The 49,616-nt window shown below is 54.6% G+C and carries 45 protein-coding genes (1 of these 45 only partly in view); 20 read left to right on the top strand and 25 right to left on the bottom strand.

Annotation, left to right across the window (positions count from 1 at the left end; genetic code table 11):
* From B2310_RS09745 to B2310_RS09735, 3 genes are all read left to right on the top strand, one after another.
* The coding region (locus tag B2310_RS09745; RefSeq protein ID WP_290730975.1) for an aspartate aminotransferase family protein at positions 1-1,056 on the top strand (1,056 nt) is incomplete at its 5' end.
* 12 nt (positions 1,057-1,068) lie between these two features.
* Positions 1,069-1,515 (top strand): transcriptional regulator NrdR, encoded by a 447-nt coding sequence (nrdR, locus tag B2310_RS09740; protein WP_173366712.1) that lies wholly within the window; start codon positions 1,069-1,071, stop codon positions 1,513-1,515.
* A gap of 14 nt (positions 1,516-1,529) precedes the next feature.
* Complete coding sequence (locus tag B2310_RS09735; RefSeq protein WP_290730972.1) at positions 1,530-2,489, top strand: class I SAM-dependent rRNA methyltransferase; 960 nt, start codon at positions 1,530-1,532, stop codon at positions 2,487-2,489.
* 28 nt (positions 2,490-2,517) lie between these two features.
* Here B2310_RS09735 and B2310_RS09730 read toward each other — a convergent pair whose 3' ends face one another.
* From B2310_RS09730 to B2310_RS09695, 8 genes are all read right to left on the bottom strand, one after another.
* A complete protein-coding gene (locus tag B2310_RS09730) occupies positions 2,518-3,516 on the bottom strand; it encodes a phosphatase (RefSeq protein WP_290730969.1) in 999 nt (332 codons plus the stop codon).
* On the bottom strand, positions 3,509-3,877 hold the full coding sequence (locus B2310_RS09725) for a hypothetical protein (protein WP_290730966.1): 369 nt from the start codon (positions 3,875-3,877) through the stop codon (positions 3,509-3,511). The genes B2310_RS09730 and B2310_RS09725 overlap by 8 nt, the downstream gene beginning before the upstream one ends.
* Positions 3,878-3,954: 77 nt before the next feature.
* Positions 3,955-4,248 (bottom strand): hypothetical protein, encoded by a 294-nt coding sequence (locus tag B2310_RS09720; RefSeq protein ID WP_173366708.1) that lies wholly within the window; start codon positions 4,246-4,248, stop codon positions 3,955-3,957.
* A gap of 435 nt (positions 4,249-4,683) precedes the next feature.
* Positions 4,684-5,430, bottom strand: a complete 747-nt coding sequence (gene panB, locus B2310_RS09715) for a 3-methyl-2-oxobutanoate hydroxymethyltransferase (RefSeq protein WP_173382872.1) — start codon at positions 5,428-5,430, stop codon at positions 4,684-4,686.
* A gap of 152 nt (positions 5,431-5,582) precedes the next feature.
* Positions 5,583-6,350: a DNA repair protein RecO gene (gene recO, locus B2310_RS09710; protein ID WP_290730963.1), complete on the bottom strand. Its 768-nt coding sequence runs from the start codon at positions 6,348-6,350 to the stop codon at positions 5,583-5,585.
* Between the two features lie 24 nt (positions 6,351-6,374).
* A complete protein-coding gene (locus B2310_RS09705; protein WP_290730960.1) occupies positions 6,375-6,731 on the bottom strand; it encodes a histidine triad nucleotide-binding protein in 357 nt (118 codons plus the stop codon).
* A 26-nt stretch (positions 6,732-6,757) separates the two neighbouring features.
* Positions 6,758-7,657, bottom strand: a complete 900-nt coding sequence (locus B2310_RS09700) for a hypothetical protein (RefSeq protein WP_290730957.1) — start codon at positions 7,655-7,657, stop codon at positions 6,758-6,760.
* A gap of 83 nt (positions 7,658-7,740) precedes the next feature.
* Positions 7,741-9,246 carry a B12-binding domain-containing radical SAM protein gene (locus B2310_RS09695; protein ID WP_290730954.1) on the bottom strand — a complete coding sequence of 502 codons (1,506 nt, stop codon included), beginning with the start codon at positions 9,244-9,246 and terminating at the stop codon, positions 7,741-7,743.
* A 51-nt stretch (positions 9,247-9,297) separates the two neighbouring features.
* Between B2310_RS09695 and B2310_RS09690 the strand changes: the two genes are divergently transcribed.
* Positions 9,298-9,936, top strand: coding sequence for a toxin-antitoxin system YwqK family antitoxin (locus tag B2310_RS09690; RefSeq protein ID WP_290730951.1), 639 nt, complete (start codon positions 9,298-9,300; stop codon positions 9,934-9,936).
* Between the two features lie 43 nt (positions 9,937-9,979).
* On the opposite strand, the gene B2310_RS09685 is transcribed toward B2310_RS09690, so the two are convergent.
* The 7 genes from B2310_RS09685 to B2310_RS09655 all read right to left on the bottom strand — a co-directional run bounded on the left by B2310_RS09685 (position 9,980) and on the right by B2310_RS09655 (position 18,412).
* Positions 9,980-10,594 carry a DedA family protein gene (locus tag B2310_RS09685; protein ID WP_349678219.1) on the bottom strand — a complete coding sequence of 205 codons (615 nt, stop codon included), beginning with the start codon at positions 10,592-10,594 and terminating at the stop codon, positions 9,980-9,982.
* Between the two features lie 126 nt (positions 10,595-10,720).
* Entirely contained in the window at positions 10,721-12,364 is a 1,644-nt protein-coding gene (locus tag B2310_RS09680) for a hypothetical protein (RefSeq protein WP_173382281.1), read from the bottom strand.
* 96 nt (positions 12,365-12,460) lie between these two features.
* Positions 12,461-14,065 (bottom strand): hypothetical protein, encoded by a 1,605-nt coding sequence (locus tag B2310_RS09675; RefSeq protein WP_290730948.1) that lies wholly within the window; start codon positions 14,063-14,065, stop codon positions 12,461-12,463.
* 7 nt (positions 14,066-14,072) lie between these two features.
* Positions 14,073-14,696 carry a hypothetical protein gene (locus tag B2310_RS09670; RefSeq protein ID WP_173382283.1) on the bottom strand — a complete coding sequence of 208 codons (624 nt, stop codon included), beginning with the start codon at positions 14,694-14,696 and terminating at the stop codon, positions 14,073-14,075.
* Positions 14,693-16,096, bottom strand: coding sequence for a hypothetical protein (locus B2310_RS09665; protein WP_173382284.1), 1,404 nt, complete (start codon positions 16,094-16,096; stop codon positions 14,693-14,695). The genes B2310_RS09670 and B2310_RS09665 overlap by 4 nt, the downstream gene beginning before the upstream one ends.
* Entirely contained in the window at positions 16,089-17,666 is a 1,578-nt protein-coding gene (locus tag B2310_RS09660; RefSeq protein WP_290730944.1) for a hypothetical protein, read from the bottom strand. Before B2310_RS09660 ends, B2310_RS09665 begins: the two co-directional genes overlap by 8 nt.
* Positions 17,663-18,412 (bottom strand): hypothetical protein, encoded by a 750-nt coding sequence (locus tag B2310_RS09655; RefSeq protein WP_290730941.1) that lies wholly within the window; start codon positions 18,410-18,412, stop codon positions 17,663-17,665. Before B2310_RS09655 ends, B2310_RS09660 begins: the two co-directional genes overlap by 4 nt.
* Before the next feature lie 69 nt (positions 18,413-18,481).
* Here B2310_RS09655 and xseB point away from each other — a divergent pair, with 69 nt between their 5' ends.
* A complete protein-coding gene (xseB, locus tag B2310_RS09650) occupies positions 18,482-18,694 on the top strand; it encodes an exodeoxyribonuclease VII small subunit (protein WP_173365988.1) in 213 nt (70 codons plus the stop codon).
* The gene (locus B2310_RS09645) at positions 18,687-19,517 is read left to right on the top strand and encodes an ATP-binding cassette domain-containing protein (protein ID WP_173382288.1); all 831 of its coding nucleotides are present in this window, start codon (positions 18,687-18,689) and stop codon (positions 19,515-19,517) included. The genes xseB and B2310_RS09645 overlap by 8 nt, the downstream gene beginning before the upstream one ends.
* A gap of 61 nt (positions 19,518-19,578) precedes the next feature.
* Here the strand turns inward: B2310_RS09645 and B2310_RS09640 are convergent, their stop codons facing one another.
* The 6 genes from B2310_RS09640 to B2310_RS09615 all read right to left on the bottom strand — a co-directional run bounded on the left by B2310_RS09640 (position 19,579) and on the right by B2310_RS09615 (position 26,343).
* Positions 19,579-19,995: a hypothetical protein gene (locus tag B2310_RS09640; RefSeq protein ID WP_290730936.1), complete on the bottom strand. Its 417-nt coding sequence runs from the start codon at positions 19,993-19,995 to the stop codon at positions 19,579-19,581.
* Between the two features lie 93 nt (positions 19,996-20,088).
* Positions 20,089-22,470, bottom strand: coding sequence for a CotH kinase family protein (locus B2310_RS09635; RefSeq protein ID WP_290730933.1), 2,382 nt, complete (start codon positions 22,468-22,470; stop codon positions 20,089-20,091).
* A gap of 471 nt (positions 22,471-22,941) precedes the next feature.
* Positions 22,942-23,544, bottom strand: a complete 603-nt coding sequence (locus B2310_RS09630) for an ABC-type transport auxiliary lipoprotein family protein (protein ID WP_290722626.1) — start codon at positions 23,542-23,544, stop codon at positions 22,942-22,944.
* 9 nt (positions 23,545-23,553) lie between these two features.
* Positions 23,554-24,480 (bottom strand): MlaD family protein, encoded by a 927-nt coding sequence (locus B2310_RS09625; RefSeq protein WP_290730930.1) that lies wholly within the window; start codon positions 24,478-24,480, stop codon positions 23,554-23,556.
* Positions 24,481-24,492: 12 nt separating this feature from the next.
* Complete coding sequence (locus tag B2310_RS09620; protein WP_073114629.1) at positions 24,493-25,275, bottom strand: ABC transporter ATP-binding protein; 783 nt, start codon at positions 25,273-25,275, stop codon at positions 24,493-24,495.
* A gap of 9 nt (positions 25,276-25,284) precedes the next feature.
* Positions 25,285-26,343, bottom strand: a complete 1,059-nt coding sequence (locus tag B2310_RS09615) for an MlaE family ABC transporter permease (RefSeq protein WP_290730925.1) — start codon at positions 26,341-26,343, stop codon at positions 25,285-25,287.
* A gap of 311 nt (positions 26,344-26,654) precedes the next feature.
* On the opposite strand from B2310_RS09615, the gene B2310_RS09610 reads away from it, so the two are divergent.
* The 7 genes from B2310_RS09610 to B2310_RS09580 all read left to right on the top strand — a co-directional run bounded on the left by B2310_RS09610 (position 26,655) and on the right by B2310_RS09580 (position 34,018).
* Positions 26,655-28,397, top strand: a complete 1,743-nt coding sequence (locus B2310_RS09610; protein WP_290730922.1) for a hypothetical protein — start codon at positions 26,655-26,657, stop codon at positions 28,395-28,397.
* A gap of 7 nt (positions 28,398-28,404) precedes the next feature.
* Complete coding sequence (locus B2310_RS09605) at positions 28,405-28,869, top strand: hypothetical protein (RefSeq protein ID WP_290730919.1); 465 nt, start codon at positions 28,405-28,407, stop codon at positions 28,867-28,869.
* Positions 28,870-28,950: 81 nt separating this feature from the next.
* A complete protein-coding gene (locus B2310_RS09600; RefSeq protein ID WP_290730916.1) occupies positions 28,951-30,267 on the top strand; it encodes a class I SAM-dependent RNA methyltransferase in 1,317 nt (438 codons plus the stop codon).
* A 66-nt stretch (positions 30,268-30,333) separates the two neighbouring features.
* Positions 30,334-30,777, top strand: coding sequence for a hypothetical protein (locus B2310_RS09595; RefSeq protein WP_173382295.1), 444 nt, complete (start codon positions 30,334-30,336; stop codon positions 30,775-30,777).
* A gap of 13 nt (positions 30,778-30,790) precedes the next feature.
* Positions 30,791-31,729: a hypothetical protein gene (locus B2310_RS09590; RefSeq protein ID WP_290730914.1), complete on the top strand. Its 939-nt coding sequence runs from the start codon at positions 30,791-30,793 to the stop codon at positions 31,727-31,729.
* Between the two features lie 3 nt (positions 31,730-31,732).
* A complete protein-coding gene (locus tag B2310_RS09585) occupies positions 31,733-32,179 on the top strand; it encodes a hypothetical protein (protein ID WP_173365978.1) in 447 nt (148 codons plus the stop codon).
* Between the two features lie 21 nt (positions 32,180-32,200).
* A complete protein-coding gene (locus B2310_RS09580) occupies positions 32,201-34,018 on the top strand; it encodes a homocysteine S-methyltransferase family protein (protein ID WP_290730911.1) in 1,818 nt (605 codons plus the stop codon).
* Between the two features lie 20 nt (positions 34,019-34,038).
* Here B2310_RS09580 and B2310_RS09575 read toward each other — a convergent pair whose 3' ends face one another.
* Together B2310_RS09575 and B2310_RS09570 are read right to left on the bottom strand one after the other, a co-directional pair.
* Complete coding sequence (locus B2310_RS09575) at positions 34,039-37,791, bottom strand: hypothetical protein (RefSeq protein ID WP_290730909.1); 3,753 nt, start codon at positions 37,789-37,791, stop codon at positions 34,039-34,041.
* A gap of 131 nt (positions 37,792-37,922) precedes the next feature.
* On the bottom strand, positions 37,923-39,959 hold the full coding sequence (locus B2310_RS09570) for a cellulase family glycosylhydrolase (protein WP_349679647.1): 2,037 nt from the start codon (positions 39,957-39,959) through the stop codon (positions 37,923-37,925).
* Positions 39,960-40,185: 226 nt separating this feature from the next.
* Between B2310_RS09570 and B2310_RS09565 the strand changes: the two genes are divergently transcribed.
* Complete coding sequence (locus B2310_RS09565; protein ID WP_290730907.1) at positions 40,186-41,610, top strand: nitroreductase family protein; 1,425 nt, start codon at positions 40,186-40,188, stop codon at positions 41,608-41,610.
* A gap of 25 nt (positions 41,611-41,635) precedes the next feature.
* Here the strand turns inward: B2310_RS09565 and B2310_RS09560 are convergent, their stop codons facing one another.
* Positions 41,636-42,328, bottom strand: coding sequence for an LrgB family protein (locus tag B2310_RS09560; RefSeq protein ID WP_290730906.1), 693 nt, complete (start codon positions 42,326-42,328; stop codon positions 41,636-41,638).
* Positions 42,325-42,750 (bottom strand): CidA/LrgA family protein, encoded by a 426-nt coding sequence (locus B2310_RS09555; protein WP_290730904.1) that lies wholly within the window; start codon positions 42,748-42,750, stop codon positions 42,325-42,327. Before B2310_RS09555 ends, B2310_RS09560 begins: the two co-directional genes overlap by 4 nt.
* 202 nt (positions 42,751-42,952) lie before the next feature.
* Between B2310_RS09555 and B2310_RS09550 the strand changes: the two genes are divergently transcribed.
* From B2310_RS09550 to B2310_RS09525, 6 genes are all read left to right on the top strand, one after another.
* Complete coding sequence (locus B2310_RS09550) at positions 42,953-43,789, top strand: TIGR02147 family protein (RefSeq protein WP_290730902.1); 837 nt, start codon at positions 42,953-42,955, stop codon at positions 43,787-43,789.
* A complete protein-coding gene (locus tag B2310_RS09545; RefSeq protein ID WP_290730900.1) occupies positions 43,782-45,617 on the top strand; it encodes an FISUMP domain-containing protein in 1,836 nt (611 codons plus the stop codon). Before B2310_RS09550 ends, B2310_RS09545 begins: the two co-directional genes overlap by 8 nt.
* Positions 45,618-45,704: 87 nt before the next feature.
* Entirely contained in the window at positions 45,705-46,631 is a 927-nt protein-coding gene (fmt, locus tag B2310_RS09540) for a methionyl-tRNA formyltransferase (protein ID WP_290730898.1), read from the top strand.
* Entirely contained in the window at positions 46,619-47,866 is a 1,248-nt protein-coding gene (locus B2310_RS09535) for a transcription antitermination factor NusB (RefSeq protein WP_290730896.1), read from the top strand. The genes fmt and B2310_RS09535 overlap by 13 nt, the downstream gene beginning before the upstream one ends.
* Positions 47,863-48,447, top strand: a complete 585-nt coding sequence (locus B2310_RS09530) for a hypothetical protein (RefSeq protein ID WP_290722671.1) — start codon at positions 47,863-47,865, stop codon at positions 48,445-48,447. Before B2310_RS09535 ends, B2310_RS09530 begins: the two co-directional genes overlap by 4 nt.
* A protein-coding gene (locus B2310_RS09525; protein ID WP_290730894.1) for a hypothetical protein crosses the window boundary here: on the top strand, positions 48,447-49,616 show its 5' portion. 543 nt of this gene lie beyond the right edge of the window; 1,170 of the gene's 1,713 nt are visible here — the first part of the coding sequence; the start codon lies at positions 48,447-48,449; the stop codon falls past the right edge of the window. Before B2310_RS09530 ends, B2310_RS09525 begins: the two co-directional genes overlap by 1 nt.

Raw genomic sequence — 49,616 nt, 5'->3', positions numbered from 1 at the left:
GCCGTGAACGCGCTCGGTCACCAGAACCAGGCGATTAAGGATGCGGTGGTGGATCAGATGAACCACTTCAACCACATCAGCAACCTCTACCCGAACTACCCGCAGATTAATCTCGGCAAGGCACTCCTTGAAATCACCAAGTTCGACAAGGCGTTCTTCTGCAACTCGGGTACCGAGGCGAACGAAGGTGCAATCAAGTTTGCACGTAAGTACTTCGACCGGAAGGGCGAAAAGAACAGGCAGAAGATTATCACGTTCGTGAACAGTTTCCACGGAAGGACATACGCTGCGCTTTCTGCGACGGGCCAGCCGGCTATTAGGGAAGGCTTCGGCTCCATGCCGGGTGACTTCGTGCACGTCACGTGGAACGACTGCGAAGCCCTCAAGAAAGAAGTCAACAAGGACACTTGCGCTATCATGCTCGAAAGCCTCGCCGCCGAAGGTGGCGTGATGACTCTCTCTGCCGAGATGGTGGAGACCATCAACAGCCTGCAGAAAGAATTCGGCTGCCTCGTCATCGTTGACGAAGTGCAGGCGGGTGTGGGCCGTCTCGGAACCTTCCTCGGTTTCGAAAAGTACGGCCTGAATCCGGACCTGGTTTCTTTGGCTAAGGGTATCGGCGGCGGTCTCCCGCTTGGTGCGGTGCTCCTGCGCCAGAAGATTGCCGACCAGCTCAAGGCCGGTGACCACGGTACCACTTTTGGCGGTAACCCGATTGCATGCGCTGCCGGTCTCGCTGTCGTGAAGCAGATTCCGGGGCTGCTCAAGAATGTCGCCGAACGTTCCGCCCAGCTGAAGGCCGGTTTGGCGAGCCTTGTGGAAAAGTACAGTTTCGCCAAGGAAATCCGCGGCGAAGGCCTGATTCTCGGTGTGGCTCTCGATGAATCCATGCCGGTCGGTAACATCATCGCTGCGGCCCGCAACGAAAAACTCATGGTGCTCAGCGCCAAGGGCAACGTGCTGCGTATGCTCCCGCCGCTGAACGTGAGTGCCGCGGAAGTGGACGAAGCGCTCGCTAAACTCGGCAAGGCGTTTGAAACGGCCGCCGCAAAATAATATATTCTAGCCATGATCTGCCCTTTTTGCAAGAACGACAACGACAAGGTGGTCGATAGCCGCGTGAGTGGAACCGCCATCCGCAGACGGCGTGAATGCCTGGCCTGCGGTCGTAGGTTCACGACGCGTGAGTATATTGAACTCCAGCCGTTGACTGTCGTGAAGAGGAGCGGCGAAAAGCAACCCTTCCAGCGTGAAAAGTTGATTCGCGGCATCATGAACTCTTGCAAGAAGCGCCCGATTACATCCGAGGATATCGAGGAACTGGCGACCCGTGTCGAAAACGCCCTGCCGGTGAACGACAATTCCGAAGTGGGTTACGATACCATCGGGAACCTCGTGATGCAGGAACTCAAGAAGCTCGACGCGGTCGCCTACGTGCGGTTTGCCTCCATCTACCGTGAGTTCAAGGAAGTGGGCGAGTTCGTGGACCAGATCAAGTCGATGGACAAGGCTTAGACGCGGAGTTTTCCATGCGTCGTCTCCTAGAAGTTGCTAATGAAAAGCGTTCGCCGCTGTTTCCGGTGACGGATGCCTATCGCATCGTGAACGGATTGGCCGACGGGTTTCCGGGGCTTACGCTCGACAGGTTCGGTGACCGGTTCCAGGTGCAGTTCTTTGGACCCGAAATGCTTGCCCGTCGTCGCGAATTCGTGGATGCTGTGGCAGCGGTGTTTGAACCGGCCTGCATCATTGTGAAGGAGAGGCTTTCGCGTTCGGGCAAGTCGCTAGAGAACGCGCCCATGGAGGTTGCTTTCGGGACTCGCGATGCTGCCGTAGGTACGGTGCGCGAAGGCAATGCGCGGTTCCATGTGGACTTGCTCGACACCGTCAATCCGGGGCTGTTCCTCGACATGCGGCACGTACGCCTCGAGGTGGAGGAACGTTTTCGTGCGATGACAAGTGAAGGCCCGCGCTTTCTCAATTTATTCAGCTACACGTGCAGTTTTTCGGTGCATGCGCGCCTCGGGGGTGCTGCGGTCGCCACCAACGCCGACATCAGCGGCAAGATTCTTGACAAGGGCCGCGCAAACTACGCTTTGAACGGGCTCGACTTGCGTCCGGGCGAATTTTTCCGCGGAAACGCGCTCGAGTATGTGCGCTGGGCCATCAAGAAGGGCCTCGGGTTCGACGGTATCGTGCTCGATCCGCCGAGCTTTGCGCGCTTCAAGGGGTTCAACTTCAACGTGCGGGAACATTTGATGCCGCTTGTTTCGGAATGCGCGCAGGTTCTGAATCCGCGCGGATTCATCATGGTAAGTTCCAACTACAGCGAGTTCGCGCTTGACTCCTTTGCGCGGGATGTGCTTGCTGCCGTCAGTTCGGTGCATAAGGAAGCCCGCACTGCTTGGAAGCGCGGGCAGGATATCGATTTCGCGGGGAGCGGTGCGACTAAGGATTCTTGCCTTGTCGCAACACTCGTAGAATTGTAAAAAGATCCCCACCTACGCGGGGATGACGTTATTCGGCGTCGGTCGCGCCTTCTTCGGCAGAATTCTCTTCCTTCTTCTTGAGCCAGGGCGGAATTTTTTTTGCTTTCGGTTTAGCTTCCGGCTCGGGTTCCGGCGGGTACAGGAGCCCGAAGCGGATGCCCGCGGTGCTGATGCGGAATGTCTCGACGCGTAGCTTTTCCAGGAGCGACTTGAGCCAGAAGAGCCCGCAGATGATGACATCGCTGCGGCCGTTCTCGAGCCCCGGGAGCATCGCGCGGAGCTCCTTCGAAAGGTTCGATATGCGCGTGGTGACTGCGTCGAGGTCGGCGATGCTCATTTCGAGCCCCTCGATGGCCTTGTAGTCGAACTGTTGCTTGTTCAGGAACACCATGGCGAGCGCGGTGCCTGTACCGCCGATGAGGTAGACCGGCTTTTTCGTCATGCCCTTGAAGCTGACTTCCTTGAAGGTCTCCTTCACGAATTTCTTGTATTCGGGGCCGGGGATGGGGCCCATCGCCTTGAACATCTTGAGCGCGCCTACGGGAATCGAGAACGTGGTCTCGCCGTTGCTGAGTTCGGTGGAGCCGCCGCCGATATCAATGGTGACGATGCCTTCGCCGTGCCATTCCTTCACGGAACGGTAGGTGAGCTTGCCCTCTTCTTCGCCGCTGATGATGCGCGGGCGGAACCAGAGCGCCTTTTCGACCGCATCGATGACTTCGTCCTGGTTTTCGGCCCTGCGCATGGCTTCGGTCATGGCCACGGCCTTGATGTCGGCCCCGAGGGCGTGAAGGTCCATGCGGAACGATGTCATGACGGCGACAAGTTCCTCGATTTTCTTTTCGGAAATGCGCCCGTGTTCGTAGATGTCTTCGCCGAGCTTGCAGATTTTGACTTTCTGGAGTTTCGGGACCAGGACTTGACGCGGATCCTGGCCTTCTTCGCCTTGGGTGCTCTCGAAGGCGGCAATGAGCATGATGCAGCTCATGCTCCCGATATCGATGGTGGCCTGGAGCTTGTTATCCATTCTCGGCCTCGTTTCCGGAGTTGTTTTGCTCGGTTTCTTCCGGAGCCTTGTTGAACTTGTCCATTCCCGCCTTGATTTTCTCGGCGATATTCGCCGGGTGCAACAGGAATTCCTTGGCCGACGCGATGGCTTCCTCGATGACGTATTCGGAATACTTTCCGTTCCAGCTGGCGACTAGTTCGCCCGATTCGCTTCCGAGGGGCTTCTTCTCGCGGATTTCCTGGCCCATCCTGAGGGCTAGCAGGAGCCCGAGTTCGAATCCGCGGGGGGATTCCTTTGCTTCGAGCAGTTTCTCAACGCGCTTGACGCGTTCGTCTAGGGGAATTTTCTGGAGTTCTTCGAGGTCTTTTTCCGAAATCATGCGGTAAAGATAGCAATAAGAAAAAAGAAAGGGCTCGCGAGATGCGAGTCCTTTCCAAAAAGAGAGCACTGTAAGAATTACTTCTTGGCAGCGGCCTTCTTAGCAGGAGCCTTCTTGGCAGCCGGCTTCTTGGCGGCAACCTTCTTGGCAACCGGCTTCTTGGCGGCCGGCTTCTTAGCGGCGACAGCCTTCTTGGCCGGGGCAGCCTTCTTAGCAGGAGCAGCCTTCTTGGCAGCCGGCTTCTTGGCAGCGGGCTTCTTAGCGGCGACAGCCTTCTTGGCCGGAGCAGCCTTCTTGGCGGCCGGCTTCTTGGCGGCGACAGCCTTCTTGGCGGCGGGTTTCTTAGCAGCGGGTTTCTTTGTTGTAGCCATTGTATTCTTCCTTTTTTGAGGGTTTAATGATTTGATGACTTTAAAATAACTTTATTTTCACAAAAAATCAACACCTTTTTAAAATTTTTTTCATTTTTTTTCAAAAGTCTATTGACAATCGAGAAAAAAAGTCTTATAGTAAAATGAAATTACTTTGTATGTAAAATGGCGCGAGCCCAATAAATACGGGCATTCCAGACGATTTGGCATTTTTTGCACCATACAATATTTTTTGAATGTAAGTTGATGATGCTCAAAGGATTACTTGTGATTTTCGTAACACTTGCAAAAAAATCCCGTCATCGACGAGATTTTTTTTCTTTTCACCAAAAATTTTTCAATCGCGAGAGAAAAATTTTCAGTCATTCGAGAATTTTTTCTATGCGGAGACAACTTTTTTGCTTTGCGTCGAGAAAAATTTCTCCTTGCTGTGCGTTACGCTTCGTTCTTCACGCTCTCCACGTATTTGCGGAAGCCTTCTACGCCCAGGGAATACATGTCGACGAACTTCGTCGCGAACGGAGGGAGCTTTTTCTGGTGCATTCCGAGCGCGTCGTGCATCACGAGCACGTGTCCGTCGGTGAACTTGCCGCCGCCGATGCCGATGGTGACGCTTTTCACCTCGCCGGTAATCTTCTTGCCGAGCTCTTCAGGGATGTGCTCGAGTACCGTCTCGAAGCATCCGAGGCTGTCCACGAACTTGGCGGCGTCTTCGATGGCGCGGGCCTCTTCTTCGGTCTTGCCCTTCTGCTTGAAGTTTTCTGCGGTCTGCGGCAAAAGTCCGAGGTGTGCGCAGACAGGAATATCCTTGCTGCGGAGGTATTCGATGACGCCAGCGGGGGTGCCCTCGAGCTTGACGCTTGCTGCACCTAAGTCCATGAAGCGCTTAGCGTTATCGTATGCGGTTTGCGGATCCTTGTCGCTTCTGTAGGGCATGTCGGCCACCACGTGCGTGTTGGGTGCGCCACGGCAGACAGCGGCAACGAAGATGAGCATCTCGGTCATGCCGATTTCGCGGGTGCTCTTGTAGCCGAGCATGGTGTTCGCGAGGCTGTCGCCCACGAGAATCTGGTCGACTCCGGCGGCTTCTGCCATCTGGGCGAATGCGAAGTCGTAGGCGGTAATCATCGAAACTTTCTTGCCCGTGCCCTTCAAGGCGCGGATATCTTCCGCAGTAAGCATAGCATCTCCTATTTATGAACCGCGCTTATAAACCGCGCTTTCTGTGAACAGCGCTTTTCACAGCGCGTAAAAGATAGAAATTATGTTGGAACTTGGCGCGAGGTCGTCGCAGGTGGGTGTGAGCGCAAACCGGAGTAATTTAATTCAGGAATCTAGCGCGAACGGTCGTATAACTTCCGTGTTTCGTTCAGGAACTTGAGCGAGTTTATTTCGCGCATGAACCCGATGTGGCTGCGCAGGTAGGCGAGGAGAGCGTTCTCGACGAATTCCGGGTGCGCGATGGCCCTGCCGGTGCGCAGCGCCTCGAAACCGGCGAGCGTCTCGGGCCGAGCGCGGGGAGTTTCGACCCCGAGGCAACTTTTGCAGACGAACGCGCCCGTTTCCGGATGGAAATCGGCCGGAGCGCCTTCGATTTGGTGGTCGCAGCGGCTGCAGGAGCTCATGTCCAGGTGGTAGCCCCAGAGTTCGCAGATGTCCAGGAGCCAGCGGGCGAAAACACCCGACTTGTTTGCTGGCTGTTTAACTTCGGAATTATCGCCCGCAGGTTCGTCGAGGGCCGCGAGCGCCTCTTCCAGCAGGGCGAATTCCCCTTCCAGCGGGACACCCGCGGGTGCGTACCGCAGTACGATTTCGGCCATCACCTGCGCCTTCGCGAGGGCGAGCAGGTCTTCGCGAAGGTGCGCGTGCCAGTTGATGACGCTCGCCTCCTTCAGGAACTGCAGTTCCGTATTCGGGTTCTCGCGATACACAATCTCGCACAGGGCGAGCGGGTCGAGCGCCCCCCTGAACGGGCTGTCCTTGCGCTTGCCTCCCTTCACGATGAAGGAGACCGTGCCGGTTTCTTCCGCAAGCGCCTTCACAATCCAGCTGGAATCGCTGTAGGGGAAGCGGTGCAGGACTATCGCGCGAGTTTTAATCATAGAATGGCGGCTGCGCCGCGATTATTAAGCCTTCGGGAACGGAGGCCAGCCCATCTGCTGCCCGCCAACGACGTGCAGGTGGATGTGGAACACCGTCTGGCCCGCATCGGCCTTGCAGTTGAACACGAAACGGGCGCCGCCCTCTTCGAGGCCGAGGTCCTTCGCGATAAGCTGTGCGCGGTAAAGCATGTTACCCACGAGTTCGCAATCTTCCGGCTTCATGTCCATGATGGTCGCGATATGGCGCTTCGGCACCACAAGGAAGTGCACGGGGGCCTGCGGGGCGATGTCGTAGAATGCGAAAACGTCGTCGTCTTCGTAGATTTTCTTGGAAGGGATTTCACCCTTGATGATTTTGCAGAAAAGGCAATTTTCACTCATAGTATTATAAATAGTAGTAAAAATGCTTACTGATTTTCCTGCGGGAGGGTGTTTTTGCTTGTTTCGTCGCGGGGTGCGTCGTTCGTTGTCTGTGAATTCAGCGCTCTGGTGTTCGCGGTGATGGCCTTGATAACTTTGATGTAGCAGACCAAGAGTATGATGCTGAGAATTATGCTGAGTACCCGTGCTGCGAAGAGGCCTTTTGCAACGAAGAGTCCCAGGAACCAGCCAATTTGTATAGTGAAGCCGAGAAAGGGGATTGCTTTGAGCATCCAGCCGGGAAGGTGAGCGTTTTCTAGGCTGTTTTGTCCGAGAGCCTCTTTTTGCCGGGCGAGTAGGTCCTTGAAAATCATATAGTGATATACCGGAAAAATAATGGGGATCAGGGCAAAGAATATTGCTCCACGGGGTGTAAAATCGGTTTCTGAATAACGTTGCTGTTCCTTGATGACGCAGTGGAGCCAAGCGCAAAACTTGTAAATGGCAATCCAAGAGGTGACAAAGAGATGTACAAATAGCAGGAAGAAGTTTATGATGATGCCGAAGCCCAGGAGGTCGCCGACTGCGTTTGCTCTTGTTCCTGAAAGGAACTGTAGAAATATGAATGGAACGAATATGCCCAAAATTCCCGAAAGCAAAAATCCTTTAAGCAATTCTCCAAAGTAATTGTCGAAGCCACCATGAGTTGCAATTGAAATTTCCGTCGGAATAGCGAGAATGGTTAAGCCGATAAAGAAAAAACTGAGCCAGAAAACTGCATTCTTACAGTAAATCTCGTATTCCGAGAGGGTTGCAGTTTCCTCCGGCTCGGTTCCGTCTGCCGGGTTTGTGGCCGAGGAATCGACTTTGCTGTCGTTCGGTGCGTCACACCACAGGCACTTCGGCATGTCGTCATCGTATTCCCTTCCGCACTTCTTGCAAATCATGTTGGCCTCTGCTGGTCAATGTAGAAAAAATCCCGGCGCAGGGGCCGGGATTTAAAAGGGGTGGAGGGTTAGTGACCTGCGGGCTACTGCTTTATGGTCGGGGCCTGGCGCGCCACAGGGGCGAGCTGCCCGTGCTTGCGGAACAGGTGCTTCACGAGCGTTCCGAATCCACGCATCACGCGGTAACGTTCGCGCGGGTTCTTGAGGGCCATGATTCCCTGACGCAGAATGTAGCTCGGACGCAGGTAGAACTCGCGGCGGGCCTTGTCGCAGAAGTCCACGAGTGCCTGGCTGCTGAGTTCGCCGCGCTGGATGGTGGTGCGGTGGAACCCGTCCTTGTCCAGCCACTGGTTATAATCCTTTGTCTGTAATGCGCCGCTTTCGAGGGCTTCCTTGTAGGCCTCGGTACCGGGGTACGCCATGATGGGGTAGAACTGCGCGGTGTTCGGGTTCAACTTCTTGGCGTAGTCGAGCGTCATGCGGAGAGTCTCCGGAGTGTCGCCCGGGTTACCCACCATGAAGCAGCCGTGCACCAACAGGCCTGCCTTGCGGGCGTTCTTCGTGAATTCGATTGCCTTGTCGGTGTTCTTCACGCCCTTGTGAATGTTCTCGAGAACCACAGGCGAAGCGCTTTCAAAACCCACGCACATCTCGCGGCCGCCCGCCTTCTTCATCAGCTTGAGCAAATCCAGCGGAACATCGGCGCGGGCGTTGCAGCTCCACGTAATCTTGAGGCCGCGTTCCAGAATCAGGTTGCAGATTTCGCGCACATGCTCGTGGCTTGCGGTGAACGTATCGTCTTCGAAGAAGACTTCGCCCAGATCCTCGAAATTGTCCTTGATGTACTGCAGTTCGTCCACCACGTCCTTCGGGCTGCGGCGGCGGAACTTGTGGCCGTTGAGCGTCTGCGGAATCACGCAGTAGCTGCAGCGGTTCGGGCAACCGCGCCCGCTCAAAATCACAATCAGCGGGTTCAAGTTCGCACCGTAGAAATACTTCTTGTAGCAGCTGTAGAGGTGCTTGCGGTAGACCTTCGAAACCCACGGGAGTTCGTCCAGGTTCTCTATCTTCGGGCCCTCGGGCTGGAAGTCTGTGGTGCCGTCCTCCTTGCGGAAGGCGAGGCCCGCAATCTGGTTTACGGGAACACCGTCGCCGCGCAGGCTCCTCGCGAGGTTCCGGCAGGTGTAGTCCGCCTCGCCGATAATCACGAAATCGAGCGCGGGTTCCATCTCCATGCTCTCGAGCGGTTCGGCTGTCGCATGTGTTCCCATGATGGCGACTTTCACGTTCGGGAGTGTATCCTTGATGGCGTGCACCACCTTGAGGTCGTTTAGAATGCTCGGCGTACTCGTGCTGCAGACGACCAGTGCCGGGTCAAATTTCTTGATGCCCTCCAGCGTCTTGGGCAGGTCAAGCTCCATGGCGGGGCTGTCAATCAGCTGAATCTCGTTGCCATCCGCTTCGGCAGTGCCGGCGGCGTAACTCAGGAACATGGGCCAGTAAAGTGTACTCGATTTAGTCACGCAGGGGCTGCGCGACTCGCGACTGAACATCGGATGGAACGGAGGATTCAAAAAAGTAATACGCATAAGCAACTGCAAAATACATAATTCTCGACGATAAAACTACATTTATCGTTGATGAGAAAAGAAATTTCCGTGATACTTCTAGGTTGTGCCTGCGTTTGCGCTTTTGCGGCCCCCAAAAAGGCGGCGGTCAAGAAGCCTGACGCACCCCAGAACGAGGCTACTCTTGACACGGTCCGCGAGACATTTGCGGATGGAGCCCTTTCGCGCATCTATACGCTCCAGAAGGGAACCGATATACGAGAGGGGTTGTCCGTGAGCTATCATCCGAATGGCAAGATCGCTATCGAGGCCCCGTACAAGAACGGCAAGCTCGACGGCGTGTTCAGGAGCTATTACGAGAACGGCCACTTGTGGCAGACTATAGGCTACAAGGACGGTGTGGAGGAAGGTGCGACGACGGATTATTACGAGGACGGCCGGAAGAAAAAACGAGAAATCTACAAGGCGGGCGTGCTGAACGGCATGAGCGAGGAGTGGAACGAGCGCGGCCTCCTGTGGCGCCAGATTCCGTATGTGAACGGCCGTATCCATGGCGTTGCAAAAATATTTGACGAACTGGGCGCAATCAAGGAAGAGATGATGTTCGAGAACGGACTGCGCAACGGGCCGTACCGTCGCTTCACCAAGGGCGTAAAGACTCTCGAGGCGATTTTCGAAAACAACCGCTGCAAAGAGAACTGCGACTTCTAACTAGTGTGGAGTGTGAGGTGTGAAATGACGGATTTCACGCCTTCTATTTTTTCGGCTTGAGCGCGCACCAGGTCATGTAGCCGATAAACAATACGCCGAGCCCAACGAGCCCGATAGAAAGCTCGTGGCTATAGGCCTGGATTAGGTCTTTCTGCCCGTGCGCGATGTAACCGAGAATGGCGAGGATTATATTCCAGAAGGTCGCGCCTATGGCGGTGTAGAGCGTGAATGCCCAGAGCTTCATCTTGGAAAGGCCCGCCGGAATCGAGATGAGCTGGCGGATGGCGGGAATGAGCCTACCGACGAGCGTGGAGATTGCTCCGTGTTCGAGGAAGAACCTCTCGGCGTTGGTCACCTTGCTTGAATCCAGCAGCAGGAAGTGGCCGAGACGGCTGTCTGCAAATTTGTACACAATCGGCCTGCCGAGGAGCTTTGCGAGGAAGTAGTTGATGAAAGCGCCCGCGAGAGCCCCGAGGGTCGCAAATATCACGATGAACACGATGTTCAGTCCCGATTCCGGTTGCATTGCCTTGTAGGCGGCAGGCGGAACCACGAGCTCGGACGGGAAGGGGATAAACGAGGACTCCACCGCCATGAGCAGTGCTATGGTCCCGTAGTTGAGGTTGTCATTGTACCAGCCGATGACCTGGTCGTAGATGCCGACTTTGGCGGTGTCTACGGTCTGGATTGTCGTTGTCGTATCGGCCTGGCTGGCGGTGGCGGTCCCGGCTGCAAAAGCGAGTGAGACCGCGAGGGCTGCGAGTATGGCGATTTTTTTCAAGGCCTATCTTCTCTTCTTGGACTTGGCTTTCTTCTTCTTTGCGGCCTTGGCGGCTTTCTTCGATTTCTTCTTGTTCTTGCTCTTGACCTTGGCGGGAGCTTCTTCCTCTTCTTCCTCGGCCTCTTCTTCGGGTTCCTCGACCGCCGGTTCCTCTGCAGGAGGTTCGACGTATTCCGGAGCCTGGTATTCTATCTGGGAAGGTGCGCTGCTGTTTGCACCCTTGAGGGCGGCCTTCGCCTCTTCGACATACTTGCCGTTGGGGAAGCGCTTGAGGTAAATCTCGTAGTCCTTCATGCGGTTGCTGTTGCGGACGAGTTCGAAGATTCCGGCTTCGGCTTCGTCGCGGAAGGCACCGTTCGGATTGTCATTCAGGTAGGAGAGGTAGGCCTTGAAGGTGTTCTGGGCCTGGATCTCGCGGAACTTGTGGTATTCGCTGAGGGTGCGGATCTTGGCCTCGACCTCGCCCCTACGTGGGGAGTCGGGGTAGTACTGCAGGAACATCTCGAGCATTTCGGGGTCGTTGGACGCCATGACCTGGTCGAAGCGGGAATCTTCCTGGCGAACCTGGTATTCCTTTAGTTCGACCTTGCCCGAATCGAGTGTCGCGTAGAGCTTTTCCTTGGTGGCGAGGTCTGCCGGGTGACAGAACGCGAGGAAACTTTCGAGCACGTCGGAGAACTGGGTCTTGGTATAGGCGTCGCTCATGTCGGGCAGGTCGCCGTTCTCGTCGAGGAAGAACCGGTAGTCGCGCTCGATGGCCATGCAGTCCCAGTCGCTGAGGGTATCCTTGACTTCGCTGTTGTCTCGCAGCACCTGGTCGCGGTCGCGCAGGTTGAAGCGCATGCGGCGGTCGCGGTGGCTCTCGCGGCCGAAGTCGAGCGAAAGCTCAAGTCCGATACGCACGGGCCACTTGTAAGAAATCTTGTCGAAGGTGATTCCCAAATAGCCGGAAGAGGGAGTCGGGTTTTCCTTGTTGTACTTGTAGGGATTGGTCGCCTTCAGGTCTTCGTAGGGGAGGAACTCCTTGCGTACGTTTACGCCGATTTTCAGGTCCACATCCTGGAAAACTTCGGTAATGCGGTATTCGAGCGCTCCGGAGACGAATGCCGTCGGGAGCATTTCCGTGTGGTCCTTCGTACTGGTGGAGTAGTTGTCGATGAACGTGAAGAAGTGCATGCCGTAACCGCCGAGCACGCGCAGGTCGAAATCTCCGGCGAGGTTTACGGAGAAACCACCGACTACGGACGGGGCGTAGGCACGGAACGAAAGCGTGCGTCCCTCTCCGGCTGGCGTGAGGTCCTCGCTGTGGTCTGGCTTGCCATTGTCATCTACACCCCAGTAGGCGGGGTCGCTTGCGATTTCACGGAACTGGATGGAGTTCACTTCGGCGCCAAGCCAAATGGTGAACGGAATGTCGGCCTTGAAGAGCGGAGTGTAGAGGGGGCTGAACAAGAAACCCACGCTCATCGGGACGGTGAGGCGTTCTTCGTCGATGGGTTCCTTCAGCAACTGGGGCTTGTCTGACTCAAAGTGAACAAAGGCAGGTTCTGCCTGCAAGTACATCTGGGCTCGCCAATTGGAGCGTTCAAAATCGGCCGCATAGGCCGCTGCAGTCAGAAGTAAAAAAGTGATAAGTAGTTTACGCATCGTTTTGAAATTTAGTTTTTATGTGGCGGTTTTGAATCTCGGAGGGTTGAAATTTAGGCTATTTCGGGCATTTTCAGTTTTTTTTACCCCAAATAGCTAGAATGTGAGGAAAAATCCCAGGCCAAACAGGACGGCTCCTGCTCCGACCAGGCTTCCGCCGATGATGTTCTTCTTGTCGCCGGAATCCACGAGGTCCTTGTTTTTCTTGATCTTCGCATTGAAATTCTCGCCTTTAGCGGCGCTCGGCATCTTGAGCGCGTCCTTGATATCTTCGGCCTCGTCGTAATCCTGCTGCGCGAGGTAGAGGAACAGTGCTCCGATAATTGCCGGCGCGACGGACGACCCCATCAGAATCTTCCCGATGCGGGCCTTGTTGCGTTCGCGTTGCCAGTCCTGCTGCTTGCGCACTTCGTCGAAGTCCGTGAGGTGTTCCAGGGCGATGTCAAGGTTGATTTCGGGAACGGGTGCCACAAAGAACTGGACGAGGGTGTCCCGATAGCCTTCCTTGCGTAGCCGCATGTAGGCCATGCCCGGCGTGGTGAGTGAAAATTTCTGTGGCGTCGTGCCGATGGATTCGCTGCTGCGCGTGATTTCTCCCTGTCCCGGGAAAATTTCGGCGCCGACGGGGTTCGAGACGATTTTGATTTCGGGAGTGATCCGCTTGAGCTTGAGCGATACCTTGGTCGTGTCTCCGGGAAGCGGACGAACGAAGGTCTGGGCTCCCCACAGGTGCTGGTCCACGGTCCAGTAGGCATCGATTTCGATTTTGCCTGTGTCGGTGACGGCGAAGGTGCAGGGCGACTTGCAGATGGCGTCTTTCTCGGGTCGCGAGATGGTGGCGCTTTCGGGATCTGTCTCGACGTGGATATAGCTGCGGGGGAGCTTCTTTTGCACGGGAAGTCCGAGCAGTTCCTTCGCGAGGTTCGTTGCGCTTCCGTCCTTGGTCATATCCTGGAGCATGTTGCTCCTGCTTACGGTAATGGCGGACCTGTAAATGGTTGGAAGCTCTTCTTCGTAAAATGCGCGCGTGATTTCGAGAACCACGGAGTCGGGGTGCTTGGCATGCGAAACCTTGCCGAAGAACATGTCCCTTTCTCCGCGGTCTTTCCAGAATTCCTGGAGGCAGGCGCGGTCGCTACAGCCCGGGGCACTTTCGATGTTTGCCTTTTTGAAGGTGGAATCGAGTTCCTGCAGCAAGGCGAACGTGAATGCGTCGAGCCTTTCGATTCCGTGTTGGGGGATGACGACTGTTTCAAACCCAAGAAATAGTTTGTGCGTAATCTCGGTACCGGAGTCTGCCTTGGGGGTGCCGTTCGCGTCTGCGACGGGGGCCTGCGCGGAAGAATCCGCGATGGCGGCTGAATCCGCAGTGGCGGTGGAGTCTGCTGTTTCGCTTGCGGCGGAATCTATAATTCTTGCGGTTGTATCTGCGGTGGTGGAATCCGGTTTTGCGGGGAACAGGTTCAAGAGGTCGGTGCCGTCTTCGCCGACGATGCTTTTGAACTGCGACTTGGGAAACTTGACGACGGTAAACTTGTTCTTGATGTAACCGCCGAGGCTCACTGTGTCATTCGCGATTCCAAGGAACTGGGCCTTCTGCTTGGTGCCCGATACGAGTTCTACCTGGGCGTACGGGGCCTGAACTTCGGCAAGTGCTGCCGAAACGAAGAAGAGCATGAGGAATAGGGCGGTCTTTTTCATGGTATACCTAGAAGGAAAGGACGACTCCGATGCCGAAAAGGGCGGCGCCTGCGATGAGCATGTCGATGGATAGCGTGCGGGCCGTTTCTGCACGGTCTCGATAGTCGCCGAAGCGTTCGAGGTTGTGGTTGTAGCTTTCGCTGTCGCGGAATAAACTCTGTTCCACGAATTTCTTCTTTTCGTTTGCCTTGTCGATGCTGTTGCTTGCGACGATGGCCGCAACGGCGCTCGTAACGAAAGGAACTGCAGATGCAATCATCAGGCGGAATCCGAAGTTGTGTCGTGCCCTCCGCGAAAGGGCTGCACGTTGCTCGTCGAGAAACTCGTCATCGTAGCTTGGGGTAAGGGAGACAATCAGGTAGGAGGTGTCCGATTCCGAAAGCTTGACATTCAGGACGGTGTCCTTGAAACCTTCCTTGAAAATGGCAACGGCGACAGAATTTTCCCCATCGGGAACTTTGATGAACCCGGGCAACTTGCTGTCGGGATTGCGTGAGTGGTTCGGGCGCAACGTCCCGACGTATGCGTCTGCATAGGAGGGGTTCGTGGATACGTGTAGGTACTTGGGAGCATCCTGCGCAAATGCGATGGAGCAGAGGAAGACGGCGATAAGCAGGACGAGGCGTCTCATGGCTCGCCTCCCATTTCGGAGAAGGGTCCCTCGGCAGAGTTAGCGTCCGGTTCCAGTTTCCAGTAAAGTCGCGGATTTGAATTCCGGGCGTTGTCTTCTACGGAGATTCTCAGCTTGCATGTGCTTGCGCAGGTGTTGCGGAACTTGATGAAGGGCTCTTCGTAGGTGTGCTCGAGCGTATCTGCGTTTGCCGTGACGAAAATCCTTTTGGGGTTGATTCCCGAACCGTTGTCGAGGGCGTAGAAGATGACGGTGTCCCGCTGGTTGTGCCTGGGTGCTAGTTGGGCGACTTGGGGCTGGATCTTGTCGGAGAACCTTACGGTGTCGAGCTGTATCTGGGTCCCGCTCTGGACATTCAGCGTGATGTCTCCGGTGCGGAATTCTGTCTTTTTTGTGTCCCGGAGGTTGATTCGGATCCCGGTTTGTGCGGTCACGTATGCGTGTAGGGTGACGGGAGCCTTGGTGCTTTCCAATATGGAGAGCGTATCGCCCTGTGCACTGGTAATCGTGACGACAGTGTGGACGTCGGACTTGCGGAGGTCCTCGTAGACAATGGGAATGTCGATCCTGGAATTTTTGGTGTAGATGTATCGTGTCGAAAAGCGGGAAACCTTGGAGGAATCGCGCTCGATGAATCCTTGGCTCGTTGTCAGGGATGCCTTGATTCCCCAATAGACGGTAATCGAGGTGTCGGGCTTGACTCCGGCGGCAATATTATCGAAGAGGTTCTTTGTGAGGAAAGAACCGATGAACTGGGCTTCATGGAAGCAGTCTACTTCGCCGATGTTTTCGCTCCAGACTTCTTCGACATTGAATGAGGCAAAGACGAAGCAACGGGCCGTTTCCCATGGGTCGACTCCGGCAAGTTCCCATTGCAAATCTAGTTCGCTTCCCGGTGTAGGGTCGAACAGGTTGTATCCGTCGACGGGGGCTATCGCGCGGATAGAAATGGGAGTGTTCACGAATATGTTGAGCGTGTCTTGCAGGGTGTCGCCAAGGAGGTCGACTGTTTTGAGGATGCCGCGGTGGAATCCCGGAGTTGCAAAGCTGTAGCGAAGCGGCGATATGTTGTAGGTCTCGTCGTCGATGGTCCAGCTGTGGCTTATATAGTGGGCTTCCGCATTGTCCGATGTCAGATACATGTTGTCTATCGAATAGGCCGCCCACAGTTTTACGGTCTCGTTTGTGTCGAGATAGACGGTCGTGACCGGTACTGCGCCATAATTGTAGGGCTGTCCTGTAATTCGGTCGGGGAGGACGAACATGTGCTGGACAAGCTGAGGGACATCTCCCTGCTCGATTGTCGCGCCTTCTCCGCATGCCGTCAGCGAAAGGGCTGCAGCAAGCGTTAAGGATACGAAGAGGCTTGCGAATGTCGCCTTTTGCAAAAGCTTAGTCATTGCCGCCTCCGGCGTTATAGAAAATGTTCCATTTTTCCCAGAGGCTGATTCCGTTTGTGTATTTCACGATGCTACGGATGGTGTTCTTTCCGCTGGCGATGTAGGTGGATGGAACTGTAGCCGTGCAGATTGACTCTGTCGCGGGACGTCCGTATTGCGTGTGCTTCCCGTTTATTTCGAACATGCAGGAGTCGACCTCAAAGCCGTACGGATTGCTGTCGATGATGAACATCTTGATGTCCTGTGCCGAATCGAGGGTCATGTCGCTGTTTGTCTTTATCCAATTTTCGGACGGATTGATGATGTAGCTCCTGACGGTTCGGTTCCGGCTTGCATCGAAGGCGATCACATTCAGTTGCCGGGTGTTCCAAGAGCGTGCCGATTCGGGCAGGACGACCGTGAAGGAGTCGGTTAGGGACTGCTTTTCGACAAGTAGCGAGGATTCCAGATAGATGGAAACTTGTTTGCTGGATGCGGTCGAACCCGAGTCCTTGATGAGGAAGGTGAGCGTGTCGGTGAAATCGATGGTGTCGGTCTGGATGGGAATCCCGTTGATGACAAGCTCTATCTTGGGCGCGGTGGTATCCTGCATCAGGAGCATGTCCAGGTCGAGGACTTCGTTCTGGAAGAGTTTTGCCGTGATGGGCTCGATAAAGAATTCAGGATACTTCAAGATTCTGGGCTGTATCGTGTAGGTGCCCGCCTTTATGGGTGAAATGGAAAAGGAAAGGGGTGTCTTGCCGTTGATGCTGTCGGTGCGGATGAGCGTCCCGGTTGTATCGTAGATGTCGAACGCGATGGTCTGGAGCGGAGTGCCTTGCCCGTTATCTTTGTAACTCGTGTTTATGGTCCCGCAAATGCCGCTCTCGTCATTTGCGCCCTTGGTGTAGAAATCTCCCAGGAGTCTTTTTTCGGAGGTCAATCCGAATTCGTTTATCGCTTCGACCCACCAGTGGTAATGGTGTAGGGGGGCAAGGTTGCCCCAGTAGGTAAAGTGGGGCTCCGGAACAATCGTATCGACAAACTTGTCAATAACGATTCGGTAGTAGAGCCTTGCGATCGAGTCGGGGTCGTAGGCGTCCCAAGCAAACGTGACACCGCCCGATGTCGGGATTCCTTGTGTGCCTGGTGCGGGGAAGAAATCGCTGTCGCGGATGATGGGTGGGTTTGAAACCCAGAGGCGCAGCGTGTCGCTCAGGGTGTCGCCGAAGGTGGTCTCGAGAATGAAGGCGAGCTCGTGGTAGCCCGGCTTGTCTATGGAGCTTCGGAAACTGAAGTCGAAGGAATAGGGCTTCCCGTCGAGAAACCAGAGGTAGCGCTTGAGCTTGATGGATTTTGAGGGAAGGATGTTCGCGATGAAAATGAGGGAGTCGCCGACGCGGACCGTGTCGGCCTTGATGCGCGTGCTGCTTGAATCGAAGGATGTCGCCATTTCTACGGAGATGTCGACAAAGATGGACTGCGATTCGTCGTAGAGCAGTTCATCGCTGTTGGTGCAGGCGAAAAACACGAGGGCTGCGAAGAGCGCAACAAGAGATGTCGGAATGTTGGCGAGCATGCGCTTTGTCATCGTTGCCCCCTCAGCGTATCCAGCATATAGAATGTCTTTTCGGAAAGGGAATCCGCATCGCCGTAGGAATCGTAGACGACGACGCGGAAGGTGTGCTTGCCCTCGGCAAATCCGGACTGCATGATTTCGGTCACGCTTCCGACGGACGCCCTGATGCTATCGATGACGAGCGTGTGCGAAAGTTGCTTGAAGTCGGATTCGTCGCTGTCGGAGGACTTCCACTTGAAGAGGACTGCGGTGTTTTCGCTTCCGTATAGTGTGTCGCCGTCCGCGGGTTCTGTTTTTTGTGATAGTGTGGGAGGTGTGTTGACGATGACGGATACAGGGATCTCTTGCGAGTTTCCGACCCTGTCTTCGAGAATCAGGAGGTTGGGAAGCGAAAGTTCGTTCGCAAATGCGGGCAATGTGTAGACGGCTTCGCTCCCGAGGACGGAGTCTCCGGCCGAAGTCCTCAGGACCCAGCGGAATGAAAGATCCTTCTTGTGTTGTCTGGGGTAGACCTGCGCCCCGAGAACGGCGGAGTCGCCTGGCCGGATCTTGAGGAGTGTCGAATCCTGGGACCCTTCCTGGAGGATGTAGAGGCTTACGGATTCAATTTCTTGGCTCGTTTGTGGATCGTCGGGAATGTCGAGGCAGCCCAGGAGCGCGAGTGCCGCAACGGCAAAAACCGCTCCGCAAGCCCTGCGGAAACCTCCGAAGATGCCCGCGGAATTGCCTCGCGGGTTGTGGTGCATTAGTTTGTCCACTGGGAGTAAATGTAATTATTGACGGGAATAAAAATCCATATCGACCCGTGTTTAACTATATTCAGACGCATGAGTAAGGAAAATTTCGAGTATAAGAACGCAATGGAGCGCCTGGAAGCGATTCTTACGCGCATCGATAATTCGGAGATGGAAATCGACGAACTTGCGGAAAATGTTCAGGAAGCGACAACGCTCCTGAAAAAGTGCCGTCAGATCCTCTTGGATACAGAAAAGAGCGTGCAGACTGCGCTAGAAAGTCTGGATGGGGAGGCCGATGCCTAACCAGGAGGCGTCTTTCCTTGAAGGAGTCCCTGCCATTGAGGCAGATGGGCTTGCCGTTCGCTTCCCGGTGCGCGGGGGTGTGCTCGGCAAGGTGAAGGACTACTTTACCGCGGTCGACGGAGTGTCGTTCACTCTGTCGCAGGGAAAAATCCTGAGCGTGGTGGGCGAGTCGGGCTGCGGCAAGTCGACCCTCGTGAAGTCGCTGGTGGGGCTTGTGCCGCTTGCTTCGGGAAGCGTGAAACTTTTCGGTCGCGAGGTGCATGAAGGAAAGGTCGCCATGGATGGCGGCAAGGCGATGCGCGTCTGCGACTTGGTGCAGATGGTCTTTCAGGACCCGTTCAGCAGCCTGAACCCGCGACAGACAGTATCGGAAATCCTTACGGCTCCCCTGATGGCGCGGAAGGTTTCTTTTGAACAGGCTCAAAGGCGTGCGTGCGAGCTTCTGGAACGGGTGTCCATCCCGGTGGGGGCGATGGAAAAATTCCCGCACGAATTCTCGGGTGGACAACGCCAGAGACTCTGTATTGCGCGCAGCCTGATGGTCTCGCCTAAGATTCTGCTCTGCGACGAGGTGACGAGCGCGCTGGATGTGTCTGTCCAGGCGCAGATCCTGCATTTGCTCGACGACCTGAGGAGAGACCTTGGCCTCAGCATCCTCTTTATCAGCCATGACATGCAAGTTGTGCGCGCCATCTCGGACGATGTGCTGGTGATGTACTTCGGGAAGGTGGTGGAACGCGGAGTTGCCGACGAAGTGCTGACGAATCCGCAGCACGATTATACGAAAAAACTGCTTTCGTGCGTTCCTACTATAAGAAATTAGGGAGGGCGCCTATGGGGCTGGCCCTCCCTAAGATTCGTCCCTAGTGGCCGCGCTTGCTTCCCTAGTGGCCGCGCTTGCACTTGATGCCGATGGTCTTGACCATCCGTTCCTGGTTCGTTTCGAACTTGTCGTAGGCGAATTCCTCCACATAGACTGCCTTGCAGTCAAAGAACTTTTCTTCGTACACGGGCTTCATGTCGGAGGAATAGTGGATGATGACCATGCGGAAGCTCTTGAGGTACTCGTTCTTGATGCAGGTGGTGACGAGGTAGTCCTCGAACTCGTCGAAGGATACTTCTACGATGGTAAAAACGTCGCTTGTGTTTTCTTTGAGAAACTTGATCTTTCTGCAGCGAGCTGATAGGTTGTTTGCAAGGTCGTCGAATTCTTCTTCCTTGCCTTGAGGGACGTTCTCGAACGTAATCTTTACGTTGAACAGGTAGGACTTGGCCAATTCGGGAAGATCTTGTCTATGCATAAATACCGTCCTTTGTTCAGAATCATAAGACAATATAAACACAAAAAGCGACGGGGTCAAGTGCCCCGTGCATTTTGGGACAGAACGAGGGGTCTACTTGAAGATGGCGGTGTAGGTGGCGCCGTCTTCGTTGACAATAAATCGCGTGGCTGCGGTCTCTCCGTCGCTCCATCCGGTAAATACGGAGCCGTTTGTCGGGGTCGCAGTGATAAGCATCCCGATGCCCGCGAAGAACTTGCCCGCATAGGTGGGGGCGGGTGCCGGTCGGCCTTCTACAGAGATGTAGCCGCTGCCGCTAACGTTCAGGTTCACGGTCACCATGCCGGAGAGCCCGAATTCTTTTTTGTACTCGTCGACGACGTTCCCGTTACGGATCATAGACCATTCCTTGAGGCAGGAACCCGTTTTGCTGAATCCCTTGCCGCAGGCGTTTTCGTAGTACATTTCGTTCTGCTTGAATTTCTTCAGGTCGCGAGTCATTTCGGCCGTGTCGATGGTTGCCGTCATCGCGTCGACAACGCGCGTCACGTTATCGCCGTTCGCGTTGTTCTGGAACATCATGGCGGAGCGGTTCAGGAATACGCGCTGGAATTCCGGGTTCTGGATGAGCTGGATGTACAGGTTCGCAAAGCAACCTTCGTCCTTGCAGGGCTTGTTGCCGCCACCCTTCTTTATCCACGGGAACATCTCGTTGTTCTGGTTGAACTCGCCTCCGTTCACGCCCCACATCCAGTCGAATCCGTGGTCGAGGTCGTAGACCATGAACTTCCACGGCTGCTCAGGGCTCTTCCAGGCGCGGACGTTGTTGTTCGGCCAGTCGCCGTTGTGGATGTAGATTTCGGCCGCCATGTAGTCGGCGAAGTTGCCGACGTCCATGAGAGTCTTCACCATCTCGTAGTTCTTGTTGCCTTCGCCGCTGAAGTCGTTCTGCGCCACAAAACTCAGGAGCGTCTTGTATTCGTCGACAGATCCGTTGCTTGCGGTGACATCGTGGCCCAGGTGCTTTACCATCGTGACCGTGTTCGCGTCGATGCCGTAGTTTGTTTCTACGTAATGCTTGTTGAAGCGTTCGCGCATGTCGTGGATGCCGTAGTAGCGTCCGTTGTAGAACACCACCACCTGACGGCTACGCTGGTAGTCGACTCCGCTGCCTTCGAGGATTGCTCCACCCATCGCGTCGCCGATGTAGTCGCTCACGAAGCGGTTTCCGTTGTTTCTCAGGTTGAATCCGCGGAACTTGCTGTTGATGTCCTTGCGGGTTTCGAACAGCGGGTAGTTGATCTTGCCGTCCTGGTATTCTTCGCGCATCACGACGGCGACGGATTTTTTGTCCTTGAGCCTGCTGTAACCGCCCATGATGGAAATGCCTGCGTCGACTTCCCATGCGGGTGCTGTGGACTTGCTGCCGTCGGGGAAGTATTCTACATGCACGGGGTATTCTTTTTCTTCGAAGAGTCCTGCGGGGGCGCTCTTAGGAGAATCCGCGTTGGTCTTGATGTAGCTCTCCTTGAAAAAAACGGAATCGACGCTGACAGCGACGACCGGCATGCGCACGTTTTCGCCGATAAAGAATGTCTTGGTGATGACGCTCGTGGTGAGTGCTCCGGGCTGGAACGCGGCGCAGCGGAGAACCGTATTTGCCGAGATGGCCTTGGGCGCGTTGAATTCGGGTGACGCTTCGGTCGGCTTGGAGCCGTTCTGTGTGCAACGGACTGTCGTGCCTTCCGGTACGGCGGGCGGGTCGAGCGTGATTTCGCTAGGGTAGAAACCTGCACTCTTGGTGCCGAAGTCGAATGCGGGAGCGAGGGTTGCGTATGCGCCTGCTTCGTTGTTTGCCGCTTCGGGGGTCGCTGTTGCGAAATACATAAGACTGCCATCGGTAACCTTGCCATAGCTGATGCCGGGCATGAGTTCCGGGTAGGGGAGGCTGTCGTGGATGGCGTTGTGGTTGTCGATGATGTAGAGCGTCCCGCCCTTCTTGTCGAGTTTCCAGTTCGTGTGCGTGCGTGCGTGGAGTACGTGGCCTTCGTCGTCGACTCCATCTACCAAACCTTCGATATTGGAGATGTCCTTTTTGTCGAGGAATACGGTACGGTAGGTGCCTGCGGGAACGGTCTCGTTGCGGAATACCCATTTTTGCGGGTTCGCGAGATTCTCGACGAGTGAGTAACCCTTGAGGTTTATGTCCTTGTTGCTTGAGTTGTAGATTTCGACCCAGGCGGGGTCATCGCCTTCGTGGTCGAGCCACGAGAGGTTGAGCGCAGATATCTCGGTAAGGGAAAGAATCGGGTTGTCCGAGACGTGGAGTTCTTCCTTGGGGATAGGAATATCTTCGCCCTTTGCCGAGGAAGGGTTGTCGGAACAACCTTGAAGTGCGAGCCCAAGCCCGAAGGCGAGCGTCGCGGGGACAATCTTTTGCGTAAAGAAACTGTCAAACATCTTGTACACCATACCGTATTTTAAGTATGCAACCAAACCCATCTTAAATTTAAAATCAAAAAAAGCAAAGCGATTAAACCTTCACTTTTTTTTACAACGAATGTGCGTTTTTATACGCTAAAATACTGCGAAATGCCCGAAAATGCCGAGTTTTGGACGTGTTTGGCGGTTGAAGTGTCCGAAAAAGCCGAAATTGGGGATTAAAAGGCAAATTATTTTATGGTTTAATCCCCATTTTGATAGCTTGTTTGTAAGCTTTTGCTCGAAAAAAGGGACAGATGGGGATTAAAAGCTGCTTTTTGGGCAATTTAATCCCCATTGGAGAGTGAAAAAGGAGGGGCGGAGGTCACTTTTGAAGAAAAATGAGTTAATTTGTTCTGAAAATTGGGGATTGAACGAGAACTTTTGCGAGGTTTAATCCCCCAATTTCGCGAAAAATGTGTTTTTGTCTGCGAAAATTACACTGTGCGGGCATTCTTACACCGCACAGGCATTCTCGCGCCAGATTTACTTGCCTGCGCCGGCGATGGCCCCGAGGGCCTCTTCCATGTACTTGCCGAGGAGCTTCGAGATGGCCTCTGCCACAAGGCGGGGTTCGCGACTGCTCACGGATTGCCTTTCGTCAAAACGCTTTTCCCAGAGGGGAGCGTCGCTGTCGGGTTTCTGGAGCGTAAGCTTGAGGGAAAGGCGTGCATACTGGTTGCTGCCTTCGTCGATTTCCTCGATGGCGTCGATGTGGCCCAGGAGTTCAAAATCGGGTTTGCCCGAGGCGCGGGTATCGACCGATGCGAAAAGCCCGCTTTTCACGATGTATTCTGCGGCGACCTGCGCCACCATTTGCTCGGGGCGAGATGCCCACAGGTCCAGGTCGTAGAACATGAAGTCGTAAGCGGATTCGCGGTAGACGATGTTGTTCCTCTGGTAGGCCTGGTCGATGGTGAACTTGCGCACCTGCAGGCGGCCGCTGGCATCGCCTGCGGCCGGCATGTCGATGTTTTCGACGGCGAGCGTGAAGTAGCGGGTGGGTTCGCTCGTGCTTCCGCCAAAGCATGCGGTAAGCGTCATGGCTGCAAGTGCCGCGGTTAAAAATGCAAACGTAAACTTCTTCATGCTCTCTCCTTATTTGCGGCGGGTCTTCGCGGGTTCGCGGATGAGCGCGGAGGGGTTGTTCTTGATTTTCTGGCTGAACTCTTCGAGGTTCTCGAGTACGGCGTTCAGTTCCACGATGGCGTCCCCCACCTGGTCCTGGTTCTTGTAGACCATGCCGTCGAGCCGCTTCGAGAGCTGGCTGATGGATTCCATCGCCTTCGTCAAATTCTCGTTCATCGCCTTCGTGTCGATGGCGTCGAGTTTCTGCTTCAGAATGTCGAGGTCTTCGCCCGCCTTTGCGGCAATCTTCGCTTCCTCGATTTCACCCATCACGCGGTGCATCGATTCGGCGGACTTGGAAATGTTCTCGATGGGCTTTGCCATGCCCTGCGTGACGCGGCTCAGGTTCGCCGTCATGGTCTCGAAATTCTTGATGGCCTTGCTCAGGTTCTCCGCATTTTCGGCCGAGAGCAGCGTGTTGATGTTAACGAGTACGGAATCCACGTGCGCGACGATGTTGCCCGCCTGGTTCGTGATGTGGTCGAAGTGCGAGACTTCCGCCGGCACGAGCCCTCCTTCGGGCACATTCGGTTCGGCGAACGAGCCGCCCGAGAGTACCACCTGCTTTTCGCCGGTGAGGTTCATGCCCGCCGTCATGCCCGCGCGGGTGCCAATCTTGATGGGCGTGCCGTGCGTGACCTTGAAGGCGACCACGACTTCGTTCAGGTTTTCTTCGTTTATCGTGATGCGCGTGACGCTACCCACGTCGATGCCGTTCAGCTTGACCTTTGCGTCAACAAAGAGCCCGTTCACCGAGGTGTCAAAGATGGTGTAGTAGTTGTCGTACTGTTCGCTCAGGTAGCGCTTGAGCACATAGCCCAGGAATACGCAGATGAGTATTCCGCACAGCAGCATGAACGCGCCAAGTTTAATTCTTTCGGATCGGGTGGTTTCCATCGTTTCTCCGAATCAATCTATAAAATTAAAGTGGTAGAGTCCTTCGGAGTATTCCTCCTTGGGGCACTGCCGGTTGAAAAAGTGGCGTAACGTGGGGTCGTCGGACTCCATGCCTTCTTGCAGCGTGGCGTCCTTGAGCACGTAGCCGTCCTTGAGGTACACAAAACGGTCGCAGATAATCTTGATGCTCTCGAGTTCGTGGCTCACGATGACCATCGATACCTTGAGCGTGTCGCGCAGTTCGAGCAAAAGTTCGTCGAGGGAGCGGGCCGTCACCGGGTCGAGGCCAGTAGAAGGTTCGTCGCAAAAGAGCAGTTCCGGCTTGAGCGCGATGGCGCGGGCGAGGGCTGCGCGCTTTTTCATGCCGCCCGAAATTTCGCCCGGGTACTTGTGGAAGGCGTGCAGCAGGTGCACCTTCTCCAGGCGGTCGGCCACGATGGCTTCCATCTGGCTCTTGGGCATGTAGGGCATGCTGCGCTTGAGCGGCAACATTGCATTCTCGGCGATGGTCAGGTCGGCAATGAGGGCCCCGCTCTGGAAGAGCACGCCCGTGCGCATGCGTGTCTCGCTGTCGAGCCCTTCCTTGGGCCCGAAGGTCTTGCCGAAGTAGGTTATGGTACCCGCGTCGGACTTGATGAACTTCAGGATGTTGTTCAGGAGCGTCGATTTACCGCAGCCCGAACTCCCGAGCACCATGCGGATTTCGCCGCGCTTCACCCCGAAGGAAATATCCTTCAATATGGACTCGCGCCCGTAACTTGCCTTCAGGTGGTCTACTTTCAGGATTTCTTCCATTGCTGCTCCCTAGTAGAATATGAAGGCGAAGAGGGTGTCGGCGAGCACGATGCAGCAAATAGCGGCGACCACGCTCGATGTGGTTGCCTTGCCCACGGCTTCTGCGCCGCCGTGCGCGTTCAGGCCCTTGTTGCAGGCGATGAGCGTGACGATCCAGCCGAAAACGAGCGCTTTGATGCTGCTCTTTAGGAACGTGATGGGGGCGATACCGTCGCGGATGCCCATCATGTAGTTGGAAAACGAAATGTCGCAGAAGAAGTACGCGATGAGGAACCCCGAGAAGCACCCGAAAATGGAGGCGCAGAACGAGAGGATGGGCGTGGCGACGCTCATGGCGATAAAGCGCGGCACCACCAGGTACTGCACCGGCGGGATAGCCATCGACTTGATAGCCTTGACTTCTTCGCACACGCTCATGTTTGCGATTTCGGCGGCGACGGCACTGCCGGAGCGGCCTGCGAGGATGATGGTCGTGAGGAGCGGGCCGATTTCTGCGAAAATGAGGAAACCGAGACCCGAGGCGAGGTAGGAACCGCCGCCCACCGCGTTCAGCATGATGGAACTCTGGAGCGCCATCGTAAGGCAGATGAGGGCGACCATCAAGAAGCATATTCCCATGGCTTCGCTCCCGAGCTTGAACATCTGCTTCGCGACGCCGCCGAAGTGGATCTTGCCCTTGTCGAACGGCCCGAAGATGGTCCAGTAGATGGACATAAACAGGAGCGTGAGAACCTCGAAGGATTCCTTCAGCACGGCGAATCCGATGCCGCCGAGCATTTCGAGAACGTTGCTCGTGCCCTTCGCGGGCCTTGCGGGCGGTTCCATCTTGCGGAGTGCCGAAAGGTGCGCCTTGATGTCGGCGTTGAAGTGGGCGAGGGTGAGCGCGTTGCCCGTCTTTTCGGAAAGTTCGGCGAGGAGCGCAAAAAAAGCGTCGCCGCTGTAGTCCATGCTTGCGAGATTGCTGCCGTCAAGGCACAGCGCTCCGCTACGGAGTTGCCTTGTGCAATTCCTGAGCAGGTCTTTGCTGTTCGCCGTCGTGAGCGTATCTGGCAAGAGAATGGTTGTCATGGTACAATTTTGGGCGAAATATAGAAAAATGAACCAAAAAAGGCCCGCTTTTGACCATTAAGGGGATAGCGGGCGTGTTTTGCCGACAAAGAGTCGTTGTTGCGGGCTAAAAATGGTTGCAAAATTTGATTTTTGCGGTGAAAATGAAAGGTTTTGCCCCGTTTCTTCGTCTTTTTTGGGCTTTTATCCTCAAATTCGATTTTTTGCACTTGTACCGGGCCATTCGTTTGAATTATTTTACAAGAATTTCTGTTGACTTGGCGAAAGTTTCAAAATAAATTATTGCTGATGAATTTGTCTTGGATTGTACGATGAAAAGAAATATTCCGTTTTTAGTTTTGGGATTTTTGCTTACCGCCTGTAGCAATTCCGTTGATCCGTCGGATAGCGTAGTGGGGACAATAAGTGTCGCTCAGGAACACGAAGAGACCGGCGTCAACATTCTTACAAGCCCCATCGTGAGTGATCCTGCGAACGACCCCTATTCTGTCGAGAACATGAGCAAGGCCATGCGCAATCGCGTCCTGGCGAAAAGGGCTGCGGATACAGCTGATGTAGAGCAAATGAGCCTAGAGCCCAACTACCTCTATGTTCGTTTTCTTGCCGATGGTAAAAGGGGGGCTGCGGAACTTAAGAAATACGACTCATCGCTTGTCCTTTTCAAGCACCCTCTAGACTACAAACACATCCGTAAGCCGGTGGTCTATATCGACCCGACTCTCCCCGATTCGATTATTCCGTTGTTTGCTACTGTCCCTGTTGACTACAAGTTCGGGCCCACGAAATATGAAGTCATCAAGGAACTGTTCCTTGTCGAGCCGTTGGACGGCGATTGTGAAGATGATGAATGCGTTGAAGAGACTGATTCGGCGACCACGGAAAGAGCGCTTTTGAAAAAAGCTGCTCGCAAATCCAGCGGTTCTACGCTTGAAAAACTTGCGGACATGGGCATATCCCTCCATGAAGTGCAGTGGGAATCGATGACAATGACGGGTTATATTGAAGAACGGGCAAAATTGCGGAAACGTGAAATCGGAGAGTTGCCAGCTGCGGCATGGTCTCTGCTTGGTGGCGGGAAAAAGCATGGCGGTCAACTGAAATTTAAGGATGACTCGTTAGGGGTCCAACCGCTTGAAGGGGTTCGTGTTACGGGTGGATACTCTTATTATTGGCGAGAAGCGCACACCGATGCTGAAGGGAAATTCAAGATTCCAGAAAAATGGAATTTCGACATCGACTATGAAGCGAACTTTGATGCCGAGGATTTCTTGCTGGAAGATGGTCATTCGGGTTATGGGGAGGATCTTGAGATAGAGAAAAACGACATGAGTGGTGACTGGAAGGAAACATTTACAGGTAATAAGGCCAAGTGGTGCGTTGTATGGACCGCGGCATATCAGTACTGGTACGGAGAAAGATACGGTTTGAAAAAGCCTAGAACAAATACAGCAAGCAACATGAGCATGGACATTATTGTTTATTATGAAAATAAAGAGGATTATATGGAGGATGTCAAATGCACGGGCGAAACAATTGGATGTACACAAACGAATCCATCTTTTTTTCACGATGATAAAATTTCCGTTTTGGCGTATGGATTTGATTCCAAAATAATCTATAGAACAACAATTCACGAATCATCGCATATATCTCAATATACGAATCAGAAGAAGGGTACATATTCTGATTTAAAAACCATTTATCTGGAAACTTATGCAAGGGGTATAGAGATGTTCTTCGCCAAGGAACGATATGGGAATCCAGGCGTTTACTTTTCTACTAAAGACAAAAAGAATATACCTAGTTATTTTCATGACTATACAGGATTAGTCGCTGATTTGATTGATGATACAAAGTCTACGGCAGATTTAAAACGAGGTATAGACAATGTATCGGGATTCAATATCAAGGATGTTGAAACGGCCTTCTTTAACTCAAATTCAATGAGTTCTCTAAAAAAATATCTTAAAGAAAAGTTTCCTTCTGGGAAGGGCGGGAGAAAATATACTGACAGCGACATGGATGAACTATTTGAATATTGGGAAAAATTATAGGTCTGCTATGAAAAAAATAATACTTCTATTTTCTTTCTTAATGATGGCGTGTTCTTCCGAATGCATTGATTGCGGAGGACAAGTTGTCCATCAGTTAAATGGCATAACAAACATTTCCGGCTTCGATGTGAAAGTTGTTTTTTTTGCAGAAGATACGATAACGGCGAATATTAACGCAAATGAAGATTATTTGTATGTAGAAGAAAATCGAGAAAAGAATATTCCTTCCTATGAATGTGGCCTTTTTGTTGATGGCTGTGATTCTTCACCGATAAACGTAACATTGATTTTTTTGACAGAACCGCAGAAATGCATCGATTTCAAAGGGAATGTAGAGGATAAAACCAAAGATTTGCGAACAATAGAAGCATATAAAGAAACTGGAGAGGGGCTTACAATTGGGGCTCTTGTGAAGTTTTATCAGTTTTATATCACCCCTGAAATGTACGAGCAGGCTGAACCCTGCGAATAGGTTTCAAAAAAGAATTATATTGTTGTGCTTTAAAACGGCTTTTTGCCTTTGCGCAGGGCTGTTTTTCTATCTTTATGCCCGATGTCCCGCAATTTCTACAAACCTGGCAAGCCGCGCAGGCCGGGCCACAAGCGCCCTGCGTCTGCTCGCCCCGCACATTCTGCGCCCGCCCGCGAGGTGTTCGAAGTCCGCATCGAAAAGATGGTGCAGGGCGGCGAGGGTATGGCGCGCCTGCCTGATGGCCGCGTGTGCTTTGTCGCGGGCGCGTTGCCGGGCGAACTCTGCAAGGTGGCGGTGACGTTCACGAAAAAGGATTTTGCCCGCGGACATGTCGTGGAAGTCCTGGAAGGGGCTAATCCCGACCGTGTGGAAGCGCGCTGCCCGCTGTATGGCAAGTGCGGCGGGTGCAGCTTGCAGCACCTGGATAGCGAGAAACAGGCGGAATACCTGGCTCAAGTCGAGCGCGAGAACTTCCGGCGCATTGCCCGCATAGAGTTGCCCGAAAGCTTTACGGTGCATACGGGCCCCGCGTGGGGGTACCGCAACCGCGCCCGAGTCGTGGTGGTTTGCGACCAGGCAGGCGACAAGCCGATTGTGCGTTTCGGGTTCCGCAAGCAGGAAAGCAACAGCGTGGCGCTGTTCAAAAACTGCCCTGTATTGACGCCCGCATTGAACGATTTTTTGCAGGGACGCGCCCGCGAGATTTTTGCAGGCAAGTTCCGCCTCGGCCGCGAGATGGAAGTAAACCTTTTCGATAACGGTGCTGGCGAAATCTCGTACTATTACGAAGGTATGCCTGCCCGCGAATTCAGCGAGAATGCGGTAAGCGTCGCCGAAATTTGCGGGAAGAAAATCGAGGCCGATGCGAGCGTGTTCTTCCAGAGCAACCTTGCGCTTTTGCCCGCGCTGGTACAAGCTGTGCGCGATGCCGTAGACGAGGGCCTTGCAAGCGGCGAATCGAGCGACGAATGGCTTATCGACCTCTTCAGCGGGGTTGGGTTCTTCGCCGCGATGCTCATGGACAAGTTCAAGCGCGTGACGACCGTGGAACGCGAAGAAAAATGCCTTAAGCACGCAGAAGTTAATTTGTCTGCATCTCGCGACAATAAAGTCGAAAACGTTTCCGCCCCGGCCGAGGAATGGTTGGCGCAGAACGTGGTGGATATCCCCGCGACGCTCATCGTAGACCCGCCCCGCACGGGCCTCCCGAAAGAGGCTCTCGATGCCATAGCGAATTCTTCGGTGAACCGCCTGATTTACGTGTCTTGCCACCCGGTCACATTGGCCCGCGATACGGCCCTCCTTGCCGAAAAAGGCTTTAAAATCCGCCGTGCGGAGGCTTTTGCCTTCTATCCGCAGACTCCCCACCTCGAAATGATGCTCGTTCTTGCCCGCTGATTTGTTTTCCAGGGCGTTTTTTGCTACCTTGTTAGGTAGACATTTGTCTCAATGGGAGGCTTAAGAATGAGAAAACTGATTTTGCTTGCTGTGGTTGCCTTTGGCGCGCTCCTTGCCGCCTGTTCCACTGAAGAAGCGAAGATTGTTTGCGGTCGTGAGTGGAACCCGGCGAACCAGGTGGTTGTTGATACGACCAGCGAGTTCGAACTTATCAATCCGATGATTGTCCAGTTCCGCTACGGCACCGGCTTCGATTTCCCTGCCTTGAAGATAACCTTCTACGAAGGTACAGAAAAGAGCAAAGGAAAGGAAATCTGGCACTACGAGACCAAGGTGAACGAGAAAGTGAGCGTCTACACGCTGCAGGGACATTCCAAGCGCGGTGGACTGATGACGGCTGCAGAACTCACGCGTCATAAGGCTCCGGGGTCGATTCTTATCGAAGCTACTGCTGGCGATAGGCTCCTCGCGTTTAAGGAAGTGACGCTCGTAAAGAACAAAGTGAAATAATTTGGATGTTTTGATGCTTAGAGAAAAACATTTCGCCTCTATTGGGGTGCTTGCCGCTTTTTGTGCCTTGCCGTTTGCCCTTGCCGGGTGCGGCGAATCTGAGGTTACGCTCAACTACAAGCTTGCACAGCCTGTAGATGTGGAGGTCTATACCGAAAGCTACTTCGCGACGATTGACCTGAAGGGCGAAGAGCAGATGGGCACGATTACCGCCGCCTATGTGGACCTGAACTACTCTACTGCGGGCGATACCACGAAGGTGCAGCGCCTGTACCGCTTGAACAATTCCCGCGGCTACCTCAAGAACTTCATGCCCTCCGAACTTGCATGGCGCGTGAAGGAGGTGAACCTTGCTGCCGTGGACCGCGAAGTGACGAGCATTACGGGCCTCGATGACGGTTACGACACGCTTCTCGCGCACATCCCGATGCCCGAACGCTGGCGCAAGCAGCTCTTGAACCCGGATTACAAGCCTCACCTGCGCCGCCTCGAAAAGCATCGCTGGGAAATGGACCACCTGCTTACGGGTTCAGTGCCCGTGAAGGCGAACATCACGCAGATGCTCAAGGACCAGGGACGCCTGAATTTTGCGCTCATCAAGATTGATTCCGTTGTCACGAAGGGCTTCGAGAACCGCGACCACCGCCGTTGCCTGGATTACAAGGTCTACCTGCACGAGACGGAAAGCTTCCCGTACTACATCTGGGAGCAGCACGTGAACAGCAATATCGTACCCGAAAAGTTCAAGGCGTACACGGCCGGTCTCAAGGCGGAATATGATACCGAATTCGAAATCATGATTGACCCCACGACGGGAATCCCGTGCCAGGAACGCGAAGTGAAGGTGGGGACGCACTACATGGTGCACCCGGTCACGAAGGACACGGTTACCTTCAAAAGCAACATCACGCACGAACGCCTCTTCAACATCAAGCGCGCGGAAAAGGAATAGCCCATGCGCGCTTGCTTCCGTATAATCATAGCCCTGTCCGCCGTATCCCTTGCGGCTGTCCTTTCGGGATGCACGACGCACCCGTCGCCGCAGCAGACGATGGTCGACGACCGTTACATGATGTACAAGGAGACCTATAAGGCCTACAAGGAAGCGGAAGAGCGTTACCTGAACATCCTCTTCAACATCGAGCGAATGCCCGAGGAGGAGGAACTGTGGATCATGAAGCGAGACCAGATGCAGGAACTCTTGCAGCTTCGCGAACTCATGCTGCAGGCTCGCGGTGAATTCGACGACTCCATGAAGGAGTGGGAGACGCACTTGATGGAGCTGCAGGCCGAGGTGAAGGCTTCGCAGGTAAAACAGTACAACCCGAATTTCAGGGGCCGCGATGCCCAGCGCACGAGCCCCGGACAGTTGCTTCCAGGCGAAGTCCCGAACAGACGATAGTGTCCGGGCGATAATCATCCCATGAACCTTTCGAAATCATATCAGGAGCTTTCTCGTGCGAGCATCGGACGGATCCTTGTGATGGACGGGGATTACGTGGCGTCGTTCGGGACGCAATCGCTTACGGAACAGGATTTCCGCGGCAACGAGTTTGCTGATCATCCTGTGTCGCTTGAAGGCAATTTCGAGGTCCTGTGTCTTACGGCTCCGGCCCGTGTGAAAGAAATGCACCGGGCCTATCTTGAGTCGGGAGTTGACCTTGTCCGCACGGTTACGCGAAACGCGAATGCCCATGGCCAGGCGGAATATCGCTTGGACAAGATGACCTATGACATCGCGAATGCGGGTGCGGAACTCGCGCGTCAGGCGGTGAAAGAATACAACGACGATATTCTCAACTCTCGCGCAGGAAAGCTGGGCCAGGTTCCCGAACGCAAGTTCGTTGTGGGCTGCATGGGTGCGTCGGCACGGCGGGCTCCTTTCCGGGATCTGGTGGATTGCTACGGCGAACAAGCCAGGGGACTTCTGGATGGTGGCGCGGATGTCCTGATGCTTGAGAATATATCGAATTCGCTCGATGCGAAGGCCGCCCTGTATGCGGTCCTTAAGATTTGCAACGAACGCGGTATGCTCTATCCAATTATTGTTTCGGCATTGGTGTCTGATTCCGGTGCGCACCTAGCATCGGGGCTGGGCGTAGGGGCGTTGCGGCATAGCGTCAGTAGTTTCCCGATATTTGGCCTTGGGGTGGAGTGTGCTTCCGAGGTTTCCGATATATTGCCCAGCCTCCGGGATTTCTCGCTCGCGTCGGTGCGTGTAAGTGCTTTCGTTGATTTTGAGAGACTGTGCGCCGGGGTCGCGGCAAACGCTTTGGAAAGGGTTCTTGCCGAAGAAATGTGGAAGTTGGCCGATTCCCGTGTCGTCAACATTGTCGGTGGCGGTCGTGGATCTTCTCCGGCCAGGGTGAAAACGGTCGTAAAGGCGCTCCGGGGATGCCGGCCCCGCAAGATTCCAGCTCGCAGTTACAGCACGCTTCTGAGCGGTCTTGACGCCCTGGATGTCTCGAAGCAAAATGACGTGGTTGTCATCGGGAAACAGTCTTGCGATGCCAAGGTTATTGCGGTAGATGTCGATGTGGATGAGAAAGAGGCCAAGAAAATCATGGAATCGCAGCTGGACGGCTTGCTGCTGCAAGATGAATCCGCGCGGTTGCCGGTCATGGTCAGTTCGGAAAGGTGGGATGCCCTTGTCGCAGGTATGGAATGTGTGCTTGGAAAGGGGATTGCAAGATCGGTCAGCCTTCGAGAAGGGGAAGAAGTGTTCCTCTACAAGGCCGAGGAAATTCGCAAGCATGGCTTTGCCGCCGTGTTCCGAGCCGAGGATGAGGAAGGCGAGGCGACTACGTTCGAGCGTCAGTCTGCCATTATGGAACGGATGTATCGCCTGCTTATCGGTAAACTTGCTTTCCATGCCGAGGATGTCCTTTTCGAACCGAACGTCCCCGCTTCGGATATAGATTTGGCCTCGGGAATAGAGACCTTCTTTAGAATCTGCAAGTTCGTGAAGGTGAACCTGCCGTATGCGCATATCCTTTGCGACATAAGCAAGATTGGCCGCTTGTTTGAAGGCGACGATAGCTTGCGGGGCGTGTTCCACTCCGTGTTTTTGCACCATGCGCGCAAGGCGGGACTGGATTTCGTGTTGGTGGATTCCAAGCTGGAACCCGCATACGACGAAATACCTTATAGGCTTTGTTGCCTCGTCGAGAATCTGATGTTCAACCGCGAAAGCGATGCCATGGAAAAATTGCGCGAGTTCGTGGTTGCTTCGAGAAAGTGACCCTGCTGCAGGCGACCAGCCTATTGCCAGGTGTTTATAAATCCCATTCCGATAGCAAACTTTATTTTTGTGGGCGATGCCGCGTCGGGCAATAGCGGGATGTCGATGGGTTTGATCTTCCTGCTTTCGCTTCTGCCATTTTCGTCGCCGATGCGGCTGAGGGCGCGGGCGAACGTGAGCGAGATGTCGAGCGGGACGCTGTAGAAAATCCTGTTGCTCAGGCGCAGCGAGAACCCTACGGAACGGTCCCAGAAATCGTGGTCGGTAAACTTGTCGGAGTCGAACCATTTGGAATTCCAGGCGGCGCCGATCTGCGCGAAAGCATCGATATAGAAATCGCGAGTCTCGAAAATCCAGAAACCCTTGCGCCAGTCGTCGTAGAACGGGAATAGGTAGTGGAGCTCGGCCATGGCGGTCTTGGTGCCTGCGCGCGTGTAGTTTTCGGAACTGCGCAGGTAGGGGTAGCCTTCGAGCAAGATGGGACTGTAGTAGTAGGAGTCGAGCGTGTCTACTTTTGCTCCGCTGGAATCCTTCGAGTCGGTGTCCCAGCTGAATATGCCGCCGACCTTTGCTCCCGCGGCGAGGCGTGCCCCGGTGAGCGGGCTCTGGATGCTCCCGTAGAGGCTCAGGCCGAACTCGTGGATGTTGAAATTCCTGTACTTGGGCTTTGCCTGTCCGCTCTCGGTGACGTAGAAACTTTCGGCGAATGTTCCCGGACGGAACAGGTCGCTGTTGGAATACTGGTACGAGATGACGGCCCCGTCGCCCTGGCCACTGATGCCCGTGCCGTCCTCGCCTTCGCTGTCGCCGTAGATGCCGAATAGAGCCATCGCGCTGAACCGCTTCTGGTAGGTCCATGCGAAGTTGTCTTCGTAGAGGTTGAAATCGGCCCAGTCGTAACCTGCGGCAATTTGAAGCGTGTCGATGCTCTTGAACGGGCTGTAGCCTGCCGTTGCCACAAGCGCCTGCATCGGGACGGCGTAGTTGCTGATGCCGAGGCTGTCCCCGTCGTGGGCACGAACGTCTTCGTAGCGCACGGTGTCCCTGCTCGTGTAGTTCGCATAGGAATAGGATAATCCGAAGTCGATGGGCGTGCTCCTGTTTTCCCATGCGACGAAGAACTCCTTTTCCTGCTTGGGGTTGATTCCGCCCGAATTGATGTAGTCGATTCCGTTGCCGATTTCGAGCAGGAGGCCGACTTGCACCGTGTTCTTCTTGAGCGGGTCCGCGATGATGGCGGCAAGCCCGATCTTTGCCTTGAGTTGTCCTTCTCCGAATACGGTGAGGTCGGGGGCGTTCTCGTTGAACGAGAGCATCGGGATGAACAGCGGGACTGTCGGGATGGGTTTGTAGTCGCGCTCGGTGCCGGCGAATTCGCGGCTTTCTAGTTCGATATGCTTCTCGATGCGCGGGAGGGGCGAGCCCTTGAGCACGATTTCGCTCGGGGCGGGCCTCTGCGTGATTGTGTATGTCGTGTCGTAGAACCTGATGACGCTATCGCCCTTTGTAGGCATCGGAATCTTTGTACAGGTTGTATCACCCTGAATCCGTGCATAAGCAATTGAATCTATTGTGTAGCTAGTAGAGTCTGTACATCTCCATATTGAATCGGTAACGATGTTTTCAGGCATCGTGTGAACAGGAAGTCTTATGCAACTGCTGTCACTCTGGGATCTGAACGTGGCGATAGAGTCCCTTATGATTTTTTCAAGGGAATCGTTTACACACGCCCATCTAATGACGGTGTTTGCCGACATCCTCTCTTCGTCTTCCACGATGTTCATCGTCGTGTCGTTTATCATCGCAATAGGAGTATACTGGAGCTTGTAGAGCGAGAACCCGTCCTTGTCGTACTGCGTAAAGTAGAGCGTGTCGCCTGCGAGTACCGGGGTGAATGCACCGCCGACCACGTTCGTGAGCGGGCGTTCGTTCCCGGTGTCGATGTTTTTCTCGATGAGGTTGAAGATTCCGTTCCTGTTGCTCGCGAACACGATCTTGCTGTCGTCAATCCAGTTCACGTCGCGCTCGTCGTAGCCCTCGGTGCTCACGACCTTCATATTCTTGCCGTCAGCGTCTATCACGGCGATACCGCGATGCACGTCGTCAAAGAAACTGAAGGCGATTCGCTTGCCGTCGGGACTGTATTTGGGGCTGTAGATGTTGTAGTACCTGAACTTCGCGTCGGGCACATAGATGTCAATGGGGTCTTCTGCCGTGTATTCGCTGAAGTCTGCGGTGAAGGGAACCTTGCTCAGCACGAAGCGCGTGCTGTAGGGTTCGCGCCGCACGAAGGCGACTTCGTTCCCCTTGGGGCTGAATGCCGGGTAGACCGCGTCCACGAGGTGGGTGAGGTTCAGCTTGTTCTTGTTCGTGTCGCTCACCGCGATGTCGAAGTGAGCGTGTCCGTCCTTGTCGCGGTTCTGGAATGTCACGTATGCGAGAATCGGGCCTTTTTCCGGGGCGTCGTACACGTCGATGCCCTTGTCGAACCAGGGCTTCTTTGCGCGGAATCCGCTCTTCGCGTAGTCGCCTATATCGATGGTCGAGTCGCTTTCTTCTTCCTCGATGGAAATCATTCCGATTTCTACGCCGTCAATTTTATTACTGTCACTCTGGAGCGCAGCGATAGAGTCCGCGGAGGCCTCTTCCTTCGTCATCCCCGTGGAGGCGGGGATCTTGTTTGCAGTACTGTCCTTGACTTCTGCGCTATCTTTCGTCTCTTTCAGCGGCATCTTGAAAACCGCACCGTCGAACCACGGTCCGCCGAAATTCGATACGCCGTAGAGGTGCTTGCCCGCGACTACGGGGAAGTCCTGCCAGAAGGCGTCTGCGGTAATCTTCGTGCCCTCGACGAGAGGCCCGAGGGAATCCTTCTGCGCCTTGTACGCCTCGGTGATTTCCTTTTTCCACGCTTCGTAGAGTTCCTTCTCGCTGATGCCGAGAACCTTCTTGAGCGCCCCGTCGAGCGTCACGCGGTAGGGTTTCGAAAGTTCCGTCCAGATTTTCGGGACAGCGTCTTCGCCGTAGTGTTCCGCGATGTAGCGTACAAGCGAGAACCCCTGCGTGTAGGGCCCGAGTTCCGCAAAAAGCGAGTTGTCCGAAAAGTCGTGCATGTATTCGAGCGGGAGCAGGCTATCGTTGAGGGCCGCGACGCGCAACAGCATGTCGCGGTGGCAGTCCCAGGCGTCAAAGCCCATGCGGCTCGATTCGAACTGCGCCGTGCCCTCGGCAAACCAGAGCGGCTGCAGCGTGAAGGGGATGAACGTCGCGAAGTCGCTCGTGATGCGTTCGTTGTAGTAGTCGGTGTAACTGAGCTGCACGCCGTAGATGCTCGGCTTGACCTTGCTCCCGTTCTCGATGCTCACCAGGTGGCTGAATTCGTGCGTGATGACGTCGGCGAGCCAGCCGTGGCTGCTACGGACCTTGAAATCCCAGTTGGTGAGCCACAGGTTTACCGCGTTCTCGCTCGGGACGGCGCTGCCGTTGCTGTAGAGTGCGTTGTTGAGCACCGCGTTCACGCGGCCCGGCAAGTCCTTCTTGTAGCGGCCTACCACCGAATCGTAGACCGCTTCTGCGTATGCGGAGAGTGCGGAAGCGTGCTCTGTGTATTCCTGCGGGTAGATGAACTGGAAATGCTTCGTGTCTGCGGTCTTCCACTTGATGTCGCTCTGGTTGCCGTAGAAGCCGGCCGCAAAGGCAGAACCCGCAAGCAGCAATGTGCCTGCAAGTGTAGCCGCAGCCATAGCGCGGATTTTTTTCGCGTCGAAGAACATTGTTCTATAAATTTAGGAAATTCGCGCTTGAAAACCCAATTGGGGGGTGTTCCTTCTCGTTCCCTGACGAAAAAAAGGTCGCGCGGTTGCCCGCGCGACCTATGTGTTAGGAGGAGAACTTTGTATTTCGATTAGAGGCCGTAGGCTTCCTTCATGCCTTCGATGAGCTTGGTGCCCTTCGGGCTTGCGCCTTCGGATTCGAACAGGGCGAAGCCGCCGGTGTATCCCCAGTGAGTGAGCGGAATTTCAAGCGTGTCGCTGATATCCCTCATGGCGGCCATGTAGTTCAGGACGGACTGCTTGTCGCTTGCCGGCCTGTAGGCGCCGAATTCGTTGATGATGACCGGCACGTTGTTCTTCACGGCCCATTCCTTTGCGGGGAGGATGAGTTTGAGGATGGCTTCCTTGCTTGCGTTCTTGTAGTAGTTCTTCACGGCATCTGCGACCCACTTTACGGTCTTGGTCGAACCGGTGGAAATGACGCCGAAGTCAGCGCTGTATTCGGACCACTTTTCCTTATCGTAGGGGAACATCAGGTTCTTGATGGTCTTGGTGTCGGACCAGTCGGCACCCTGGTGTGTGAACACGAACGGTTCGTAGGTGTGTATTGCGTAGACAACGTTGTCGTCATTGAGCTTTTCGCCTGCGGCGAGGTGCTTGATGGCGTACCATTCGGCATCACCGAAGATGATGGTGTGCTTCGTGTCGACCGTGCGGATGGAGTCGATGTCTTCCTGGGCGGCAACGCGCCAAGTTGCAGAAGAAACCTTGCCGTTGCTCATGTCGGGTTCGTTCAGGAGCTCGAAGAAGATATCTTCACGGTCGTTGCTTGCGAAGTGGGCTGCCACGTGCTTCCACACGTTTGCCATCATTTTGGTGTAGTTGGGATTCGCGGCGCTTGTGGCGTTGTAGCTGTTGTCATATTCGTGGTAGTCGATAACGAAGGACATGCCGTGCTTGCCGGTCCATTCGACGAAGGAGTCGAGGACGGCGAAGAGGTTTTTGTCGTCGAACTTGAGTTCGGTCTTGCCGGTGGTGTCGGCCACGAATTCGTCGCGGTTGGTGGCGTACTTGTCGAGGTCGATGGGCAGACGCAGCGACTTGATTCCGTTGTCGGCCATGAGCTTGATATCGGATTCGTCGAACTTGAATTCGCCCTTGAAGTAGGTCTTGTCTTCTTCAAGCCAGTTGGTGATGTTGAGACCCTTGTTGAGGTACTTCATGACCTTGGCCTGGAGCGGGTTCGAAATCTTGATGTCGCCGATGGTCACTTCCGGAATTTCGGGGTCCATGATGGTCATGTCGGGCTTGTCCTTTTCGACTTCGCTCGTGTCCTGCAGGTAGACGTTGTCGATGAGCACGGAGTCAATCTTGCCGTTGCCCTTGGCCTGGAAACTGATCTTTTCAATGTTTGCCGCATTGAATTCGACCTTTTCGCCCCAGCCGCCCTGTGCGAGATCCTTGAAGCGGATGACAGCCTTGGTCCAGACTCGGGATGCCTTGACCTTTGCGAGGTGGACGTCGTAGTCCGTCACGTCGGAAGTTTCCACGTGGATTTCGTGGGCGCCGCCCTTGTACCAGTAGGTGATTCCGCCGAAGCGGCTGTAGTCAATTTCGGGATCGAGTTCGACGCCCCAGCCTACGTACGGGTCCCACAGGTATTCGCCCTTGTCGAGGGAGTAGTACACAGCCCAGACATAGTTTGTTCCGTTGTCGGACTTTCTGGCAACCGGGTAGCCTTCTTCGCCAATGGGAGTCTTGATTTCGGATGCACCGTCACCGTCGGCACCGCCGTTGTTGTCGTTGTAGGTGTACCAGTAGAATTCACCCTGCAGCGAGCCGTTGTTGCCGTCTTCAAAGTCGTCAATGGTGAGGCCCTTGCCGGTGTCCTTCGGAATTTCGATGGAGGCGACGATGTCAGCGGCCTCTTCGGGCATCACGACCTTGCTCACATTCTCAGTGCCTTGCGGAATGCTGTCTGCCGGGATCGAGTCTGTCGGGATGGAGTCTGTCGGGATAGAATCCGTGGGAACATCCAGGGAATCGGTCGGCACGCCGTTTTCGGGGTCCTTGTTGGAAGGATTGCTGGAGGAGTCGTCGCCGCAGGCGCTCATGAAGAAGAGTGCGGCCGCGGAAAGGGTAAGACCAGTTTTGAGTTTGAAATTCATCGTTTCCTCGTTTTGGGTTTTGTGCAATCTAAAACTACATCGGTATGGAGCGAAAAAAAAGGATTTCGGTATAGTTTGCGTTTACGAGGGTAAACTATGCACGGTCCTGATTTCTCTTTTCTACGCTAATATATATAATGGGATAGGCCTAAACGAGTCTTGTAAGAACCAAATGTCGCTAACTGTATCAAGTGTTTGTTTCGCTTTTTTTTATATATTTCATGCCGTGGGCTTCTATTCCATCGCTTATCATGAATCCGTAAGGCATTCCCTGCGCCATGTGGGGGATCCCGTTACTCTTCATTGGGATAGGAGGACGCCTCCTGACAAGAGCTATCCGGGAGCGAAGCGTTTCCCGGTAGAAGGGCAGGGAAAGGTGGTTGACGGCGACCTGTTCTCGCTTGTGAATGCGTCGTCTTCGATGTTGAACAGGCTGCTTTCGCAGTTGAAGAACGATGTCAGCGCGGATGGGCTTCATTCGGTTGGAATCTACGTGCTGTTGCGCGGCGAACGTTTTCCGGACGGGCTCTATTATTATGACTACGCAGAAGGCGAACTGGTGCAGCTCCCCGCCGAGAATGCGAAAGCGCGCAGGGCGAACATCGACAAGCTTTGCGCGGCGTTCCCGCCGAACGAGGTAATGCAGGCTGCGGGCATATCGCTTTTCTTTACCGGTATCTTGGACCGTGCGGTTTGGCGGTACAAGGAAGGTGCCTACAGGGAACTGGAAATCGATACGGGTTCCATCGCGGGACTTGTCTCCATCCTTGCGCGTTCGCTGGGGGGAATCGCGATACCGTTCGGTGCGTTTGTCGATGACGATGTTGCCGTGGCTCTTGGCCTCGGGGCTTCCGAGGTACCGCTCGCAGCTTTGTGCCTGATGCCGAAATCGCTCAAGAAATACGAGGCTGTTTCGGATTTCGCCTATTCCAATAGGGGTGAAATCCAGGGCGATTCCGACCTAGGAGAAGGACGCTACGCATCGAGGTTCTTGAGGCAGAACCGTGGCGAGTGCATCACGGACTTGTCGAGGTGCATGAAAATATGCCGCGTGGTGAACCAGCCTGCGGACGGGACGGAATTCCCGCTTACGCCGCTCAAGTTCCCGAACGAGTATTTTTTCCGCGAGTATGAATTCCTGGGCCCGGGTAAGGTGAGCTACAGGAATTTTAAGCCCTGGAAGGCGTCGCTCGATGACTTTTCGACGATCCTTCGCTGGATGGAAATCTGCAACCTGAACACGTTCGGCGCGGGCCTCCTTAAAATCTGGGTCGTGTGCTTTGACGTGATGCTGGTGTTTCCTGGCCTGTATCGCTATGTTCCGCTGAAAAAGACTCTGTATCTGCAGACGAACTCGGTGAATCGGGGCAAGTTCTGCAATGCGCATCTTTCGCCGGAGACTGTGGAGAATGCGTCCTTTGCCGTGTTCTTTACGGCGGATGTCGAGGAAGCGTGCAACATGCTCGGGGAACGCGCCTACCGCTACCTGAACATGAACGCGGGGTTCATCGCCGAGATGCTTCGGGAATCGGCCCGCGGACTAGGAAAGTTTGCCCGTCGCGAACCCTTCTTTTGCGAAGACGAAGTCCGGAAACTCTGCAAATTCCCTGAAAGGGAGACGCTTCTTTCCGAAGTTCTCGTTGGCCGCTAGATAATTCCCTATAGAGACGAAGCGTTTAGGACAAGCACGCTAAAATCAGTGGTGCGACGACTGCGGTGAATAGTCCTGCAATCCCGATGGCAAGGCTGCTCATGGCGCCCTGCACTTCGCCCATCTCCATGGCGCGGGTGGTGCCGAGCGCGTGGCTTGCGGTGCCGATGGCGATACCCTGCGCTACCTTGTGCTTGATGTGGCAGAACCTGCATACGGCGGGGGCCGCGACCGCACCCGTGATTCCCGTGACGGTGATGGCGATGATGGTGACGGAAGGAATGCCGCCGATTTGCGCCGAGATGACGCTGCCCATCGGGATGGTGACGGACTTTGGCAAAAGCGAGAGCATGAGCGTGTTGCCAAGGCCGAGCAGCTTGCCTGCGGCAATCACGCACGCAATCGAGGTGAGGCTGCCTGCGAAAATGCCGACAAGGATGGGCTTCCAGAACTGCCTGAGCTTGGAAATCTGCCTATAGAGCGGCACGGCAAGAACGACGGTCGCGGGCGAGAGCATCACCGAGATGTAGTCGCCGCCCACGTTGTAGCTTTCGAGGCTGATGCCCGTGATGAGCAGGAATCCGACGATGAGGATATTGCCTATCAGGAGTGGGTTCAGGAAGGAATATTTGAATTTTTTGCTGACGAAAACGCCGGCTTCGAATGCGATGAGCGTGAGGAATATGCCGAACAGGGGAGAGTTGATGATGGCGTTCATTTTTCGCCCCCGATAGTGCCGTTGTGTTCTGCACGCTTGGAAAGGCGTTCTGCACGCAGGGCAAGGTTTTCCCGGTATTCCTGCCTGCGGATAAAAAACTGCGTGACCCGGCCGCCGGCAGCAATGGCCACGAGCGTGAAGGCGATGCACAAGAACAGGAGTAGCGGCCACTTGGAAAGGATGTCGTCACCGACGGCCATGATGGCGATGCTAGGCGGCAAGAAGAAGAGTGCCAGGTGGTTCAGGAAAAAGCTCGAGACGCCCGAAATCTGTTCCGGCTTGATGACTTTTGTACAAAGTAACATGAGCAGCAGGGCCATGCCGATAATGTTCCCCGGGAGGGGCACGCCCACAATGCGGTGGAGGAATTCCCCGGCAAGGCAGATGGCGAAAATGACGGCAAGTTGGAGCGGGATTCTCATTGCGGGCGTAAATTTAGAAAAAGTGCGCTTTAAAAAAAAGAGTGCTCACGAATAACCCAAAGTGGCTTTTTTTGCTGAAATTTGACGTTTTTGTATCGTAAAAAGTTTAAAATTATCATACATTCCTAAAATTTGCAAAAAAATGCTTGATTTGTATCAAAAATTGTTGCGGAGAAGGGGGCGCGAAAGTATCTTTGCTGGTATGCGTTCAGTAGTAGAATTTCAAGATTATCGAGAGTTTATGCGGCACTGGTTTGCCGAGAACAAGTTGCGTCATGGCCTTACCTGGCGCGATTTTTCACATCGTGCGGGGTACGTGTCGCCGGTGTTCCTCAAGTTGGTAAGCGAGGGAAAAAGTTCCTTGCGGAAGGGCGGTGTCGAACGGGTTGCACAGGCTATGGATCTGGAAGGTTTCGAAAAGGCCTACTTCATTAACTTGGTGACGTTCACGCAATCGAAAATAGGCCCCCAGCGTAAAAAAGCATTTGACGAAATGCAGGCGCTGGCCCAAGCCCATAAGGTGAATGTTCTTGGGCGAAAGTCCATGGGTTATTATGAATCCTGGAAGAATCCGGTGCTCCGCGAGTTGGTGCCCCACATGCCGAAAATGTTTCCCAAGAAGGTGGCGGATTGCTGCTTGCCCAAGATGACGGCCGCCGAGGTCAAGGAGTCCGTGCGCTATCTGGTCGATCTGGGGCTCTTGAAGAAAAACAAGGATGGCTCCTACAGACAGTCGGACAAGTCCGTTTCTACGGGTGAGATGAGCTTTGTCCCGCTTGCAATCCAGCAGATGCACCTGCAGATGGGAAATTTCGCACTGGATGCCATCAAGAACTTGCCCCTTTCGGAAAGGAACGTTTCTGGAATCACCATGGGGCTTACCCAGAAGGCATACACGAAAATCGTGGCGGAACTGGCAGAGTTCCGAAAGAAAATTGTTGCCATCGCTAGCGAGGACGATGGCATGGATAGAGTCTACCGACTGAACTTGCAACTTTTCCCCCTGACAAAAAACATCCAGGAGATCCAAAATGCGTAAATTAGATGAAAAAATTATAGCTATCCTTTTTTCTGCACTTTTCATTCTTTTGAGTGTTGGTTGTGGCGATGATGGCAGCAACAAGGGGGCTGGCGGAACGAGCGAAGAGACGCAGATTATCGCAATAGAGGACAAGACTGTGGCCGGTGTCTCGCAGAAGGGACCGTTCCTCAAGGGTTCGAGCATTACCGTGCAGGAACTGGAAGGAGCCGCCTTGCTGGAATCGGGAAAACTCCGCCAGACTGGCAAGAGCTTCAAGGGCAAGATTTCGAACGACAAGGGCGAATTTTCCGTGAATGACATCTCGCTCATTTCGCAGTTTGCCCTGCTCGAAACAGAAGGCTTCTACCGTAACGAAGTGACAGGAGACGTGTCCAAGAGCCAGATAACCTTGAACGCGCTGGTGGATCTTTCTGAACGGGAAAAGGCGAACATCAACTTGCTGACACATCTCGAATACGAACGCGTTATCGGGCTGGTCGCCGATGGAACGGAAATATCCGAGGCGAAGAAAAAGGCTGAATCAGAAGTATTCGAAGCCTTTGGTATCGAGGTGAAGAATGCTTCTGCCGAAGACTTGGATATCTTTGCTACCGGCGACGACAATGCGGCGCTCCTTGCCATAAGTATCCTTATGCAGGGGAATCTTACTGAGGGCAAACTTTCTGACCGCTTGGCCGGTTTTGCCAGCGATATCGAAAAAGATGGTTCCTGGGACGACGAGAATGAAAAGACGGACATCGCGGATTGGGCGAGCACAGCCGACCTTGCTAAAATTCGTGCCAACATCAGGTCCTGGGAACTGGGCGAAGATGTTCCCGCCTTCGAAAAGTTCTTCAAGCGATTCTGGTGGAACAACTTTAAGCTTGGCGAATGCGACGGCGAAACCGCAGGGATGACCCGGAAAAACAAGAACGAGCTGAGTGCGACCTACGGCGAGAATTATTATTGCTCCAAGAACGAATGGAGCCTGGCTTCCGAATCGGACGACAAGGATTCCCTCGATTTCGATTACGGTACGTTGACAGATAAGCGTGACGGCAGAACCTATAAGACGATTGTAATTGGCGAACAGGAATGGATGGCCGAAAACCTGAACTATGCCTACAAGGCGGGTGGTTCGATTTATGGGAATGCCTGTTACGGCGGAGATTCCGATAATTGCATCAAGTATGGCAGGCTCTATACCTGGGGCGCCGTGATGGATTCGGTCAAGACGGGCTGCGGTATAGATATGGCTTTTGGACAGACGCCGACGGAAGATTGCGACGCATTGGGAAAAAAGGTCAAGGCCGGCGAAAATGTCCAGGGCATTTGCCCCGATGGATGGCATTTGCCGAATCACGAAGAAGTGCTGACCCTGTTTAACCATGTGGATTCCATTACAGGGTATGATCCGATGGCGCACCAGATGGCTGATGATTTTGAAGAGTTGATGAATTCCGATGAGACCGATTCCCTTAAGAAACTCTATATTGCGTCACTATTGGATTCGTTGAATCTAGAGGGCGATTCTCCGTTCAATGCATTGAGGGCGAAGGACAAATGGGATTGGCTTGAAAAGGGGACGGATCTTGTCGGATTCTCTCTGCTCCCTGCAGGCAAATGCAACTCCTCGAACTTGGTTTGCGACGGCAAGGGGAAAGGTGCGGGTCTTTGGATGGCTGGTTGGGACGAGGCCCCGACGGACCTGTATCCTAGCGACTATGCTGCTTGGATGAATGCCGCTCGGCTCAAGGTGCTTAGATTCTCGAACGATTCGCAATGGTCGTGGGTGCGTGACCCTCCCGAGTATTTGGAGTTCTCGGTGCGCTGCATCAAGGACTAGGCTGCCGTTTCAAAATATACCTGACCTATTCACGAATACTGGCCTGCATGCGAAACGCGTGTAGGCTTTTTTTCTACATTGTTTTTCATGAAAGTCGTATTTATGGGAACGCCGGAATTTGCGGCCTGTTTTTTGAAGCATCTCAAGGAATCTGATTTTGCGGACGTGGTGGCTGTTGTCACGCAGCCTGACCGCCCGGCAGGGCGCGGACGCGTGCTCACGCCCCCGCCAGTCAAGCAACTGGCGCTCGAATACGGGCTCCCCGTGCTGCAGCCGACCGACCTGAAGTCGCCCGAATTCGAGGCGGATTTGCGCAAGTTCGAAGCCGACCTGTTCGTGGTCGTTGCATACTCGATTTTGCCGAAGAACATCCTGGGTGTCGCGAAGTTCGGCGCCGTGAACGTTCACGGGAGCCTGCTCCCCAAGTACCGCGGGGCAGCCCCGGTGCAGCGCGCGATTGCCGATGGACTGCCAGAGACGGGCGTGACGGTTTTCCGCCTGGACGAGAAGATGGACCACGGCCCGATTCTTGCGCAGCGCACTGTGGCGATTGACCATCAGGATACGACGGCTTCGCTCTTGGAAAAGATGGTCGCTCCCGGTTGCGACGCGCTGGACGATGCGATTCACCAGTTGCTTGAAGGCCGCGAGAAGGACTTGACGCAGGATCACGCGCAGGCAAGTGGCGCGCCGAAGCTCAAGAAGGAAGAAGGCCTGATTGATTTTAACCTGCCCGCGAAGGTGATTCACAATAGAATTCGCGCATTCAACCCGTGGCCCGGCGGTTACGGGAAGCTGGGCGGCCGTATGGTTTACCTGCGCAAGACGGATACTCCGGAGGCGGGCCCGAAGCTTGCTCCGGGTGCAGTGGAATTCAAGGACAATCGCTTTTACGTGGGTACGGGCGAGGGTCTGCTCGAGGTCATCGAGATTCAGGCCGAAGGCAAGAAGCCGATGCCTGTCGCCGACTTTATGCGCGGAATCCAGAAGCGCGAAGGACTTTGCTTTTGCTAGACGATTCCCTGAAAGAGCGCATGGACGCATACCGCGTGCTTCTGCTGTGGCAGAAGGACGGTAGCTTTATTAAAGAAAGTGGGCTTTCTCCGTTTGCGATGGAACTTGCCCTGGGCGTGTGCCGCAGGCACCTGTACCTGCAATACTTTTTAAAGACTCTCGTAAAGAAAATGCCCTCGCTTGAAGTGGCGACCGTGCTTGAAATGGGAATCTTCCAGATGTTCTTTATGGAAATCCCGGACCACGCCGCCGTTTCGACGAGCGTGGAACTTGTGAAGGCGGCGAACCTTGGCGAAGGTTCCGCGCGGCTCGTGAACGCCGTGCTGCATTCCGCGCGAAGGTCCGGGTTGCCCGCACTTCCGCAACAGCGTGTGCGTCGCGTCTCGATTGAAAGCTCCGTGCCTGAATGGCTGGTGCGTCGCTGGTTCGATATTTACGGCGGTGACCGTGCAGAATCGCTTGCGAAGGCGACGCTCGAGCGCCCGGTGGAATGGATTCGCGTGAACCTGCAGAAGACTTCCGCTCCGGTACTTGCCCAGAAACTCGGGCTTACGGGTGCTTCGATTCTCTACGACCGCTACATCCAGGTTCCCGAAGATGCGAAACTCAAGCCGATTCTGGAATCGGAATCTTTCGCGAAGGGCGAGTTCAGCATGCAGAATCCGTCCGCGTACGAAGTCGTGAAACTGCTCGACCTGAAGCCCGGCCAGAAGGTTTGGGATGCGTGTGCCGCTCCCGGCGGAAAGTCCGCGCTGATGGGCGAGATGGACAGTTCGCTCGATATTCTCGCAAGCGACGTTTCCGCATTCCGCGTAGAAAAGATGCACGACGTGGTGGACCGCCTGGGCCTCAAGAACGTGCGACTGGAATGCATCGACGCGCTTTCGCCGCAGCAGTCGAAGTTCGACCGCATCTTGCTCGATGTGCCGTGCAGCAACATGGGCGTTATGCCCCGCAGGCCCGAATCAAAGTACCGCATTACGCAAGATTCCATGAAGGAACTTGCCGAACTGCAGTACGGGATTCTTGAATCCGCATCAAATCACCTTGCGGAAGGCGGCGTTCTCGTATATGCCACGTGCAGCCCCGACCCGCTAGAAACGACCCAGGTCGTGAACCGCTTCTTGAAGGCTCATCCCGAATTTGTCAAGCGTGGCGAACATGTGCTCCCCGGCGCGCAGGATAATCGTTTTGACGGATTTTTTGCACAGGCTTTGGAACGGAAAAAAGTATGAAGCTGAAACTTATTTTATCGTCAATCGTTCTGTGCTGTGCTTCCACGCTCTTTGCGCAGAATCCGGCAGATTCCGCTTTCTCGAAAATCTATGTCTCCATCGAAGGCGGCGAGATGTACCCCTTCGGAGACTTGATCGATGCTGTCGAGAATTCGTTCTATGGGGGAGTCGGATTCCGCTATTCTTACTGGGACGATTTCGACGGCTTTGTCAACTTCAACTACGCCTACGTGAAGGTGCGCCCCGAGGGAATCCCGTATCCGGGAGTCCACCAGTTCGTAGGGAGGCTCGGTCTCGACTGGCACTGGAAATATGTCAAGCCGCTTGCGATTGGCGCTGGCTTTACTTGCAACTGGGCCCGTGCCGATTATGATGGCGAAGATGACTATTTGAAAGGCCGTGGCGGCATGCTTCTCGATAACGAGACGGAGTTCGGCTGGTTCGCGCGGATCAACATGCCGTTCCTGTACTACAGGTCGTTTACGATAGGGTTCAATGCGCTTTGGGAACAGATCTGGACGCTTCCCGAAAGGTCCAATACCTTGACCATCGGCGTTTATGTAGAAAGGAGGGTCTGGTAATGAAATCCTCGCTCTCGACAACGTTGTCTGTGCTTGCGCTTTCTGCAGTTTTGGCGGGTGCTGCGGTGGACCCCGAAATGGAAGGCATGGAGGCGGTGAACCGTGACGACGGCACCTTCCTCGTGGGTGGCCCGACTTATTTCTTTGACCGCATTCTCGGTGCCGGTGGAATCCATTCCGAAACCGAACTCTGGACCCCGCAGAAATTGCGCAACCGATTGCTGTTCAACCGCATGTCGCTGCTGCCTTCGTGGAATCCGATGGAACCCTCCGTGTGGGTCAAGACGGGTAACGAACTCGGCGACATGATTTACCAGGACGTGATTACCGAGACGGACAGGCCCACGAACCGCACGCCGATTCTCGAAGGAGGCTTCAGAAGCCCGAGTTTCAAGGGATTCTGGGCGACGGCGCGTGGTTTCCAGGACGACCATTATTCTGCCCGCACATACAGTTACCGCAAAAAGATGGTTTCCGATGAGTTTGCCATCTTTGGTGAAAATTACCCGATGTTCAGTTCCATATACGGCGGCGTGGGCTTTACGAACGATTTCGTCAATGCATCCGTCTTGGCGGGCGAGGAATATCTCTGGGAATACATGGAATCTTCCCGCTGGATTCCGGTGCACATGGCGCCCCGCGTGGAGGGCCGTGTGGATTTCTGGAACTTCGAACTGACCGCCGCTTACGAGCATGCGGAATACCAGGACGCTCGTGTCGACGAGTCCGGCGAACGCAACGAGGTGAACGGCTCTGTCCTCTACAAGTGCGGAAACGCCTGCCAGAAGGGTATGTTCCAGCTGTCTGCGGGAATCGCGTTCCGGTTCGTGAGTGACGACGGTGACGTTTATACCGGGCTGGATAACGACCGCGTGCTCTGGCCGTTCATGCAGTTGCGCGTGCAGCCGTTCCGCTGGCTCCGTGCCGATGCCATGTTCGGCATGAACGATTCCGACTGGCTCGTGCAGGATAGCGTCGAGATGGGTATGCCCGTTCCCGTGAAGGGTCTCGGCGTTACGATTGGCGTCAAGAACATTTCGGGTACGCGCCTGAACCCGCTTGCCGATGACAAGGAGTATTTCAACGTAAAAAGCGTGTCGGATACGATGGATCTTTCGCCTTCGGGCCAGATGAACCTGGTGCAGGGCTACGTGGCTTTTGCCGATACC

Origin of the sequence: Fibrobacter sp. UBA3629, from assembly GCF_002374005.1 — a bacterium.
Lineage (GTDB): Bacteria > Fibrobacterota > Fibrobacteria > Fibrobacterales > Fibrobacteraceae > Fibrobacter.
The sequence above is the reverse complement of the archived record's forward strand: the minus strand, read 5'-3'. Positions and strand labels throughout refer to the sequence as shown.

Excerpts from the sequence above, each read along its gene's own strand:
- nrdR (WP_173366712.1), top strand. The coding sequence starts at position 1,069 with ATGATCTGCCCTTTTTGCAAGAACGACAACGACAAGGTGGTCGATAGC.
- B2310_RS09735 (WP_290730972.1), top strand. The coding sequence starts at position 1,530 with ATGCGTCGTCTCCTAGAAGTTGCTAATGAAAAGCGTTCGCCGCTGTTT.
- B2310_RS09730 (WP_290730969.1), bottom strand. The coding sequence starts at position 3,516 with ATGGATAACAAGCTCCAGGCCACCATCGATATCGGGAGCATGAGCTGC.
- B2310_RS09725 (WP_290730966.1), bottom strand. The coding sequence starts at position 3,877 with ATGATTTCGGAAAAAGACCTCGAAGAACTCCAGAAAATTCCCCTAGAC.
- B2310_RS09720 (WP_173366708.1), bottom strand. The coding sequence starts at position 4,248 with ATGGCTACAACAAAGAAACCCGCTGCTAAGAAACCCGCCGCCAAGAAG.
- panB (WP_173382872.1), bottom strand. The coding sequence starts at position 5,430 with ATGCTTACTGCGGAAGATATCCGCGCCTTGAAGGGCACGGGCAAGAAA.
- recO (WP_290730963.1), bottom strand. The coding sequence starts at position 6,350 with ATGATTAAAACTCGCGCGATAGTCCTGCACCGCTTCCCCTACAGCGAT.
- B2310_RS09705 (WP_290730960.1), bottom strand. The coding sequence starts at position 6,731 with ATGAGTGAAAATTGCCTTTTCTGCAAAATCATCAAGGGTGAAATCCCT.
- B2310_RS09700 (WP_290730957.1), bottom strand. The coding sequence starts at position 7,657 with ATGATTTGCAAGAAGTGCGGAAGGGAATACGATGACGACATGCCGAAG.
- B2310_RS09695 (WP_290730954.1), bottom strand. The coding sequence starts at position 9,246 with ATGCGTATTACTTTTTTGAATCCTCCGTTCCATCCGATGTTCAGTCGC.
- B2310_RS09690 (WP_290730951.1), top strand. The coding sequence starts at position 9,298 with ATGAGAAAAGAAATTTCCGTGATACTTCTAGGTTGTGCCTGCGTTTGC.
- B2310_RS09680 (WP_173382281.1), bottom strand. The coding sequence starts at position 12,364 with ATGCGTAAACTACTTATCACTTTTTTACTTCTGACTGCAGCGGCCTAT.
- B2310_RS09675 (WP_290730948.1), bottom strand. The coding sequence starts at position 14,065 with ATGAAAAAGACCGCCCTATTCCTCATGCTCTTCTTCGTTTCGGCAGCA.
- B2310_RS09670 (WP_173382283.1), bottom strand. The coding sequence starts at position 14,696 with ATGAGACGCCTCGTCCTGCTTATCGCCGTCTTCCTCTGCTCCATCGCA.
- B2310_RS09665 (WP_173382284.1), bottom strand. The coding sequence starts at position 16,096 with ATGACTAAGCTTTTGCAAAAGGCGACATTCGCAAGCCTCTTCGTATCC.
- B2310_RS09660 (WP_290730944.1), bottom strand. The coding sequence starts at position 17,666 with ATGACAAAGCGCATGCTCGCCAACATTCCGACATCTCTTGTTGCGCTC.
- xseB (WP_173365988.1), top strand. The coding sequence starts at position 18,482 with ATGAGTAAGGAAAATTTCGAGTATAAGAACGCAATGGAGCGCCTGGAA.
- B2310_RS09645 (WP_173382288.1), top strand. The coding sequence starts at position 18,687 with ATGCCTAACCAGGAGGCGTCTTTCCTTGAAGGAGTCCCTGCCATTGAG.
- B2310_RS09640 (WP_290730936.1), bottom strand. The coding sequence starts at position 19,995 with ATGCATAGACAAGATCTTCCCGAATTGGCCAAGTCCTACCTGTTCAAC.
- B2310_RS09630 (WP_290722626.1), bottom strand. The coding sequence starts at position 23,544 with ATGAAGAAGTTTACGTTTGCATTTTTAACCGCGGCACTTGCAGCCATG.
- B2310_RS09625 (WP_290730930.1), bottom strand. The coding sequence starts at position 24,480 with ATGGAAACCACCCGATCCGAAAGAATTAAACTTGGCGCGTTCATGCTG.
- B2310_RS09620 (WP_073114629.1), bottom strand. The coding sequence starts at position 25,275 with ATGGAAGAAATCCTGAAAGTAGACCACCTGAAGGCAAGTTACGGGCGC.
- B2310_RS09615 (WP_290730925.1), bottom strand. The coding sequence starts at position 26,343 with ATGACAACCATTCTCTTGCCAGATACGCTCACGACGGCGAACAGCAAA.
- B2310_RS09610 (WP_290730922.1), top strand. The coding sequence starts at position 26,655 with ATGAAAAGAAATATTCCGTTTTTAGTTTTGGGATTTTTGCTTACCGCC.
- B2310_RS09605 (WP_290730919.1), top strand. The coding sequence starts at position 28,405 with ATGAAAAAAATAATACTTCTATTTTCTTTCTTAATGATGGCGTGTTCT.
- B2310_RS09600 (WP_290730916.1), top strand. The coding sequence starts at position 28,951 with ATGTCCCGCAATTTCTACAAACCTGGCAAGCCGCGCAGGCCGGGCCAC.
- B2310_RS09595 (WP_173382295.1), top strand. The coding sequence starts at position 30,334 with ATGAGAAAACTGATTTTGCTTGCTGTGGTTGCCTTTGGCGCGCTCCTT.
- B2310_RS09590 (WP_290730914.1), top strand. The coding sequence starts at position 30,791 with ATGCTTAGAGAAAAACATTTCGCCTCTATTGGGGTGCTTGCCGCTTTT.
- B2310_RS09585 (WP_173365978.1), top strand. The coding sequence starts at position 31,733 with ATGCGCGCTTGCTTCCGTATAATCATAGCCCTGTCCGCCGTATCCCTT.
- B2310_RS09580 (WP_290730911.1), top strand. The coding sequence starts at position 32,201 with ATGAACCTTTCGAAATCATATCAGGAGCTTTCTCGTGCGAGCATCGGA.
- B2310_RS09575 (WP_290730909.1), bottom strand. The coding sequence starts at position 37,791 with ATGTTCTTCGACGCGAAAAAAATCCGCGCTATGGCTGCGGCTACACTT.
- B2310_RS09570 (WP_349679647.1), bottom strand. The coding sequence starts at position 39,959 with ATGAATTTCAAACTCAAAACTGGTCTTACCCTTTCCGCGGCCGCACTC.
- B2310_RS09560 (WP_290730906.1), bottom strand. The coding sequence starts at position 42,328 with ATGAACGCCATCATCAACTCTCCCCTGTTCGGCATATTCCTCACGCTC.
- B2310_RS09555 (WP_290730904.1), bottom strand. The coding sequence starts at position 42,750 with ATGAGAATCCCGCTCCAACTTGCCGTCATTTTCGCCATCTGCCTTGCC.
- B2310_RS09550 (WP_290730902.1), top strand. The coding sequence starts at position 42,953 with ATGCGTTCAGTAGTAGAATTTCAAGATTATCGAGAGTTTATGCGGCAC.
- B2310_RS09545 (WP_290730900.1), top strand. The coding sequence starts at position 43,782 with ATGCGTAAATTAGATGAAAAAATTATAGCTATCCTTTTTTCTGCACTT.
- fmt (WP_290730898.1), top strand. The coding sequence starts at position 45,705 with ATGAAAGTCGTATTTATGGGAACGCCGGAATTTGCGGCCTGTTTTTTG.
- B2310_RS09530 (WP_290722671.1), top strand. The coding sequence starts at position 47,863 with ATGAAGCTGAAACTTATTTTATCGTCAATCGTTCTGTGCTGTGCTTCC.